This is a genomic window from Microbacterium meiriae, assembly GCF_025143875.1.
Taxonomy (GTDB): domain Bacteria; phylum Actinomycetota; class Actinomycetes; order Actinomycetales; family Microbacteriaceae; genus Microbacterium; species Microbacterium meiriae.
On the sequence record NZ_JAMBDU010000018.1, the window covers coordinates 1 to 54,981 of the forward strand.

Here is a 54,981-nt window from a genome sequence, read left to right on the forward strand (position 1 = left end):
TCGTGCTTACCGAGACCCCGCTGCATCACGATGAGCGACGTGTTCGTCTCGCCGTCGTGCTGGCGGGGGTCCGGCTCCACGGGACCGGCCTTGGCCGAGCGCTTGGCGCGGCGCTGCAGGCGGTAGGCGACGTAGGAGAGCACCAGACAGACCGCGACGTACATCGAGCCGCCGACGATCGCGGCGGGGATCAGCGGCGACCCGTAGGGCGCCTGGTTGCCGATCTGGTTGATGACGTAGAGCAGCTCCTGGTACGTGATGATGAAGCCGAGCGCGGTGTCCTTCAGGGCCACCACGAGCTGCGCGATGATCACGGGCATCATCGCCCGGACGGCCTGCGGGATCAGGATGAAGTACATGACCCCGGTCTTGCGCAGGCCGATCGCGTAGCCGGCTTCTTTCTGCCCGCGCGGCAGCGACTCGATCCCGGCGCGGAGCACCTCCGCCAGCACGGAGCCGTTGTAGACGATGAGCGCGATGACGACCGCGTAGTACGGGGGCATCCGGATACCGATCACCGGGAGGCCGTAGTACAGCAGCATCATGAGGATCAGGACGGGGATCGCCCGCATGATCTCGATGATCCACCGCACCGGTTCCCGCACCCAGGCGTGCTCGGAGAGGCGGCCGATGCCGAGGACGAAGCCCAGCACGATCGAACCGACACCGGCGACCGCGAAGGCGGAGAGCGTGCTGAGCAGCCCCTCCCCGAAGCGCACCCAGACCGCCGAGTACGTGAAGATGTTCCACTTCTCCGCGGAGAACTGGCCGGTGGCGTACAGGCGCCAGACCACCCAGCCGAGCACGGCGAGGACGACGAGGATCGTTACGGCGCCGATGATCCGGTTGCGGGCGACGGCGCGAGGCCCGGGGACGTCGAACAGGACGGAACTCATCGCGCGATCCTCCACTTGTTCTCGAGTACGCGCTGCACCCAGCTCAGGAGCAGCACGAGCACGACGAAGATGACCATGACCCAGAGCAGCACGACGAGGGCGTTCTCGCCCCGCTCGCTGAGCGCCGCTCGGATCGTGCCGAGGTTGACCACCGAGAAGCCGGCGGCCACCGTGGTGTTCTTCATGAGGGCGATGAGCACGCTCATGAGCGGCGGGACCACGGACCGCGTGGCCTGGGGCAGCACGACGAAGCGCATGACTTGGCCGAAGTTGAGGCCGATGGCCCGTGCCGCCTCCGCCTGTCCGACCGGCACCGTGTTGATGCCGGCGCGGATCGCCTCAGCGACGTAGGTGGCGGTGTAGATGCCGAGCGCGATCGTGGCGAGCAGCAGGGAGTTGACCCGCTCCCCGAGCAGGATCGGAAGGCAGAACGCGAAGAAGAACATCACCAGCGTGAGCGGGGTGTTCCGGATCCAGTTCACGTACACGGCGCCGACGCCGCGCGCGATCGGGACCGGGGACACGCGGGCCGCTCCGACGATGAGTCCGAGCACCACGGCGATGAGGCCACCGCCGAGGAACAGCGCGATGGTTCCCCACAGCGCTTCACCCCAGAGGTCGAGGTGGTCCGAGATCACTCCCACTGCTGTGCCTTTCGGTTCGTTTCCGCGTCAGGTCGACGCCGAGGAGGACGGGGGCGGCCGGTCGGACCGACCGCCCCCGCGAGATCAACCGACCGGGTCGACCTCGGGCTGCTCGGCCTTCACACCGGAGGCGCCGAGGTTGTTGTCGAAGATCTGCTGCCAGATGTCACCACCGTCGGTGAGCTGGGTGTTGAAGTACTCGACGAGCGCGTCGTCGCCCTTCGCCACACCGATGCCGTAGCGCTCCTCGCTGAACGGCTCGCCGACGACCTTGAGGTTGTCGGGGTCCTGGGCCGCGTAGCCGATGAGGATCGCCTCGTCGGTCGTGACGGCGTCGACCTGCCCGTTCTTGAGGTCCTCGACGCACTTGGAGTACGTGTCGTACTCCTTCGTCTTCACCTCGGGGTAGTTCTCCTTGATGTTCTGGATCGGCGTCGAACCCGTCGCCGAGCAGACCGTCGTGGAGGAGTCGAGGTCGTCGACGCTCGCGATGTCGCTGTCGGCCGCGACGAGGAGGCCCTGGCCGGTGACGAAGTAGGGACCGGCGAAGGCGATCTGCTCCTTGCGCTTGTCGGTAATCGAGTAGGTGCCGACGTAGTAGTCGATGTCGCCGTTGACGATGGCCTGCTCGCGGTTCGCGGAGGCGATCGCCTGGAACTCGATCTTCTCCGGGTCGACACCGAGGGATGCCGCCATCCAGCGGGCGATGTCGACGTCGAAGCCGGTGCGCTCGTTCGTCACGGGGTCGAGGTAGCCGAGACCGGGCTGGTCCTCCTTGACGCCCACCTTGACGGTGCCCGACGAGGAGATGCGGTCGAACGTGGGGCTCCCCTCGATCGTGACATCCTCCTCGATGGTCCAGGGCGTGCTGCTCGAGGCGTCGCCCTCGTCGCTGCCCGACGTGCCGGTGCTCGACGGCGTGCCGCTGTTGCAGGCCGTGAGCGCGAGCAGCGCCACCGTGGCGATCCCGAATCCGGCCAGTGTCCGTGTGCGTCGCATGTGCGTCTCCTTCGTGTGCTGTGCTGTGGGTGCTGGGTCTGGGAAGTCAGTGCGTGAGGAGCTTCGAGAGGAAGTCCTTGGCGCGGTCGCTCTTCGGGTTCGTGAAGAACTCCTCGGGCGTGGCCTCCTCGACGATCCGGCCGTCCGCCATGAAGACGACGCGGTCGGCCGCCTTGCGGGCGAAGCCCATCTCGTGGGTGACGACGATCATCGTCATGCCCTCCTGGGCGAGCTCGACCATGACGTCGAGGACCTCGTTGATCATCTCGGGGTCGAGCGCGCTGGTGGGCTCGTCGAAGAGCATGACCTTCGGCTGCATGGCCAGGGCCCGCGCGATGGCGACGCGCTGCTGCTGGCCGCCCGAGAGCTGCGCGGGCAGCTTGTTCGCCTGCTGCGCGACGCCGACCCGCTTGAGGAGCATCATCGCCTCGGCCTCGGCGTCGGACTTCTTCAGGCCACGGACCTTGATCGGGCCGAGCGTCACGTTCTCGAGGATCGTGAGGTGCGCGAAGAGGTTGAAGGACTGGAAGACCATGCCGACGTCGGCCCGCAGGTGCGCGAGAGCCTTGCCCTCCGCGGGCAGCTCCTTGCCGTCGATGCGGATGGAGCCGCTGGTGATGGTCTCCAGGCGGTTGATCGTGCGGCAGAGCGTCGACTTGCCCGAGCCGGAGGGGCCGATCACGACGACGACCTCCCCCGCGTTGACGGTCAGGTCGATGTCGCTGAGCGCCTGGAACTCGCCGTAGTGCTTCTGGACGTTCTCGACGACGACGAGCGGGGTTTCAGAGGTCATCATTTCTCCAAACTAGCCACGCGATGCGCGCGGTTCCAGGCACCACGGTGAGGTTTACACGTTCGTAATCACCTGATCGCGGCGCCAATGCATCCTCGCAGGGGCGCCCCACGGCCCGCCCCCTCGGGCCGCGGGATCGCCCTGCTGCCACGCTCCCAGCGACAGCAGGCAGCAGGTGTCCGATCGTGTGCGATCGACCTCACCCTGGCAGAGCGCACCGAAGCCTGTCAGGGATCTTGAGGATTTCTTGAGGGGGCGCCCGTCACCGGCGCAGATCGCGGTAGTACTCCTCCGCACCGGGGTGCAAGGGCACCGGCCCGGTGAAGATCGCGGACCGCCGGTCCAGCAACGCTGCCGCCGGGACGTCGGCGGCCAACGTGGTGCGCGCCGCGAACAGGCCCGCGACGAGATCATGGACGACGCCGGGCGGGGTGCTTCCGGCGGTGACGAGGTAGTTCGGCACCGCCAACGTCATCACGGAGGCATCGAGGCCGTAGGTGCCCGCGGGCACGTCGGCGGGCCGATACGCATGGGAGTACCGCTCGTTGACCGCATTGACCCAGTCCTGCTCGACCGGGAGCAGACGGACGTCGACGGTCTCCGCGAGGTCCGCGATGCCGGGCGTCGGCAGCCCGCCCACCCAGAAGAAGCCGTCGATCTCGCCGCGCTCCATGGCGGCGATGGACCCGCCGAGGTCGAGCTGCGGATCGTCGATCGTATCCGCGGCCACGCCGGCGGCGTGCAGCACCCGGGTCGCGATCACGTTCACCCCCGAGTTCTCGGCCCCGAGGGATATCGTCCCCCCGGCGAGATCCGCGAGATCGTCCAGGGCCGAGTCGTCGCGCACGACGATCTGCAGGTACTCGTCGTACAGGCGGGCGACCGCCTGCACGTCCAGCGGCTCGGCGAAGGCTCCCGTTCCGGCCACGGCGTCGGCCGCGGCATCGCCCTGCGCGAAGCCGAGGAGCGCCTCCCCCGCACTCACCCGCAGCAGGTTGTCGACCGATCCGGCGCTCTCCTCCGCCGTGAGATCGACGTCCAGCTCGCGCGACAGCTCGACCGCCAGGCGACTGCCGTAGTCGTGGTAGACCCCGGTGGGGCTGCCCGCGGCGATCACGGCGACGGTGTCCGTCCATCCCTCGGAACGCGGACTGCACGCGCTCAACGCGACCGCCGTCACGAGCGCGAGCATCCCGGCCATGACACGCCGTCCCCGCCCGCTCATGCCGCCGCCTCCGCGGGGAGGACGAGGGCCACGAGGAGCCCGCCGCCATCGGCGCCGCACACCCGCAGCTCGCCCCCGACCGTCGCGAGGAGGTCGGTCGCGATCGCGAGCCCGAGCCCGGTCCCCGGCATGTCGCCGCTGTCCGCGCTCCGCCAGAAGCGGTCCGCCGCCGACGAGGCGTCCTCCGGAGACAGACCAGGGCCGTGGTCGCGCACGGTGAGGTGGCATTCGCCGCCCACGCGCCGCGCGCCGACCTCGATGGACGAGCCCTCCGGCGAGTACTTCACCGCGTTGTCGATCGCGGCATCGAGCGCGCTCTCCACGATGGTGCGGTCGGTGATCGTCATGACCGACGGCTCCCCCGTGGGGCGCAGCCCGATGGCCCGCTGCGCCGCCACCTCCTGCCAGGCCTCCACCCGGCGGGCTGCGACAGCGGCCAGATCGACCGCGGACATCGTGGAGTCGGTGCGACCGCCGCGGGCGAGTCCGAGGAGGGTCTCCAGGATGCGGGTCATCCGCCGGCCCTCCTCCCTCGTCTCCTCGACGTCGTGGTCCCACTCGCGTCCCAGGCCCGTCGCGAGGTGCTCGACGCGCAGCAGCAGCGCGTTGAGCGGATTCCGCAGCTCGTGCGAGGCGTTCAGCGCGAACTCCTGCTGCCGGGTCATGACGCGCTCGATCTCATCGGCCATGCCGTTGAACACACGCGTCATGCGCCGCAGCTCGGGCGGCCCGGTGCCCTCGGCCACGCGGGCGTCCATCTCCCCGCGCTCGATCGCCGCCATCGTCTCGTCGAGGCGGCGCACCGGGGAGAGCACCCAGCGCGCCAGCCCGGCGACCAGGAGGATGCCGAGCGCGCACAGCAGCACGACGATCACGCCGAGCACGAGCGTCTGGCGCAGGATGACGGTCTGCGGCGTCTCCGTTCCTCCGCTCACGAGCACGGCGCCGATCACGTCGCCGTCGTCGAACACCGGCTCCACGAGCGCCGCGTCGGACACGACCCATGCGGAGGAGGTCGGCTGTTCGGCGCGGCGTCCGGAGAGCGCCAGCCGTACCCGCTGCGCGTCCTCCTCCGACAGGACCGTGTCGCCGTGATCCCCCGCCGCCCACGGGCTGCCGGTGAGATCGAACACGGTCACCTCGATCCCGTACACCTCCTGGAAGCGTCGGACCTCGGCGTCCATCACCGCCGGGCTCCCGGAGCGGAGCGCCTGCCTGGCGCTCGTCGCGAAGTAGCCGAGGTCGCCGAGCTGCTCCGCGTAGAACGACTGCTGGACGCTGCGCGCCGCGCTCCACCCGGTCACGCCGCCGAGCGCGACGAGCACGACGATCAGCGGCACGAGGAAGACCACGGTCAGGCGGCGGCGCACGCGTCAGGACCCCGCGAGCCGATAGCCGACGCCGCGCACCGTCTCGATGAACGCGCGGTCCCCGCTCTTCTTCCGGATGGCCGCCACGTGCACCTCGAGCGAGTGGCCGAAGCCGCGCCAATCGGTGTTCCAGACCTCGCGGATGAGGCGCTCCTTCGGCACCGCCACACCCGGATACCGGGCGAGCACGCCCACGATGTCGAACTCCTTGCGGGTGAGCGCCAGCGGCACCCCGCCGACCTGCACCTCCCGCGCCACGAGGTCGATCTGCACCGCCCCGTCGTGCAGCAGCACCCGGGTATCCGGTTCCGTGCGCAGCGGTCGTGATCGCCGGGTGACCGCCTCGATCCGCGCCAGGAGTTCGTGCACGTCGTACGGCTTCACCACGAAGTCATCGGCCCCGGCCCGCAGCCCCTTGATGCGCTCGGCGACCTGGTTGCGCGCGGTGACGATCACGATCGGGACGTCGGACCGCCCCCGGATGCGACGGCAGAGGTCGATCCCGTCGACGTCCGGCAGCCCGAGGTCCAGCAGCACCACCTCGGTGTCGGCGTCGACGTGCTCCAGCGCGGTCGCCCCGTCGGCGGCGTGCACGGTGGCATAGCCCGAGCGCGCGAGGAAGGCCTGCAAGGCCCCCGCCACCCGCTCGTCGTCCTCGACGATGAGAATCCGCATCCTGCGTCCCGTCCGTCGCCGGTCAGCCGGTGGCGGCGGCGCGTTGGGCGAACGCGCTCTCGTACAGGCACACGCTCGCCGCGGTGGCCAGGTTGAGCGACTCCGCGCGTCCGAAGATCGGCAGCCGCAGGACCCGGTCGGCCCGTGTCAGCGCCTCGTCCTCGAGTCCGCGCGCCTCATTGCCGAACAGCCAGGCGGTCGGCTCGCCGAGCACACCGTCGGCGCGGGCTGCGAGGAGGTCATCCCCCTTCACGTCGGCCGCGAGGATCTGCAGGCCCGCATCGTGCGCACGTCGCACGACCTCGTCGAGGTCCCCACCCACGGAGACCGGAAGGTGGAAGAGCGAGCCCGTCGTCGCCCGCACGACCTTGGGGTTGTAAGGATCGACCGTACGGCCCGTGAGCACGACGGCGTCGGCGCCGGCGGCGTCGGCGGCCCGGATGATGGTGCCGAGGTTGCCGGGGTCGCGCACCTCCTCGCAGATGGCGACCAGACGCGGTGCGGCATCGAAGATGTCGCGCACGGAGGTCGGCGTCTGCCGGACGACGGCGACCAGCCCCTGCGGCGTCACCGTGTCGGCCATCGCGTTGAGCACGTCCTCGCTCACGTACTCGACCTCGACGTCCGCCTCCGCCGCCGCGGCACGGATGTCCGCGTGCCTCTCCCACCCGTGGGGGGTCGCGAACAGCTCGATGATCGCCTCCGGACGGTACGTCAGCGCCTCACGGACGGACTGCGGACCTTCCAACAGGAACAGCCCGGTCTCGGTACGCGCGCTGCGCTTGGTCAGCTTGGCGACGGCACGGACTCGGGGGGAACGGGGGTTCTCCAGCACGGACTCAGTCTACGGTCAGCCCGCCACCGCCCGGATACGCGGAACGGGCGCCTTCCCGGAGGAAGACGCCCGTTCGGAAGCGAGATGCTTACGCGACCGACTTCGGCGCGTTGACGTCGGAGGGCAGAGCCTTCTTCGCCGTCTCGACCAGCGTCGTGAACGTCGCGGCATCGTTCACCGCGAGGTCGGCGAGCATACGACGGTCGACCGTGACACCCGCGAGGTTGAGACCCTGGATGAAGCGGTTGTACGTCATGCCGTTCTGGCGGGCAGCGGCGTTGATGCGCTGGATCCAGAGACGACGGAAGTCGCCCTTGCGCTTGCGACGGTCCCGGTACGAGTAGACCAGGGAGTGGATGACCTGCTCCTTGGCCTTCCGGTAGAGGCGCGAACGCTGACCGCGGTAGCCGGAGGCGCGCTCGAGGATGACCCGACGCTTCTTGTGGGCGTTGACCGCCCGCTTGACTCTTGCCATTTTCCTGTGTTCCTATCGTGCGTTCGGCGCGTCAGCGACCGAGAAGCTTCTTCGCGACCTTGAAGTCCGCCTTCGCGAGCACCTGGTCCTGGTTCAGACGGCGGGTGCGACGGCTCGACTTGTGCTCGAGGTTGTGGCGCATCCCGGCCTGCTGCTTCTTCAGCTTGCCGCTGCCGGTGATCTTGAAGCGCTTCTTAGCACCCGAGTGGGTCTTCTGCTTCGGCATCTTCTCTTCCTTCGTATGGCGCCTTCTCAGGCGACGGTGTCAACCCGCGGTGCGGGAGTTCTGGGGGCGGATCTACTCCGCCGGGGCGTCCGCGGAAGCGTCCGCGTCGTTCTTCGCATCGCGCGCGGCCTGCTTGTTCGCGGCGCGCACGGCGTTCTGCTCCTGCTTCGCCTCGGACTTGCTCTTGTGCGGCGCGACGACCATGACCATGTTGCGGCCGTCGATGGTCGGGTTCGACTCGACGGTGCCGAACTCGGCGACGTCCTCGGCGAACTTGCGCAGCAGACGCACACCCTGCTCGGGACGCGACTGCTCGCGACCGCGGAAGAGGATCATGGCCTTGACCTTGTCACCGGCCTTGAGGAAGCCCTCGGCGCGCTTGAGCTTCGTCGTGTAGTCGTGCGCCTCGATCTTCAGACGGAAGCGGACTTCCTTGAGGATCGTGTTCGCCTGGTTGCGACGCGCTTCCTTTTCCTTCTGCGCGGCCTCGTACTTGAACTTGCCGTAGTCCATGATCTTGACGACGGGCGGCTTCGAGTTCGGGGCGACCTCGACGAGGTCGAGATCGGCTTCCTGTGCGAGACGCAGCGCTGCCTCGATGCGGACAACGCCGATCTGCTCACCCGCGGGGCCGACGAGGCGGACCTCGGGGACGCGGATGCGCTCATTGGTACGGGGATCGCTGATGCGGAGCTCCTTAGACGATGTGATTCGGCCACCGTGATGCTGTCTGCATCTCGGGCGAAATCGGAGTCGTCCCCCACCCGCCGGCTCTCAGACGCCGGCTCCGCACCCTGTCTACCGGTCCCCCTCGTGACGAGCGGAGCCGGCGGAGCGCAAGACCCGGTAGCCTGGAACGGCAAGCGCGGGTGGGAAGTGAATCCTCTTTCGTTCCGGAGCATGACGCTCCGGAGCCCGCCAAAGTCTAACAGAAAGCAAGGCGAAGTGACGAACCAGGCATCGGACGAGGCGGCCCGCGAGCGCGAGGAGCGATGGGCTCGGCAGGAAGAAGCGGCCTCCTCGGCCGTCCGCGACATCGCCGACGTTCCGGCCGTCGAGGTGATCACCACCGCCGCCGTGCACCTCATGAGTGCTGCCGCCGTCAAGCTCGGCCTGGCGGACGACCCGGAGGCCGCGGCTCAGCTCGACCTGGACGAGGCGCGCAAGCTCATCAACGCGCTGGCGGGACTCATCACCGCCGGCGCCCCCGAGATCAGCGACATGCACGCCCGCTCGTTGCGTGACGGCCTCCGTTCGCTGCAGCTCGCCTTCCGCGAGGCCTCGACCATCCCGGACCCGATCGGCAAGGGCCCCGGCGAGAAGTGGACCGGCCCCGTCACCTGATCCGGTCGGAGCTCCGCCTCAGACGCTGCGGCGGAGCTTGACCGTCAGCGAGTCGGCGAGGACGGCGATGCGGTCATCCGCCGCCCACCGCTGGGCGAGGCGCGCGAGCACCGCATCCAGGACCTCGCGCTCCAGGCCGTCGACGAGCTCCAGCACCACGATGAGCTCCGGCCCGCGCAGCCGCGCATCCGGGTCACCGGGCGCGACCGCGACGTCGATCACGGCGAGTTCGTGGGCGATGCTCTCCCGGAGCGCGGTGACCACCTCGGGCGAGAGGAAGCTCGGTTCCCACGCGTGCCCCTGCGCCACGGCCCAGACGGCGGGTCGCCGGATCACGAACTCCGTGTCCGAGGTCGGGTCGAGCACGATCAGGTCGGTGTCCTCCGACGATGCGGCCAGCGCGGCGCGGACGGCCTCGACCGGGATGGGTCGCGCCGACGGGTCCCAGCGCTGCATCGTCTCGACCGACGAGAACACCGGCTGGACGCGGCGCCCGTCCGGTGCGGCGACGGTGACGATCGACAGCTCCTGCGTCTTGTCCACCGCGAGGCCGCTGGGGGCCACCCCCTCCTCACCCTTCTCGGCGATCAGCGGGATGAGCACCCGCGCGGAGCGGAACGCGTCGACGACCTCCGTCTGACTCCCCTCCCCCGCGCGGAAGCGGAGCAGGGCGGCGAGAAGAGCAGGGTCCGCCGAGCCGTCGTCCGCGGCATGCGGATTCGACTCGAAGCTGCGCCCCTCCCAGGGGACACCGGCCGAGTCCGCCCGGTTGTGCGGCTCCGGCCCGCAGGCGTGGGGGTCAGTCTCCGGCGACATCCAGGGCCTCCGCCAGCGTGAAGGCGCCCGCGTACAGCGCCTTGCCGACGATGGCGCCCTCGACGCCCAGCGGCACGAGGTCGCGCAGGGCGGCGATGTCGTCGAGGTTCGAGATGCCGCCCGACGCGACGACCGGCTTCGGCGTGCGCGAGGTGACCTCACGCAGGAGCTCCAGGTTCGGACCGCGCAGCGTGCCGTCCTTGGTCACGTCGGTGACGACGTAGCGGCTGCAGCCGGCGTCCTCGAGGCGCTCGAGCACCTCCCAGAGGTCGCCGCCCTCCTTCGTCCAGCCCCGCGCCGCGAGCGTCGTGCCGCGCACGTCGAGGCCGACGGCGATCGCCTCGCCGAAGCGGCTGATCACGTCGGCGGCCCACTCCGGGTTCTCCAGGGCGGCGGTGCCGAGGTTGATGCGGGCGGCGCCGCTCTCCAGAGCCGCCTCCAGGCTCGCGTCGTCCCGGATGCCGCCGGAGAGCTCGACGTTGACGTTCTTGAACTGCTTGATGACCTTGCGCAGGATCGGGGCGTTGCTGCCGCGTCCGAACGCCGCGTCGAGGTCGACGAGGTGGATCCAGGAGGCCCCCTGCGAGACCCACTCCCCCGCGGCGTCGAGCGGGTCGCCGTAGCTCGTCTCCGTGCCCGCCTCCCCCTGGGTCAGACGGACCGCCTTGCCGCCGGCGACGTCGACCGCGGGGAGGAGCGTGAGCGAGGGGGACTGCGCGAAGTCGTTCATGGGGTCCTTGGTTCGGGTGGGTCTGCGGCCCGAGAGGGCACGAGAGACGAGGGTAGTCCGCCGCGGGGCGCGGGACAAACCGCATGACGCCCGGCGCCGACGCGGCCCCGGATCAGAGGCTCTGCACCCAGTTCCGGAGCAGCTGGATGCCGGCGTCTCCGGACTTCTCGGGGTGGAACTGCGTCGCCGAGAGCGGGCCGTTCTCCACGGCCGCGAGGAAGGGACCGCCGTAGGTCGCCCAGGTGAGCACGGGCTGGGGGAACGGCGGGATCACATCGAGCTCCCAGGACTGCGCCGCATAGGAGTGCACGAAGTAGAAGCGCTCCTGCTCGATCCCGCGGAACAGGACGGTGTCCTCCCCCGGTTCCACGGTGTTCCAGCCCATGTGCGGCAGGACAGGGGCGTTGAGCTCCGTCACGGCGCCCGGCCACTCGCCGAGGCCCGCGGCGTCGTGCCCGCGCTCGACGCCGTGCTCGAAGAGCACCTGCATGCCGACGCAGATACCCAGCACCGGTCGACCGCCCGCGAGACGACGGCCGATGATCTCGTCGCCGCCGTGAGCCTGCAGGGCGTCCCGCACGGCCTGGAAGGCTCCGACGCCGGGCACGACGAACCCGTCGGCCTCGAGCGCCTCGGTGCGGTCGCGCGTGAGGACGGCGTCGGCTCCCGCGGCGACGAGCGCCTTGACCGCGGAGTGGACGTTGCCGGATTCGTAGTCGAAGACGGCGACCCGGGGCGCGGCGCTCACAAGGCTCCCTTGGTGGACGGGATGCCGTCGACGAGGGGATCCAGCGCCTTCGCCTGACGGAACGCCCGCGCGAACGCCTTGAACTCGGCCTCGGCGATGTGGTGCGGGTCGCGCCCGCCCAGGACCCGGACGTGCACGGTGAGGGCGGCGTTGAAGGTGATGGCTTCGAAGACGTGCCGGACGAGCGATCCGGTGAAGTGCCCGCCGATCAGGTGGTGCTCGAAGCCCGCGGGTTCACCCTCGTGCACGAGGTACGGGCGACCGGAGATGTCGACGACCGCCTGCGCGAGCGCCTCGTCCAGGGGGACGAGGGCGTCGCCGTAGCGGGAGATGCCGGACTTGTCCCCGAGCGCGGCGAGGATCGCCTGACCGAGCACGATCGAGACGTCTTCCACGGTGTGGTGCGCGTCGATGTGGGTGTCGCCGGACGCCCGCACGGTGAGATCCGTCAGCGAGTGCTTCGCGAACGCCGTGAGCATGTGGTCGAAGAACGGCACCGAGGTGTCGATGCGGCTCGCGCCGGTACCGTCCAGGTTGAGCTCGACCTCGACGGTGGACTCCGACGTGCTGCGCACGCGGCTCGCGGTGCGTGCGGTGGGCGCGGGGATGGTCATGATGCCGATCCTATCGAGGCCAGGGCGTCCAGGAACGCCGTGGTCTCCGCCTCCGTACCGGCACTCACCCGCAGGTGACCGGGGATGCCGACGTCACGGACGAGCACGCCGCGATCGTAGAGCTGCTGCCAGGTGGCCTGCGGGTCCGCGACGCCGCCGAACAGCACGAAGTTGGACCACGAGAGGTGGGGCGTGTAGCCGAGGGCCTCCAGCGTGGCCGTGATCCGGTCGCGCTGCTCCACGATCTCCTGCACCATCCCGAGCATGACGTCGGCATTGCGGAGCGCGGCGACGGCCGCCGCCTGCGTCAGGGCGCTCAGGTGGTAGGGCAGGCGCACCAGACGCAGCGCGTCGATGAACGCGGGGTCGGCGGCGAGGTAGCCGACGCGGGCACCGGCGAAGGCGAAGGCCTTGCTCATGGTGCGGGAGACCGCCAGCCGCGGCCGGCCCTCCAGCAGAGTCAGTGCAGACGGGGCATCGCGCGGCGCGAACTCCTGATAGGCCTCGTCGACGATCACCACGCCACGGGCGGCGTCGTAGACGGCCTCCACCACGTCGAGCCCCAGCGGCGTGCCCGTCGGATTGTTCGGCGAGCAGAGGATCACGATGTCCGGGTCGGCCGCACGGACCTGCTCCGCCGCCTCCTCCGCGGTGACGGTGTAGTCCGGCTGCCGGGTGCCGGCGATCCACGACGCCCCTGTGCCCTTCGCGATGAGCGGGTACATCGAGTACGTCGGGCCGAAGCCGAATGCCGTGCGGTCCGGACCGCCGAAAGCCTGGAAGATGTGCTGCAGCACCTCGTTGGAGCCGTTTCCCGCCCAGATCTGCTCCGGCGTGAGGCCGTGACCCAGGTAATCGGCGAAGGCCTCCCGCAGCGTCGTGAACTCACGATCCGGGTACCGGTTCACGTCCCGGATCGCCACGGCGATGTCATCGAGGATGTCGCTCGCGACCTCGTCGGGAACGGGATGCGTGTTCTCGTTCACGTTCAGAGCCACCGGCAGCGGGGCCTGGGGCGCGCCGTACGGGGTGAGTCCGCGCAGATCGTCGCGGAGCGGGAGATCGTTGAGGGAGAAGGTCACCCTTCCCATCTTAAGAGGAGCACGGAGAGCCGAGGTCATCGTGACGACCGGATCGGAAGACTCGGGCTCCGCGTCAGTCGGTGTAGCGGGCCGGGAGCGCGAGCTCCTGACCGACCTGCAGCTCGCCGCCGCGCAGGAGATTCATGCGGCTGATCTCACCGATGACCTCGCGGGGGTCGGCCTCGGGGGCGATGCTGCTCGCGATCGACCAGAGGGTGTCGCCGGGCATGACCGTGACGGTCTCGACGGAGACGGCCGGTGCGTCCGCGCCGGAGGCGATCGCACTGCCCCCGCTGATGGCGGCGAAGGCGATGCCCGCCGCGAGCGGGACCGAGGCGAGCGCGAGCAGAGCGCGGCGACCGCGTGCCGTGATCCGCAGCCGGGTGGCCGGACGGGCCGATGCCGGGAAGGCGGTCGCGGTGCTGAGGCTGATGCTGCTCATGTCTGCTCCTTACTGTCCCGGCGCCGGAGCCCGGGGAGGTTGGCGTAGCTTTCGCATCCGCGCCTCGGCCGGGAGCCGTCGATGCGAAGCTACGTTCCGAAGATATCTTCGAGTTCGAACATCTGTCAAGCTGTCTTCGAAACCGCGGCCCGCGAATCGCCCGACACGCTCGAACAGATCTTCCAGATCCGCGCTTTTCTCGGATACGGTTTCGATAAGGACACCCCACCACGGGCCACCGACATTCGAAGCGGCACGTCGGATCACGCAGTGAAGGAGCACCATGAGCGACACCTCAGCCCTCGAGTCCGAGGCGCCGCGCACCCGCCGTCGCAAGAGCCTCAGTCCGAAGCAGATGGCGATCCTCGAGGTCATCCAGGGCTCCATCGCACAGAACGGCTACCCGCCGAGCATGCGCGAGATCGGCGATGCCGTCGGACTCAAGTCGCTGTCCAGCGTCACGCACCAGCTCGGTCAGCTCGAGCTCAGCGGCTACCTGCGGCGCGACCCGGGCAAGACGCGCGCCATGGAGGTCCTCATCGACCTTCCCGGCACCGGTGCGGAGAACCCCGCGGATGTGGCGACCCCGGTCGGCGACGCCGCCCTGGTCCCGCTGGTCGGCCGCATCGCCGCCGGCGTGCCCATCACCGCCGATCAGCAGGTGGAGGAGATCTTCCCGCTCCCCCGGCAGCTCGTCGGCAAAGGCGACCTCTTCATGCTCAAGGTCTCCGGCGAGTCGATGATCGACGCCGCGATCTGCGACGGGGACTGGGTCGTGGTCCGGTCGCAGAACACCGCGGAGAACGGTGAGATCGTCGCCGCCATGCTCGACGGCGAGGCCACCGTCAAGGTGCTTCGTCGTCGCGACGGCCACACCTGGCTGCTCCCCCGCAACTCCGCGTTCGAGCCGATCCTGGGCGACGAAGCCGTCGTGCTCGGCAAGGTCGTCGCGGTCATGCGCGCCGTCTGAGACACACGACGAAGGCCCTCCCGGTGCACCGGGAGGGCCTTCGTCGTTTCGCTGAGCAGGAGTGTCAGGCGGTGACCACCACGTCCTCGCGCACCCGGCGGGTGGCCTCGACGATGTTCCGCAGCGATGCCGTGGTCTCGGCGTAGCCGCGGGTCTTCAGGCCGCAGTCCGGGTTCACCCAGAGCTGACGGAGCGGGATCTCCTCGACCGCGCGACGCAGCAGGGACTCGACCTCCTCGACCGTCGGCACACGCGGCGAGTGGATGTCGTAGACACCGGGGCCGATGCCGTGGTCGAAGCCGACCTCGGCGATGTCCGCGACGACCTCCATGCGGCTGCGGGCCGCCTCGATCGACGTCACGTCGGCGTCGAGCGCACGGATCGCGTCGATCACGACGCCGAACTCCGAGTAACAGAGGTGGGTGTGCACCTGCGTGGCCGCCGCGGCACCGCCCGTCGCCAGACGGAACGAGGCGACGGACCAGTCCAGGTACGCGGGCTGGTCGGTCTGCTTCAGCGGCAGCAGCTCGCGCAGCGCCGGCTCGTCGACCTGGATCACCTGGATGCCCGCGGCCTCCAGATCGGCGATCTCGTCGCGGAGGGCGAGCGCGACCTGGTTCGCGGTCTCCCCCAGAGGCTGGTCGTCGCGGACGAAGGACCACGCGAGGATGGTGACCGGCCCCGTGAGCATCCCCTTCATGTGCTTCGCGGTGAGCGACTGGGCGTATGCCGACCAGGCGACCGTGATGGGCGCCGGGCGGGAGACATCGCCCCAGAGGATCGACGGACGCGTGGCTCGCGAGCCGTACGACTGCACCCAGCCGTGCTGCGTGACCGCGAAGCCGTCGAGGTGCTCGGCGAAGTACTGCACCATGTCGTTCCGCTCGGGTTCGCCGTGCACGAGGACGTCGAGGCCGAGGTCCTCCTGCAGGGAGACGACCGCGGCGACCTCACGGCGGAGGAACTCCTCGTAGTCGTCCTCGGGGATCTCGCCGCGGAGGAACTGCGCGCGTGCGCGGCGGATGTCTCCGGTCTGCGGGAAGGAGCCGATCGTCGTCAGGGGCAGCACCGGCAGGCCGAGGACATTCTGCGCCTCTTCCCGCTCCGCGTACGGAGCACGGGCGAAGTCGGCGTCGGTCAGCGCACGGGAACGCACCGCACCGTCGCGCACGCCGGGAGCGCTCAGGCGATCCTGCAGCGCAGCGGTCGCGGCGTCCAGCTCGGTCGCGATCGCCGTGCGCCCTTCGGACAGACCGCGGGCGAGGGTCACGACCTGCTGCACCTTCTGGTCCGCGAACGCCAGCCAGGACACCAGGCGCTCGTCGAGCGCGGTCTCGTCCTCCACGTCGTGCGGCACGTGCAGCAGCGAGGTCGAGGTGGCCGCGGACACCGGAGCACCGAGCGCGCGGAGCGCCTCCAGGGAGTCGAACGCCGCGGAGAGGTCGCCACGCCAGATGTTGTGACCGTCGATCACACCGCCGACGAGGGTCTTGCCCTCGAGGCCAGGCACCACCTCCGGGACGGCACCGCGCACGAGGTCGACGGCGATCGCCTCGATGGGGGCCGCGGCCACGGTCCCGAACGTCTCGCCGAGGCTCGCATACGGGGCCGCGACGAGGATCGAGGGACGTTCCTCGGCGCTGCCCAGCACCGCGAGCGCGCGCTCCGCCGCCGAGGCGAGCTGGGCGGTCGTGGCCGGCAGCGACTCGCTGACGAGCGCGGGCTCGTCGAGCTGCACCCACTCGGCACCCGCGGCGCGCAGGCGGGCGAGCAGATCGACGTAGACCGGCAGCACGTCCTCCAGACGCGAGAGCGGCTCGAAGCCCTCCGGCGCGTCGTCCGACGCCTTCGCGAGCGCCAGCAGCGTGACCGGTCCGACGACCACGGGACGCGTGACGAATCCGGCGGCTGCGGCCTCGGCGACCTCGCGCACCAGCCGGTCGCTGGCGAGGGAGAACGCCGTCTCCGGGCCGATCTCCGGCACGAGGTAGTGGTAGTTCGAATCGAACCACTTCGTCATCTCCAGCGGCGCGCGCTCCCCCTCGCCGCGGGCGACGGTGAACAGTGCGGAGAGTCCGATCGTCCCGTCCGCCTCCCGCAGGTCGTCGAAGCGCGCGGGGATGGCGCCGACCGTGGCGGCGGCATCGAGCACCTGGTCGTAGAACGAGAAGGACTCCGGGATCGACGAGTCCGTGCGACCGAGGCCGAGGGCGGCCAGGCGTTCACGGGTCGCCGCGCGCAGGTCCGCTGCCGTCCGCTCCAGCTCCTGCTCGTCGATGCGGCCCGCCCAGAACGCCTCGACGGCCTTCTTGAGCTCGCGGCGGCGGCCGATGCGGGGATAGCCGAGGATGGTGCCCTCGGGGAATGCGGTCATGGTGTTTCCTTTCGGCGGGGACTAGTGCCGGAGCGCCGGGACGATGCCGGCTTCGGCGAGGACGGTCAGGACGGTCTCGTGCTGGTTGAAGGCGTACAGGTGGACGCCGGGGGCGCCGCCGGCGACGACGTCGGCGGCGAGGCGCGCGGCCCACGAGATCCCGATCTCCCGGCGCCCCTCGGCGGTGGGCTCGACGTCGAGGGCGACCGAGAGTTCGCTCGGCAGGTCCTCCCCCGTGAGCTCCAGCACCCGGGCCAGCCGGGCAGGTGAGGTGATCGGCATGATGCCGGGAAGGATCGGGATGGTGACGCCGCCCGCTCGAGCTCGCTCCACGAAGGCGAGGTAGTCGTCCGGGTGGAAGAAGAGCTGGGTGATGGCGAAGGTCGCCCCCGCCGCCTGCTTGGCGAGCAGAGCCTCCACGTCCTGGGTGCGGTGCGTGGCCCGCGGGTGCCCCTTCGGGAAGGCCGCGACCGCGATGTCGACCTTCTGCCGGGGGGCCACCAGCGCGGCACCGGGAAGGCCGGGGACCGGGGACTCCTGGTACGGAGCACGTTCGGCCTGGACGCGATCGATGAGCTGCACGAGCTGAGCCGCGCTCTCCAGGTCGCCGAGGAAGGGCTCCGTCCGGCCCGCGGGCGGATCGCCGCGGAGGGCGAGGAAGCGGAGGATCCCGGCGTCGAGGAACTCCCGGATGAGCGCCGTGGCCCCGGCATAGGTGTTGCCGACGCACGTGAGATGGGCGAGGGGCTCGACGTCGGTGTGCTCGCGGATGAACCGCAGCACGTCGAGCGAGCGTCCCCCGGTCGAGCCGCCGGCGCCATAGGTCACCGAGAGGAACGCGGGTCCGGCCGCGGCGAGGTGACGGACGGTCTCGTGCAGCGCCTCCTGGCTCGACTCCGAGCGGGGCGGATACAGCTCGAAGGAGAACGGCACGCGGGAGGCGCGGGAGGCGTCGAACGGGGAAGACATCTTCTCTCCAGGGGACAGGGGCCGGGGTCCGCGCACGACGAAGAGCACGTCGCTCGCGGGCGGGTGCCGGGCTCGGCTGTCGCTCCACGTCCGGGATCAACCGGGCGTTTCCAGAAACCTATAACACGCGCTCGGCCCGCCGCACGAGTGTGACGTCGTGTGTCACCGCCCGTAGGCTCGACGCATGTCCTCACCGTTCGGCTCCTGGGCCTCCCCCTTCACCGCCGCCGCCGTCGCCGGAGCGGCTCCCCGCATCGACGGAGCACGCTTCGTCGGCGATGAGGTGTGGTGGGCCGAGTCCGTGCCCGCCGAGGGCGGACGCGTCACGGTGCGCAGCTCGACGGGGGCGGAGATCCTCCCGGCACCCTGGAGCGCCCGCTCCCGCGTGCACGAGTACGGGGGCGGTGCCTGGACCGTCGACGGCGACACCCTGTACTTCGTCTCCGGCGCCGACCAGCGTGTGCACCGCATGGACCGCGGCGCGGAGCCGCGCCCCCTCACCGCCGCCGGCCCGTCGTACGGCGGGCTGCGCGTGCAGAGCGGCCGCCTGCTTGCGGTCCGCGAAGACCTCTCGGCCGCCCCGCACCGCCGCGCGATCGTGGAGATCCCCGTGGACGGCTCGGCCGCCGACGAAGCGGCTGCGGTGCGCGTGATCGCGGAGGGCACCGGATTCTTCGCCCACCCCGCTCTCTCGCCGGACGGCAGCCGGGTGGCCTGGGTCGAGTGGCAGGCGGACAGCATGCCGTGGGAGAGTGCCGCCCTCGCCATCGGGGCGGTGGACGGCGGGACCGTCACCCGCGTCCCCACCTCCGCGGCCCTGCAGCCGGAGTGGCGCGGCGACGACGCGCTCGTGTTCGCCGACGACGCTTCAGGGCGCTGGCAGCTCCAGCACCTCGCACTGGACGGCCTCCGGCTCGGCGCCTCGCGCGCGCTGACCTCGTCGGACGCGGATACCGGATACGGCCTCTGGGTGCTCGGCAACCGCTGGTTCCAGGTCCTGGCCGACGGGCGCCTCGTGGCGGTGCGCACGAATGGACGCGACGAGGTGCAGCTCGTGTCCGCGGACGGCGAGACCCGGGCGATCACGGTGCCGGGCGACGGGCACCTCAGCGTGGACGACGTCGCCGGCTTCCGCGTGCTGCTCAGCGGAGACGGCTCGCGCGTGACCTCAGGCATCTGGTGCGTCGATGTCGACAGGGGGACCGTCGAGACCATCACCGGTGGCGCTCCGGTCGACGAGGACTGGATGCCGGGGGCGCAGCAGATCGTCGTGGAAGGGGCGCACGGCCCCGTGCACGCGTTCGCTTATCCGCCCGCCGCGCCCGGAGACCCCCGCGGCGCCGACGGGGAGCTGCCGCCCTACATCGTGCTCGTGCACGGCGGTCCGACCGCCCATGTCACCGGTGCGGCCTCCGCCTCCATCGCGTTCTTCACGAGCCGGGGCATCGGGGTCCTCGACGTCAACTACGGCGGATCGACGGGATATGGACGCGCCTACCGCGACCGTCTGCAGGGACAGTGGGGCATCGTCGACGTGGACGACGTGATCGCGGCGGCCCGCGGCCTCGCGGACGCCGGGTTGGCAGACTCCACCCGCATCGCCATCCGCGGGGGCTCGGCCGGCGGCTGGACGGTGCTCTCCGCACTCGTCCGGGGCGGCACGTTCGCGGCCGGCATCAGCCGCTACGGTGTCGCGGATCTCCGGCTGCTCGCCGCCGAGACCCACGACTTCGAGGCGTCGTACCTTGACGGCCTCGTGGGTCCGCTCCCCGCGGCCGAGGACGTCTACATCGAGCGCTCGCCCCTGACGCACGCCGACCGCATCGACGTTCCGGTGCTGCTGCTGCAGGGCGGGGAGGACCGCGTCGTGCCGCCGTCCCAGTCCGAGGCCATCCGCGACGCTCTGGCGGCGAACGGCATCGACCACGACTACGTGCTGTACCCGGGCGAGGGCCACGGGTTCCGCAGCGCGGAGACCATCGTCGACGCGCTGGAGCGGGAGCTCGCGTTCCTCGGCCGGGTGTTCGGCTTCACGCCGAGCCTCTGAGCCGGCTCGGGCTACTCGCCGACCCTGTTGCGCAGGCGCATCGCGCGCTCGGCCTCGCGGGTGTCCTGACGCTCACGGAGGGTCTGGCGCTTGTCGTACTCGCGCTTGCCCTTCGCGAGGGCGATCTCGACCTTGGCGCGACCGTCCGAGAAGTACAGCTTGAGCGGGATGAGCGTGTACCCGCCCGCGGAGACGGCGTGGGCGAGCTTCGCGATCTCCTCCCGGTGCAGGAGCAGCTTGCGGATGCGCTTGGCCGAGTGGTTCGTCCAGTGCCCCTGCGAGTACTCCGGGATGTGCACGGCATCGAGGAAGACCTCGTTGCCCTTCACGAACGCGTACCCGTCGCTGAGGTTCGCGCGCCCCTGACGGAGCGACTTCACCTCGGTGCCGGTGAGCACCATCCCCGCCTCGTACGACTTCTCGATGTTGTAGTCGTGACGCGCGCGACGATTGGTCGCGATGACCTTCTCCCCGCGTTCCCTGGGCATGATGATCTCCTGTGCTGTGGTGCTGTGGACGGCTCGACAGCGGATCGGTCGAGCAGCCTTTCAGGGTATCAGGTGCGCAGCCAACGCCGGATCGCGAAGCCGGCCGAGAGCGCCGCGAGCACGACGCCGATCCCGACGAGGACCGGGACCACGAGGATCGCGTCCTGCATGGTCACCCACGTCGTGATGAACGGCACCCGTCCGCGGAGATAGCCGTTCACGCCGAAGTGCATGCCGGCGACGACCGCCGCGCTCGCGAGAGCCGAGCCCAGCAACGCGGCGAAGACGCCCTCCAGCACGAACGGCGTCTGGATGAAGCGGTTCGAGGCGCCGACCAGGCGCATGATCCCGATCTCCTTCCGCCGCGCATAGGCGGACAAGCGGATGGTGGTGGCGATCAGAAGCGTCGCGGCGATGAGCATGAGGACCGCGATGCCGACGGCGATGTACGTCGCCACGGTGAGCGCGGAGAACAGCGGTTCGAGGTATTGGAGCTGGTCCTGGACCTGTTCCACTCCGGCTTGGCCGTTGAAGGCCTCGGCGAGGACCTGCGACTGGCCCGGGTCCTTCATCGTGACGAAGAAGACCTCGAACGCCTGATCGGGCGAGAGCACGCTGGCCTGCTCCTCCCCGACCTGCTCGACGAGCTTGGCGTAGGTCTCCTCCTTCGTGTCGAAGGTCATGGAGCTGATGAGCGGCGACAACGCGTCGCCCTCGAGCTGGGCGCGCACAGCGGCGACCTGCTCCTCGCTCGCCGCGCCGTCGACGCAGGTGTCCGACTCCGACACCGCGGAGCACATGTAGACGGCCACCTGGGCGCGCTCGGCCCAGTAGCCGCGCATGACGCCGATCTGGGACTGCATGAGGATCGCGGCGCCGACGAACGTCAGCGACACGAAGGTGACGAGCACGACGGAGATGACCATCGAGATGTTGCGCCGCAGGCCGACGAGTGCCTCGGTCAGGATCAGGCCGATTCTCATGAGGTCGGGCCCACTTCCTCGTCGTCCTGGTCGGACAGCCCGAGGCGGTCGGCGACGCCGAGCTCGGCGACGTCCACCTCCGGGATCACGATCGGATGCGTGCGCGGACCGGCGGGCGCGGGACGCTCGGCAGCGGCCTGCGGCGCGGCCGGTGGCTGCACGACGTCCGGCGGTTCGACCACGCCGGGCTCCCGCGAGGGCTCCGGCGGCTCGACCACCTGCGGAGCGGGTTCGGCGGCGGGCCTGGTGACCGCGGGGGACGCGGCGGCGGCACGGCGCTGGGCGTCCAGCTCCTCCGCCAGGGCAGCGCGGACCACGGAGAGGTCGGCGGTCTGGCGCTGCACCTCCTGCACGGCCGTGAGGGCTGCGGCGGCCGCGGCACCGCGGACCTCCTCCGGCACCAGGCGCGGGATGTTCGAGGTGTCGCCGTATCCGCCGTGCACCTCGTCGCGAACCATCTCGCCGTCGCGGAGCTCGATCACGCGGCGGCGCATCTGGTCGACGAACCCGGCCTCGTGGGTGGCCATGAGCACCGTGGTGCCACCCGCGTTGATCCGGGCGAGCAGCTGCATGATGTCGACGGAGGTCGCCGGGTCGAGGTTTCCGGTGGGCTCGTCGGCGAGCAGCACCTGAGGACGGTTGACGAGCGCCCTGGCGATCGCGACGCGCTGCTGCTCGCCGCCGGAGAGCTCGTGCGGCATGCGCTTCTCCTTGCCGTCGAGCCCGACGAGGGCGAGCGCCTCGGGAACCGCCTGCTGGATGAAGCCCCGGGACGAGCCGGTGACCTGCAGCGTGAAGGCGACGTTCTGATGGACGGTCTTGGACGGGAGCAGGCGGAAGTCCTGGAACACCGAGCCGATGTGCCGACGGAAGTAGGGCACCTTCCGGTTCGCCAGAGCCCGCAGGTCGCGGCCGAGGACGGCGACACGGCCCGTCGTCGGCACGTCCTCGCGGAGGATGAGGCGCAGACAGGAGGACTTGCCGGACCCGGAGGCGCCGACCAGGAAGACGAACTCCCCGCGCTGCACCTCGAAGTCGACACCGGACAGGGCGGGCTTCGACGTCCCGCGGTAGCGTTTCGTGACGTTCTCGAACCGAATCATGGCGATTCGAGCCTAAGCGCGGTACGGGGCGTCGCCCCGGCACGACACCCCGCCGCGCGGCACGCGTGCCGCTCTTCCTCATCCCCCGTCGGCCCACCGAGGTCCGCGCCCGCTGCTATACATGGAGTGTCGATTCGCGTCCACCACGCGAGCGCACACACGGAGGGGACCCCCATGACGACACCTGCCGGCTGGTACGACGACGGTTCCGGACGCCTGCGCTGGTGGGACGGCCAGCAGTAGACCGAACACTTCGCGCCGGAGACCACCGCGACGCCCGAGGACACGACCGCTGCGGCGGCTGAGGACGCGGGCTCGGACAGCACTTCCGCGGAGAGCGCCTCCGCGGCGACTTCCGACGGCGCTCCCCCGGCGGAGGGACCGACCGCCGCAGCGGAGCCCTCCACACCCGAACCCGTCGCCGCCGAACGGGAGATCGCCCCGGACGAGCCCGCGACCGACTTCATCGTCGCTCCCGAGCCCGCGCAGGACTGGACGGCGCCCGCCAGCGGTGCGCACGACCTCCCCGGCGCGGCACCGATCGTCCCTCCGGCCGGTACCGACGGCGGCACGGCGGCCTATCCCCCCGCGGCACCGTTCTCCCCCGACCAGAACGCGTATCAGGGCCAGGGCGGATACCCGGCGCAGGGTGCGTACCCGGGCTCGCAGAGTGGCGGCGGTTACCCGGGACAGGTACCGGGCGGACAGGGCGCGTACCCCGGACAGGGCGCGTACCCCGGACAGGGCGCGTACCCCGGACAGGCCGCCTATCCGGGCCAGGCACCGGCCACCGGCGGCCCGAAGAAGATGTCGGTGCTCGGCCTCGTCGGTCTCGGGATCGCCGCGCTCGGCCTCATCCTCGCGTTCATCCCCCTGACGCTCCCGTTCGCCTGGTTCCTCCTGGCGGCCGGGTTCATCGTCTCGCTCATCTCGCTGTTCCTGAAGGGCACCAAGTGGCCGGGGATCACCGGCCTCGGGGTGTCGGTGCTCGGCGGCATCGTCGCGATCGTCGTGAGCATCTTCTTCGTGCTGGCCGTCGCGAACACCGTGCGCCCGGTCACGCTTCCCGAGTACGACGACGGCACGAGCCAGAGCCCGGCGCCGGAGACCGACGACACCGGCGACGCGGGTACGGGTGAGGTCGCCGAGGGCACGCTGGGCGAGCCGGTCGCCGTGCCGCAGCTCGAGGGCACGGCCGAGGTCACCATCCGTTCCGCCACGTTCGGACCGACCAACGGCACGGACTTCGAGGCCGCCAACGGCGGCTATCTGTTGATCGACGTGGCCTGGGAGACGCTCGACGGGACGACCTACGTCAACCCGCTCTACTTCTCCGTCGAGACGGCCGACGGCGTCGAGGGCGACTACGACATCTTCGGCGACGCGACGCTCGAGTCCACGGAGCAGAACGCCGGGACGACGGCGGAGGGCACGGTCTCGTTCGACGTCGCCGAAAGCCCGTCCTACGTGATCGTCATCACGGACGAGATGCTGCAGGAGGTCGCCCGCGTGACCGTCGAGGCGTCGGCACGCTGATCCTTCCGCACCACACGACGAAGGCCCCGGGAGCTCCCGGGGCCTTCGTCGTGTGGGTCAGTCCTCGTCTTTGCGCTTGCGCCAGCGGATGCCCGCGGAGATGAAGTCATCGAGGTCGCCGTCGAACACGGCGGCCGGGTTACCGGACTCCTGGCCCGTGCGGAGGTCCTTGACGAGCTGCTGGCCGTAGAGGAAGTAGGAGCGCATCTGGTCGCCCCAGCTCGCGGTGATGTTGCCGGCGAGCTCCTTCTTCTTGGCGGCCTCCTGCTCCTTCTGCAGCAGGAGGAGACGGTTCTGCAGCACCCGCATGGCCGCGGCGCGGTTCTGGATCTGCGACTTCTCGTTCTGCATCGACACCACGATGCCGGTCGGGAGGTGGGTGATGCGCACGGCGGAGTCGGTCGTGTTGACGGACTGTCCACCGGGGCCGGAGGAGCGGAAGACGTCGACCCGGATGTCGTTCTCGGGGATGTCGACCTCGGTCGCCTCCTCCATGAGCGGGATGACCTCGACGGCGGCGAAAGACGTCTGGCGCTTGTCCGCGGATCCGAACGGGCTGATGCGCGCGAGGCGGTGCGTGCCGGCCTCGACGGAGATCGTGCCGAAGGCGTAGGGCGCGTCGATCTCGAAGGTCGCCGACTTGATACCGGCGCCCTCCGCGTACGAGGTGTCCATCACCTTGACGGGGTACTTGTGACGCTCCGCCCAGCGCAGGTACATGCGCATGAGCATCTCGGCGAAGTCGGTGGCGTCGTCGCCGCCGGCGCCGGAGCGGATGGTGACGATCGCGCTGCGCTCGTCGTACTCGCCGTCGAGCAGCGTCTGCACCTCGAGCTGGTTGATGAGGTCGGTGAGCGTCTGCAGCTCCTTGCGCGCCTCGATCGCCGACTCCTCGTCGCCCATCTCGTTCGCCAGGTCGACGAGCACCTCGAGGTCGTCGAGGCGCTGGGCGATGCCGGTGATGCGGGCGAGCTCCGACTGGCGGTGGCTCAGGGCGCTGGTGACCTTCTGGGCGTTCTCGGTGTCGTCCCAGAGGTCGGGCGCGCCGGCCTCCTCGCTGAGACGCGCGATGTCCTCGCGGAGACGGTTGACATCGACGACCTCGCTGATGTCGCCGAAGGTGTGCCTGAGCGCCTGGATTTCGGCGGAGAGATCTAGTTCGAGCATGACACCTCAGCCTAACGTGCCGCCCGCGCGCGCGGGGACGGGCGTGTCCGGCCCTTCGCGCCGACCGGAGTAGCGTGAGGGACGTGAGCAGCGCATCCACGGTCCTCCGCCAGTTCGGGCCGATGGTGTACCTGCCGACCGTCCTCTTCTCCCTCGGCGAAGGTGCGGTCATCCCGCTCATCCCGGTCATCGCCGCGTCGATGGGTGCCGACGTCGCCTTCGCGGCCCTCGTCGCCTCGGCGCTCGTGGTCGGCCAGCTCTGCGGCAACCTCCCGGCCGGGTGGGCCGTGGGGCGCATCGGCGAGCGGTTCACGATGGTCATCGCGGGCGTCATCGCCATCCTCGCCGCCGTCGGCATGGTCTTCGCGCCGTCACTCGGGGTCCTCGCGGCGTCGGTGTTCCTCCTCGGCCTGTGCGCAGCCGCCTTCGGGCTGGCCCGGCACGCGTTCATGACCACGCGGGTGCCGCTGGCGTTCCGTGCCCGCTCGCTCTCCCTGCTGGGCGGCAGCTTCCGCCTGGGCATCTTCATCGGCCCGTTCGTCTCCGCAGGCCTCCTGCAGCTCTTCGGCGCGGAGGCTGCCGCGATCTGGTTCTTCCTCGCCTGCCTCGTGGTGATGGTCGTGCTCGTGCTCTTCGGACCGGATCCGGAGAAGACCGTCGCCCCGCTGCGGACCACCGTCCGGTTCGCGGAGGACAGCGGCGAGGCCGTGAGCGGGTCGATCCCGACCATCGAGCGGGTCGGGATCTTCCAGACGATGTGGCGCCAGCGCGGAGTGCTCGGTCGGCTCGGGCTCGCCGCGGCCTCGCTCTCGGCGGTGCGGTCGGCGCGACAGGTCGTCCTCCCGCTGTGGGGACTCTCGCTGGGCCTCGACGCCTCGACCATCGCCCTCGTCGTCGGCGTTTCCGGAGCCATCGACTTCGCCCTCTTCTACGCCAGCGGCCAGGTGATGGACCGCTTCGGCCGGCTCTGGGCGGCGATGCCCGCGATGGTGCTGATGGGTGCCGGGTTCCTCGCCCTGTCGGTCACGCACGACGTCGACTCCGCGGTGCTCTGGTTCGGGATGTTCGCCGCGGTCCTCGGTGTCGGCAACGGGCTGTCGAGCGGCATCCTCCTGACCCTCGGCGCGGATGTCGCCCCGAAGCACGACCCCGCCGCGTTCCTCGGGTCGTGGCGCACGCTGACCGATGCCGGCGGCGCAGTCGCCCCGCTCCTCGTCTCGGGCATCACCGCGGTCGCGTCCCTGTCGTTCGCGGCGGGAGCCATGGGCCTGATCGGACTCGTCGGCGCCGCCGGGTTCGTCCGCTGGATCCCCCGGTTCGTCCCCCGCACGCCCCCGAGCACGCCGGACCCGTCCGAGGACTGAGCGCCCGGTCGCTAGCGCAGCGCCGTGCGGCTCGTCGCCGTCGCCTGCAGCGGCACCCCGTCGGGCACGAACGGCGAGAGCAGCGGCGGATGCCAGAGCGCTGCGACGGTGACACGCGCGCTCACGCCGTCCGGGGTGCCCGCGTCGACGACGGTCGCCGCGAACCCCGCGTCACGGACGAGCGGCACCGCCTGCTCGGCCACCCCCGCGTCGGTGAGCGTCGCGCGCGGCACCTCCCCCTCCACCTGCAGCGTGAAGCCGTCCGCTCCGGCGAGCGCCGCCGCATCCGCGAGCCCGTCCAGCCGCTTCTGGGCGATGTAGAGGTCGGTGGCGCAGACACACACGAACAGCACGGCGAGCGCGAGGATCAGGTAGCCGAGGACGAGGAGCAGCACGCTCCCCTCGTCGTCGCCCCTTCCGTCCTTGTCCGCGTCGCGCGTGCGCCGGCTCATCCACCGCTCCAGCGTCGGGTGACCTTCTGCACCGACACGGCTTCCACGGGGACGGACGTCGCCTGGTCGAGTCCGAGGACCCCGGGTACCAGAGGCAGCGGTACCCGGGTCGAGACCGTGACGACCACCGTCGCTCCCGCCGCCGGACAGGCCGATGCCCGGGGGCGACACGACACCGCGACGTCGACCGCTCCGCGATCGATGCCGTACTCCGCGACGATCCCGTCCAGCACCTGCTCCCCGCGGACTGCGGCCCCTGCGACGTCAGGTGCCGAGGCGATGGCACGTGCGGCCTGCCGCGCCGCGGCCTCGACGCCGAGCGACTGCTCCTGCACCGAACCCACGGCGATCACGAGGTACAGCAGCGGCACGAGCAGGATCACCCCGACCGTGATGAACTCCAGCGAGCTCGATCCCGCGTCATCGCGCATCGAACGACTCCGGCGGTGCGGAGGCTTCGACCTGCAGGGCTGCCGGGACACCGACGAGGCCGAACACCGGGAGGGTCGTCCGGATGCGGACCTCGACGGTCTCCTGTCCCTCCCGCCGCGCCGAGGCGACCGTGATGTCGTCGGCGTAGGAGGGGCCGACCGCGCGACGGATGACCTCGCGCGCCCGCTCCTCCCCCTCCTTGTCGGTCGTGTCGGCGAGCGCCGCGTAGTACGCGCCTTCGACGGCCGCATCGTGGACGACGTTGCGCACGTAGATCGCGAACGCGAGCTGCAGCACAGCGAGGGTCAGCGCGGTGAGCAGGGTGCCGACGAGCACGAACTCCACCGGGTTCGATCCGCGGTCGTCGATCACCCCCGCAAGCGCGCGCATGTCAGAGCCCCGACACCCGCTGGATGGCCTGCTCGAAGAGGGAGGTGAGCGCAGGCCCGGCGACCGCCCAGATGAGCACGACGAGCCCCGCGGTCATCAGAGTGACGAGCACCCAGCCCGGGACGTCTCCCCGTTCGTCGTCGTGGAAGGCACGGAGCATCGAGCGCGCACGAGAGATCATGCGGCCAGTGTGCATCGAAGACCTGCCGCGGCGCGGACATTATCCACAGGACCGTGCGGGTGACCCGCGCCCTCACGCGGCGACACCAGTTCGAGGCGGTCTTTGTCCGAGCCGGAGCCGGCTTGCCAGATCGTGCCAGAAGTCACCGAGCGCACCCGTGTTGTTCGCGTGCATCTCGCGCCATGCCGAAGCTCGCCTAGCCACGGAGGCGCCACACGTCCACGGCCGGACGCGATGACGTGCTCGCCGACAGATCCTCATGGACTGCCACATAGTGGCTCATCTTGTGTCTTTTGTCTTGTGTCCCCCAAAAAGGGGACAGACACCTCATCGCTCCGAGGTTACTGTGACGCTGGCCCGCAGGTGCGAGCCATATAGCGATGATGGGGGTTCGGAGATGTGGGGATGGCGTGCAGGGATGGCGTTGGTTGCTATCGTCGCGATGCTGGGAACAGGCGTCGCGCCGGCAGCGGCTAAAGCACCCGACGAGTCCGAGCGGACGACGATCACTACATTCGGCTTCGTGCCGACAGACAGCGCTGGCACGGCCGCGCAAACCGACGTAGAAGCCCAGATCGCCGAGGTGGAATCCCTCGAGGCCTCGGACACTCCATTGGCTGCCCCTTACGACTCGAGCAAGATGCCGAGTGGGTCAGCAAAAGACCGCGCAGCGATGGCCGCGGGTGACACGGCCTATCGGATCGTCTCGACGTGGACCGATAACATTGCAAAGCCGATCGTTGCTCGCGCGGGCAACGGAACCACGTGGGGTCTCACCAAGGTTCAGAACAAGCATCATGTCAACCTCAACATGATCAAGAAGACCACAAAGTTCCCGAGGCCGACCGGCGGCCGCGTCACTCAAGGCACCTCCATCATTTACTTGACGGACGCGATCGAATGGGAGTGCTGGATCGGTTCCTGCAAGCCGAAGCGCTCGATGACAGTGAAAGTGGTGATCGAGAACGCCCGCATGAGCGACGGCAAGCAAAAGGGACTTATCACGGCATACTGTATGGGCGTCACGGTGTGCCCCCAGTGGGTCATTAACGTTGCGGGATGAAGGGCAGCATTACGCATGGGTAGCGACGTGAATGCAGAGACCTTTCTCTCAGCGGTCCGCGAAGAATGGGATAAGGCGCACGGGACGATCGTGGTGCCGGCGGAACTCGAGTTGACGCATCTGGAAGCCGACGGCGAGTCGTTGACGCTGCACGTTACAGACTCCGCCGGGTCGCGCTTCGGTTGGCGTACGCCACTTCCGGCCCATATGCGCAGTAAGAACAAGACACCAGGAGAAACGGGTACACCGCAGCATTGGGCGCTCTGGGAAGTCCTCATTCCCCTGGTAGAAGAGCTCGAGACGAACGCTGCAACTCGGTTACCGCCCGACATCGACGGTGTGAGGTGGATCTCGAGGTAAGGCCGCTCATGCCGAGACGGTGCATCCGGGCGGAGTGCGTCACTGCCTATCGGAACCGCCGGAACGCAATAGGCTCCCGCCTATGGAGCCCAACCCCCTGCTGCCGTCGATTCCGGTGCTGATCGCGATCGTCGTCGGCGCGGTGATCCTCGTCGCCGTCATCGTCATCGTCATCGGCGCGCGGAGGGCGAAGCGGCGGGGCCCTGTACTCCCGTCACGCGAATCGCACAACCCCGGGTCCGGTCATCCCGACGAGGGATAACCTGTCACGCATGCGCCCTGGACCTGACGATGAGATGCGGGCCAGAGTCGAGATCGACGGGCTCACCTATCCCCTGCCCCGCGGCACCGATGTCGCCGCCCTCCGAGAGAGGATCGAGGCCGCCGCGCGCGCTGAACCCACCTTCGTCTCGTTCGCCACGTCGGACGGCCTGGCGAGCGTGCTCGTCCACCCGACCTCGCGGGTTTTCCTCTTCCAGGTCAAGGCCTCCGACGAGGGGAGCCTCGCCTCAGACCTCGGCGGACTGCCGGATTGGGACGTCTGAGCGCCGCGGAGAGCCGCCGTGGGATCAGGAGGTGAACTCGTCGATGACGAGCTCACCGCGGGCGTTCAGCCGCTCCATCATGTGACTGACCCGGGCCGGATCGATCGCCGGCGGCGGCTCGGCGTCGAACTCGAGCACCAGCGGGATCGCCGGGTGCATCCACGCGGACAGTCGGCCGGGGCTCTTCTTCCCCGACGGCCACGTCATCATGAAGCTCTCCTGGCGACGGAGCTTCGTGGAGATCACGATCTTCAGATGCGCCAGCACGGTGTCGTCGACCTCGATCGGCGGACGAGAGCTGTTGTACTCGAGACTTCCCATAGACAAAAGGTAAGCCCCCACGGCCTCCCCCGACGACCACTCATCCGATGCCGAGCCGCAGGATGAACAGGCCAGGGTAGATCGCGAACACGACGGATAACGGCAGGATGAGGAACACCAACGGCAGGAGCATATAGATCTCCTTCCGTCCGGCCTGCTCGATGAGCGTGCGCTTGGCCTCCTCCCTGGTGTCATCGGCCTGCGCGCGCAGCACCGCGGCGAGGGGTGCTCCGTGCTCGAGCGCAGCGACGATCTGGTCCGCGGCTCGGGTCAGCCCCGGAAGCTCCAGCCGACCCGCCATGGCGGCCAGCGCGTCGGCGAGGGACGACCCCGTCCCGACCTCCACGACCACGCGACGCAGCTCGACCGTGAGCTCCCCCGACCCCACGCCGGCCACGCGCTTCACGGCGTCGAGGAAGCCCTCGCCCGCAGAGAGGCAGAGGGCCAGGAACTCCAGGGTCGTCGGCAACTCCTCGGTGAGGCGCACCTTCCGTGCCCGCACCCGCGCAGAGAGTCGCATGTCGTAGCCGACGGCGCCCGCCGCTCCCGCCAGGAGCGGGATGGCACCGACGGGAACGGACCACCGACCGATCAGCACGAGGACGATGACGGCGAGCGCTCCGCAGACGAGCGCGACCACACCTGAGGCGAGCTGGCGTCCACGGAAGGCGACGGGATCGAGGGGCGAGCCCGCCTGCGCGAGTCGTCGTCGGAGTCCCTCGCTCCCGCCGAGGACGCGGTCGATCATCTCCCCACCGAGGGTTCCCAGGCGGAATCCACCGGCAGGCAACGCGCCGGCCCGGGGAAGAGCCTCCCGCGGCAGCACGTCATCGTCGACGACGTCGCGGATGTACGGCGCGATCCGTGAAGCGAGGGACGCAGCGCGCCACCGCGGCAGGCCGGAGAGAAGCGCCAGGACCCCCGCCGCGAAGCCGCCGCCGAGCAGCACGGCCACGGCCAGCGCGGAGAGCCCGCTCACCCGAACCACCGACGGGGCTCGGGCAGCCGACCGATCCGGATCATGAGGCGGAACGCGACGACCGACACGACCGCGCCCACGACGATCACGACGATGCCCTCCGGTGTGCTGTACGCCTTCGCCCCCTCCGGACGGAGGATCAGGAGGGTGAGGATGACCCACGGCGCCACGGCTCCGAGGACGGCGGCTCCCCGGATCCACGACTGCCGCGCCTCGACCTCGCCGCGGAGCGCCGCGTCAGCACGGACGGATGAGGACAACGCCCGCAGCACGCCGATGAGCTCGGTGCCGCCGACCTGCCGCGCCATCCGCAGCGTCTCGATGATCCGATCCCCGAGCGGATCGGCGAGGACGACCTTCAACCGGTCGAGACTCGCGTCGAACCGTCCGCTGCTCCGCAGGTCTCGGGCGAACACGCCGAATGCGGGGCGGAGCGCCGGGGGCGCCGACTCGGCGAGGGTGGCCACCGCATCCGGAAGCGACAGGCCGACGCGGATCGCGGCGATCAGCAGGTCACAGACATCGGGCCAGAGTTGCCGGCGCAGACGCCGCAGCCGCAGTCGTCGGCCGCGCAGGTAGGCGATCGGCGCAGTCCCGCCGGCGATCCCGGCGAGGACCGCGAGCGCGGCACTCGCCGTGACGAGCCAGACGAGGGACGCCGCACCGAGGGCGGCGCCGGCGATGCCGATCACGAGGGAGCGGGTCTGCAGGGACGGGAACCCCGCCTCACCCGCCAGACGCACCAGGCGTCCGCGGTGCGGCGTGGAGGTGGAGCGCTCTCCCGTCGGCCACAGCCATGGCGACAGGGTCAGGAGCACGCCGGCCGCAAGCGTCGCGCCGAGGAGGATCGTCATGCGAGGACCCCCGAACCGACCGAGGTCGACCGCAGCGGCCGGTGTGGGGCGGCGCCGAAGACCGGAGTGCTGAGCACCCGTCCCTGGACCACTTCACCCGTCGGGGCGACGATCTCCTCGACGTATCGTCGGCCTGCCGCATCGCGCGCGCAGTGGACGACGAGATCGACCGACGACGCGATCGCCGGAGCGACGAAGCCGCGGTCGATGTTCCGCCCGGCGAGGAGCGGCAGCAGGCACAGCTTGTCGAGCGCCTCCGCAGCGGAGTTGGCGTGGACCGTGCAGGCGCCGGGGACGCCGGTGTTGAGCGCCAGCACGAGGTCGAGCGCTTCCGCGTCACGCACCTCCCCCACTACGAGCCGGTCCGGCCGCATCCGCAGCGCTTCCTTCACCAACCGCCGCAGCGTGATCTCCCCCTACTGGTGGAAGTGACATATCCGGCGAGAAATATGCGAAGACAATTCCTCGTTCCACAACGTCGAGCTACGGCGTTGCGACGAAAGATCACGGCCTTAGAACGACCACGACTGCTCTACGAGTGAGCGAGCGGGCAAGTCTGTGCGTGCTCGCTGAGCTGCCTCACCGTTTCGTAGTCGAGGGGTTGGCCTGTCAGCAGGCGGAGGTTCAATCCGGAATGGACGGCGTTGGTCTGTTCCGACGTCAGGCTGTCGAACAGCTCCGGCCAGTCAGAATGTGCACGGCTAATCTCAGGGGGCGTGAGCGGCCCGACACGAGCCAACTGGCTCTTGCGTCGTTCGGTAGGTCGAGTCACAGCTCGTCCCTCTCGCTCGGTGTCAACGAATCAGTCAGCGTACTTCGCATCCAGCTCGGCGTATGCCTCGGCCGGAGTGGTGCGCCCGTCGAGGATGCGACGGGCGCGGCCAAGCGCTTCTGCATCCGGGAAGTGGTCGGCGAGCTGCTGGGCCTTCTCAATCATGGCAAGGTCATTCTCGAAGTCTCGTTCACTCATCGTGTCGTCTTCCTGCAACGTCGTCGGGAAACGAGAAGATCTGTTCCAGCAAGGGCAAGATTTGCCAGATTGCAGCGTGATGCTGCTCTTCGCTCAGATCATCGAGGACAGGGAGTTGCTCATCGGTCCAGCTGATTGCCTCGGCCACCACGGTCAGTTCCAGACTGTTCCAGCGCAGTCGACCTTCTTCACGCAGCTGGCGCTGGAACTGCGAGATCGGTCCGGCTGGCTGGTGCACCTTCACGATGTCGGGAAAGCGCGCCTGGCGGACGGCGCGGATCGCAAATTCGTAGCCGTGCAGGAACGTCATCACTCGGTCGATCCGGATCGGTCGCCCGATGTACATTGCGGGTCGTTTCGCGAACGACTCAGCCTGGGAGAACACAGGCATCTGGGTTGCCTCATGATCCGCCATCGCTCACGCACCTTCCCTCCGACCACAGGGTATCGGTTGCGGTCGACGTTGACGAAGACCCGTCACCTGGTCCACACGGACACCGCCGGGCGGCGTAAGCGCGTCTACGACACCCCGCAGACCCCGTTCGACCGTCTCCTGGCCGCCGGGGTCCTCTCCCCGGCGGCCAGGAGACCGAGCTCCGCGCCCGACGCGACCGGCTCAACCCCGCCAGCCTCGCCGGCGACATCCAATCCCTCCAAGACCGACCCACCGGCCTCGCCCGCGACCGCACCCTCGCACTCCAAGCCGAGGCGACCACGCCCCTGCCGGACACCTCCCGCGGCGTCCGGCTGCGCCCCGCGAACTGACCAGTTTCGCGGGCATACTTACGTGAGGCACGGGAACCTTTTCGCGGGCACTCCTACGTGAGGCACCTCGAGACCGCGGCCGCAAGCCCGGGTTATATCCTGAAAGTCGCGTGATCGCTATCTTCGGTTCGCGCCGTTGAGCAAGGAGACCTGTGACCCGTATCTTCGACAACATCGAGCTGAGCCTCGGTGGTCACCTCGTCGAGACGCTTCGAGAGTCCAACCGCATCGACGCTGCCGTCGGGTACTTCAACATTCGTGGATGGAAGCTGTTCGGCGATGTCGTCCAGGAGCGTGATTCCGGAAAGAACCCGGTAGCGAGAGTGCTGATCGGGATGGTGCATGGTGAGCCGGAGGACCAGGTGCTCGAGCACCTCCAGCGGACCCTGGAGGGTGCGCCCCTTGAGGACCTGATTGACCGGAAGACTGCGCAGGCGCGCCAGCAGCAGGCAAAGCTCAAGTTCCGGCAGCAGCTGATGCGCGGTGCCCCGTCTGCGCAGGATGAGGCGACGATCCGGGAGCTGCGCGCGCAGCTGGCTGATGGGCGCGTGGCTATTAAGCTCTTCACTCGCCGGCCCCTGCACGGAAAGACCTATATCTGTCACCGCGATGACAAGATCACACCGATCGTCGCCTATGTCGGATCGTCGAATCTCACCACCGCCGGGTTGGCGAACAATTACGAGCTCAATGTCGATGTCGTCGATTCCGACGGCGCCGCGAAGCTCCACAACTGGTTCGAGGATCGCTGGAACGACAAGTTCTCGATCGACGTCACCGAGGATCTGATCGAGGTCATCGACGAGTCGTGGGCGAGCGAGACGCCGCTGACGCCCTACGAGGTGTACCTCAAGGTCTGCTGGCACCTCTCCCGCGACGTGCGCGAAGGTCTCATCGAGTACACGTTGCCGCCGTCGATGCGCAACCAGCTGCTCGAGTACCAGGAGAGCGCCGTTAAGACGCTGTCTCGCCGCATCATGACCAAGGGCGGCGCCATGCTCGGCGACGTCGTCGGACTCGGCAAGACGATCACCGCCACGGCGACGGCGATGATGCTCAACGAGGCCGAGGGCTATCGGACGCTGATCGTGTGCCCCGTCAACCTCGTCAAGATGTGGGAGGACTACCGGGAGCGATACGAGCTCAACGCCACGGTCGTGCCCTACAGCATGGCCGCCAAGCGGCTCCCCGAGCTCGGTCGCTACCAGTTCGTCATCGTCGACGAGTCGCACACGCTGCGCAACGACACCCGGCAGGACTACCAGGCGCTGGCCGAGTACATCCGCAACTACGACTGCCGGGTGCTGCTGCTGACGGCCACGCCCTACAACATCCGGTTCAAGGACGTCGGCAACCAGCTCGGCCTCTACATCGACCCGGACGACGATCTCGGCCTGCAGCCCGTCGTGGCGATGTCCAAGGACGACCGGTTCACCGAGCGCCTCGACGGCAAGACCAGCACGCTCGAGGCGTTCAAGCGCAGCGAGGAGCCCGACGACTGGAAGCGGCTGATGAGCGAGCACCTCATCCGTCGCACCCGCTCGTTCATCCGCAAGAACTACGCGCTCGTCGACGAGGACGGCAAGGAGTACCTGACCTTCACCAACGGGACCCGCTTCACCTTCCCCGCCCGCGTGCCCAGGCCGCTCGTGCACTCGTTCGGCGCCAACGATCCCGCCGCGAAGATGGAGTCGGTCGAGACCCTGGACACCATCGACCACCTCCTGCTGCCGAGGTACAACCTGGCCGCGTACCTCAAGAAGTCGCTCAACCCGACGCCCGAGGAGAAGCGGATCATCGAGCGCTTCGAGCGCGGTAGCGGCCACCTGATCGGGTTCGTCCGCAGCGGCCTCTACAAGCGCCTGTCCAGCTGCGGCTACTCGTTCATGCTCTCCCTGCAGCGGCACATCGCCCGCAACAACCTCTACCTCTACGCCGTCGAGAACGACCTCGAGCTGCCGCTGGGCACCCTGCTCGACGTGATGCTGACCACGAGCGAGACCGACGAGGACGCCGAGGAGGACTACGACGGCGCCGAGCCGCCGATCGCCGGGGACGGCAAGAGCGAGTACGAGGCGCTGCGCGCCTCCGCCCCTAAGTCCGTGCGATGGATCCGGTCGAGCGTGTTCACGCCCCAGCTGCTCGACGACCTCCGCGCCGACACCGAGGCACTGACGGCGCTGATGGCCGACTTCGGTGAGTGGACCACCGCGGTCGACTCCAAGCTCGACGAGCTCGTGAAGCTGCTCACCGAGACGCACCCCGACGAGAAGGTGCTGATCTTCACCGAGTACAAGGACACGGCCAACTACGTCGCCGCCGCGCTCCAGGCGGCCGGCGTCGCCCGGGTGGGCATCGCCAGCGGCGAGACGAACAACCCGACCGAGATCGCGCGCCGCTTCTCCCCGCTGTCGAACATGCTCGGCTCCGCGGCCCTCGAGGGCATCGACCCGGCGAAGGTCATCGACCCGAACACCGAGTACCGGGTGCTGGTCGCCACCGACGTGCTCTCCGAGGGGCAGAACCTGCAGGACGCGCACATCGTGGTCAACTACGACCTGCCCTGGGCGATCATCCGACTCATCCAGCGCGCCGGCCGTGTCGATCGCGTCGGCCAGAAGTCCGACGAGGTCCTCATCTACTCGCTCTGGCACGACGGCGTCGAGCAGGTTCTCAACCTGCGCCAGCGCATCTCGGATCGCCTGCATGCGAACGCGGAGGTGTTCGGCTCCGACGAGCAGTTCTTCGGCTCCGACGAAGAGGTGAAGATCATCGAGGACCTCTACAAGGGCAAGCTCGACGACAACGAGCTCGACAACGAAGTGGACGCTTCCAGCCTCGCCTACGAGGTGTGGAGCGCAGCCGAGAAGGACACCCCCGAGCTCGCCGCGCGCGTGCGGGATCTTCCGGACCTCGTCTACTCGACCAGGCCCTCCCTGTCCGACCGCGACGTCGACGGCGTGGTCTGCTACGTCCGCACCGAGAACGACAACGACGGATTCGGCTTCGGATCCGCCGACGGGATCCGACTGCTCACCGGCCAGGAGGCCCTCTCGCGGTTCCGCTGCGAACCGGACACCCCTGCGCTCACGGCCCGCGCCGACCACTTCCCGCTGCTGATGCAGATGGCACAGGGCAACCTCATCCAGAGCGGCAACGTCGAGGGACGACTCAGCGGCGTCCGCAAGCGCGTCTGGAACCGCCTCAACGGCGCCATGGCGGCTGGGAAGACCGAAGTCGCCGACGCGCTCGAGGCGATCTTCACCCGGCCGCTCACGAAGGAGGCGGAGAAGCGGTTCACGACCGCGCTCTCCACGCGCACGGACGTCGACGACCTTGCCGACCTGCTCGTACTGCTGCACCGCGATAAGCGCCTGGTGATCGACCTCGCGGCCGTAGACCCGATCCACATCGTCTGCTCGATGGGAGTGGTGGCATGAGCGCCATCGAGCGCATGAAGCTCGTCAACGCCGGGAAGTTCCAGACGCTCTTCCTCGAGGAGCTCGGCTGGGACCGCCCCGACCTCGCACCGCTCAAGATCACGGTCGACGAACAGACCTTCACGCTCGAGCAGGTGGCCGGATACTCCGGCTTGCGCGTCTGGCTGTGCAAGACAGTCCCCGACGCGCGCACGCAGCGCCTGATCGACCAGCAGGTGCGCAAGGTCTCCGACGCGCGTCTGCTGATCTTCGCCGACGACACCCTCCAGGAGTGGCGCTGGTTCCAGACCGCCGATGCAGAGGGCATGGGCCAGCCCCGCCTGGCCCTGCATCGCCACCACGTCGGTCACCCCAACGAGGCCCTCAACCAGCGGCTCGGCACCATCGAGATCCCCCTCAACGAGAAGTGGACCCTCATCGAGATGCTCCGTCGGATGCGCGCCGCGTTCGACGCGGACCTCGTCACCCGCCGCTTCTACGACCAGTTCGTCCGCCGCCAGCGCGCCCTCCGTGACGTCATCGAGGGCATCGCCGACGACGGCGAGCGTGAGTGGTACTCCGCCCTGCTGATGAACCGCCTGATGTTCATCTACTTCATGCAGAAGAAGTCGTTCATGGACAACGACACCAACTATCTCCGCAACCGCCTCAACCGGCTGCGGGACATGGTCGGCGGCGGGCAGTTCTATGGCTTCTACCGCGACTTCCTGCTGCCGATGTTCCATGAGGGGCTGGGCACGAAGGAAAGCGGCCGCGTGTACGCCAGCGACGACGTCAAGAACCTCGTGGGGAAGGTGCCCTATATCAACGGCGGCATCTTCGCCCAGCACGAGCTCGAGCGCGACAACAGCATCGACGTGCCGGACGAGATCTTCACCACGATCTTCGACCTGTTCGACCGGTTCCAGTGGCACCTCGACGACCGGCCGACCGCCGCCCAGAACGAGATCAACCCCGACGTGCTCGGCTACATCTTCGAACAGTTCGTCAACGAGAAGGAGAGCCAGGACAACCGCGGCTCAGACAAAGGCGCCTACTACACGAAGGAGGACGTCACCCACTTCATGGCGAGCAACGCCATGGTGCCCGTCTTCCTCGAGCGGCTCATCGAACGCACCGGCGTCAACCCCTGGCGCTACGTGCGTGATTCCCCGGAGACCTACATCTGGGCGAGCCTCGCGTGGGGCACCGACCGTCCTCTCCCGCCCGAGATCGAAGCGCAGCGCAACGACCGCGACCGGCCCCTCTGGAACGCCCTGGCCGATGAAACCCTCGGCCTGCCCGGCGAAACCTGGTGGGAGGTCGACCGGCGTCGCCAGGAGCATGCCAAGGTTCTCGCCGCAGCCCGCGCCGGCGAGATCGACACCGTCAACCGTGCTGTCACCGAGAACATCGACCTCGAGCAGCTCGCCGTCGACACCATCGACCAGCTCAACGCCCCCGAGCAGGCGCTCGCGTCGTGGGAGATCCTCACCGCGCTGCGAGTGATCGACCCGACCTGCGGATCGGGAGCGTTCCTCTTCGCCGGCCTGCGGATCCTCCAGCCGTTGTACGAGGCCACCCTCGATGCGCTGGAGCGTCACGTGCGCTCGACCGACTTCCCCGCTGGGGCGGCGCTGCTGGAGAAGGTGGAGGACCACGCCAACCGAGACTACTTCGTCCTCAAGCACGCCACGCTGTCCAACCTCTACGGCGTGGACATCATGCGTGAGGCCGTCGAGATCGCCCGCCTGCGCCTGTTCCTCAAGCTGGTCGCCACGATCGACGATCGTGACGACCTCGAACCGCTCCCGGACCTCGACTTCAACATCAAAGCCGGCAACGCCCTCGTCGGCGCTCTCTCCGAAGATTCGCTGGAGAAGGACGTCGCCGACTGGTACTTGAAGCCGCGCGTTGCAGAGGTGCGCAAATCCGCCGCGCGCATCGCACAGGCATACGCCGTCTTCCGTGAAGGTCAGGAGAGCGGTGACTCGAACCCGGAGCAGCGCCGCCAACTCGTCGACCTCCTCAACGAGGTGCGAACCCACGTCGACGAGCTCTACCACTCGGCGATCCAGTTCACGCAGAGCGAGCCGCTCCCGCTCACCTCGTGGGTGGAGACGCACCACCCGTTCCACTGGTTCGTCGAGTTCCCCGAGGTGTTCCATCAGGGCGGCTTCGACGTCGTCATCGGCAACCCACCCTACGTCAACCGGCGCGAGCTCAGCTACCGCATCACCGGCTTCGAGACGGACAACGTCGACGACATCTACGCCTCCTGCTGCGAGCGCTCGGCGCAGATCACGCGCCCGGATGGCCGGCTCAGCCTGATCGTTCCCATCCGCAGCCAGTTCGCCGATCGCGACGAGTCGCTGCGGAAGTTCTACGAGCGGCGGTTCGATGCGATCTGGGTGAGCACGTTCCAGGAACGCCCGGCTGCCCTGTTCCAGGTGAAGGTGCGCAGCACGATCATCACCGCAGCTGGGCATGGCACCGTCTCCGAGCTGCACACGACGCTCACCCATAGCTGGATCGAGGCGTTCCGTCCGCATCTGATGGCGACGCTGCGGTACTCGTTGCGGCCCGCCGGCTCGCGGACTCCGAACTGGATGCGCGCCAGCAGCGACGCGATGTTCGAGTTGATCGACACGCTGCTTGCGAAGGGGACGATCCTCTCCTCGCTCGTCCGGATCAGCGATTACTCGGTCGGTTTCAAGAAGACCGCCACGTACTTCCTGAGCACGTACACGGTGCCGCCGGTCACCTACGACAAGACCACGCACGCCACGGTGCCCCTCAACGAGGGGAAGCTGTTCGTTCAGAACCGGAAGGACCAGCTCGCGGCCAGCGCGATCGCGGCGTCGCGGCTGGCGTTCCTGTGGTGGACGTTCACGGGCGACTGCTTCAACGTCACCAAGGGCACGATGTCGCAGATCCCGTTCTCCCCGCACGCTTACGGGCAGGACACGTTCGATGCTCTGGTGGAGCTCGGCGAGAGGATCGAGGAGGCGCTGCCGGCCGTGCGCTCCTGGGATCTCAACTCCGGGAAGTACGTGGGCGGGTACGCGATCCCCGAACTGCGTCATCTCACTGGTCAGGCCGACGAGATCATGCTGGAGGCGATCGGCCGCATCGATCTGCTGCCGGAGATCCAGTACGCCCACGCCCGGATGTACAAGAGCACCGGGATTTCCGCGACGACACTGCGAAAGTTGCCGTTCGAGGTCGAGGTGTGACGCGCGACATCCGCACGGATCCTTTGCCCTCGAGCGACTGCGATCGTTCGTCCGGGTCAGGATCCTCTGAGTGATGGATATGACAGGTAGGCGCCACCAGATGAGTTGACCCATCTCCCCGTTGCCGAGAGGGATCGTCCGACAAGTTCTGTCAGCGGTCCAAGCGGGACGGTGGCGGTCAGGTTGATCATCGCCGCACCACGCAGGCGAACCGTCTCACATCCGAGCTGTTGTAGGTGTCGGTGGAGCGTAGAGGGGTCGATGTGTCGGCCGGGAAACAATGGCGACGGGAACATCCACCCGCCGGCGTAGGCGCCTCGCTGCTCGACCTGCTTGTGCAGCAGCTCGGCGACGGGTTCCTGGAGGATGAGCGGAGCGCTGCCGACCGACAGCCTGGTCTTGCCATCTCGATGCGTGAGATGTTCTTCTTTGAGCTTGGCGAGCCGTGTAATCGGCACCGCATAGAGTCCGACCAGGAGGCCGACGATCCTTGCCTCGTCCCGGATCTCGGGATCGTTGAGGAAGCGAGAGATCCAGTACTGGTAGATCTCCTCGCTATAGGCGAGCGACGGGGCGGACTTGGTCTCAGCCGGGAGCGCGATCCGTCGGATCCGGCCAGTGTCTCTCGCCCATCTGATGAACTTGCGAACGGCGAGCGCTCTGCGCGGACTGGTCAGCGCGAACTCGTCGAAGATCGATTGCGTCGCGGTGTCCAACGTGAGGTTGCGGGAGTCCAGTAGTTGCAGGAACTCGAGGGCAGCGCGGCTTCGTTCGCGAGCGCGGGAGAGTGTGCTGTCGGTCATGCCTCGTCGTCTCACCTGCACGCGAGCCGTAGCTGGGACGACCCAGCGGGTGAAGATGGCGAGATGTTCTCGGCTCGCTGCCGGGGCGTCCTCGACGAGTGCGCGTGCCCACTGTTCGTATGACTGCCACGGGTCGTGCTTGTCCGACAGGCATCCCGCCACTTCCAGCAGTGCACGCACGCGTTGCACTGCGGTTGGTGGTTCTGTGAGCGCGTCGAGGGCTCGATGCGTCAGGGGGATCTCGCCCTCGAGCATGCGGCGCAGGATGGCGATGCTCGTGCTGCGGTTCATCCAGCGCAGGAGCCTGGCGGGATCCTGCTCCTCAGCGAGAAGATAGCGGCTCAGTGGTTCGAGAGCGGCTCTGGCGTCACCGCTCGCCGCGCTGGAGAACAGTTCATCGGCTCGTCGGGTGAGATCACAGCGCGAGCACAACACACGACGACCGGTTCGTTCTCTTCCGCAGTCGCTGCAGGCAAATATGGGGGCAGCTCCCGCGCAGCTTGCGCAAACCAATCGGTCGCCCTTGGCGTAGGCGAGGACGCGCTTGTCTCCGCAGTCGGGGCAGCTCCTGACGTAGGCGGTGGCGGAGTGGAAGCAGTTCTCGCAGACGCCTGTGCCGATGCGCGTGGAGTATAGGCGTCGGCTCTTGTGGCAGATGAAGCAGGTGATCTCCGGCTTCGGAACGCAAACACCGCAGTACGGGTTCCCGTCGATGATGGAGTGCGTCGTGCGGAGTCGTCCACACTGCGTGCAGTGGCGCCGGGACCGCGGGTCGCGTCGCCAGCAGTTGGCGCAGAACTGCGTCTCTCCCAGACGCCTCGTCACCGGCAGGTGCCGGTTGCAGATCGAGCACGGTGCGGCGTAAAGCTGTTGCTGACAGGGCCCGCACAGTCGTCGCCCGTCCGGTCCAGTCTGCACCAAGAGCCTTTCCTCTCCGCAGTGGCCGCAGACGGGAAGCTCGACCGGAAGCCCCGCCTCACGGGCGTTTCGGAGGAGTTGCTGCGCGGCGCGCGGCATCTCCTCGTCACGAGAGCGCGCGAGCGGAGGCGCCGCACGAAGGTACGCGGCGAGACGTCCTGCTCCCTGTGTGGTTGGTGCGACAGCGACAACGAATGCTTCGACCTGGCTGGCGGGCACATCGGTCCACGGTCGGCCCTGGTCGATGAGGATCGCTGTTCCTGGATGCATGCCCGCGCGCTCCCGTGCACGCTTCTTGGCTCTCGATTCTCTGCTGAAGCAGGTGGCGCAGATGCGCCCGTCCGGCGAAGTGTGATCCAGGAGCCGTTCCTCGCCGCAGCTCGCGCATTTCGGCAGGGCCACATCCAATCCACGCTCGCGCACAGCCAGCAGCACCTTCTGGGCACCTTGGGGTAAGTCGTTACGCGCCGATGCCGCCAGTGGCGCGCATTTTTCGATGATGTTGCGGAACCGGCCCTGACCCTGCGCGGTCGTGAAGACCGAGGCAACGATGGCGTCGAGGTCGGTCAGAGGAATCTCGGTCCACGGCTTCCCCTGATCCCTGAGCAGATCAGAGGGAGTGCGGCGTGGTTGCGCGGCGCGCTTCGCACGTCGTTCGCGGGAGACACACCGGCTGCAGAGTCGTCGCCCGTCCTCGGTGATGCGGGGCAGGCGGCGTTCCTCACCGCACCTCGCGCACACTGGCAAGGCGACCTCGATCCCCGCGGCGCGGCACGCGAGTAGAAACTCCCGCGCGCACCTCGGCATGCTCGGGTCTCTGGAGACCGCCAGCGGGCCCGACCGTTTCAAATAGGCCGCCAGACGGCCCGCCGCCGACCGCGACGGCACCGTCGTCATCAGGATCGCCTCCAGGCGAGCTGAGGGCAGGTTCGTCCACGGCGCACCTTGCCGAAGCAGTGGCGCTATCGCGGGATGCATGAGCGCCCCGTCGGTCCGCCTCGATTCCGCCAGGCTGCACCGGTGGCAGATGCGCACCCCGGTCTGCCCTGTTACGACGAGCGGCCGTTCCTCGCTGCAAGATCCGCAACGAGGCAACTCGATGTCGAGGCCCGCGTCTCGGGCGAGACAGAGAAGATCCCGCGCGTTGCGGAGCATGAAGGTGTCTGCTGAGGTCGCCAGCGGCGCGGAACGGCTAAGGTAGCCGCGCAACCGGCCCATGCTGATCTTTGAGGGTGCAGACTCGGCGATCAACCGCTGCAACAGCTCCCGGTCTGCACCGGTCCAGGGCGCTCCCTGCTCTATGAGCATCGCTGCGATCTGGCTGGCCTCCGGGCTATGCACCGTCGTCAATGCCCTGTGGCCTGGGTCGCGCGATCCGCGCCGGCGTGGGTGCTACCGACACCGCCGGTGCCTTGCCCACCGCACGACGCTCTGGCTGTGCTGCCTCAGCGGCAGATTCGAGAACCAGCAGATCATTGGGTTCGCACTCGAGGATCTCGCACAGCGCCCGCAGCACGTCCAGATTCAGACGCTGCGGTGTGCTCGTGACCAGACGAAACACCTGCTCGCGCGACAGGTTCACGCCGTGCTCGGCCAGGAGGGGAACGAGCTTGGTGGTCTTGAATATCTCTCTCTGCGCGAGGAGCTGGCGCAGGTTCCAGCAAAGTTGCATGCTCATGCTCGTCCCATCACGCGTTCGAGCGCTTGCGCCAGAACGCGGTTCTTGTAGTCATCGCTCACTGAGGTGTAGATCGCCGTTGTCGACGCGTACTCGTGGCCGACCTGCTCCTGAACGAACCGTTCGGGGTAGCCGAGCTCAATCAGGTGCGTCACGTACGAGTGCCGCAGGCTATGCGGAGTGTGTGCCGCATCCAGTCCGGCAACATCACGAATCATCGCGAATCGCTTGTTCAGGATCCGCGCCGTCATCCGCTGACGCCGTTCGGTCAGCCAGAGGGCCTCGACGCCTTCCTTCGCGAGAGCGGGCCGAATCTTCTCCACCCAGTTCCTCAGCCCCTCCACCGCCCATTCAAACTCGGGCAGCGCGAGCACGGTCCGCCGTTTCGGCGGCGACCCCTTGGACGACTTTCCGTAGCGGACATGCAGCCGACCGTAGCTACCCCACTCGGGCTTGTGCGGGTTCGTGCGCAAATCCGCCAGATCCATCATCACGGCCTCTTGCCGCCGGAGCCCGAACGCGTACATCGTCTTGAACAGCTGCGAATCACGGTGCGCAGGCAGCGTCATCTTCCGCCCCGCCCCCTCGCCACGTGCCACAAGTTCGTCGGCAACGGCGAAAAAGTGCTCGATCTCGTCGTAAGTCAGAGCCCGCCGCGTGGGCTTCGCCTCGAACTGCTGTAGATGCTCGAACGTGTTCCACGGGTTACAGATCTGCGTCGGGAACGTCCCAAACAACTCCTGGCATCGCTCGACCCAGTCATAGTTCGAGTCGACGAGAAACGCGCAGAAGTCCTTGATCTCGAGCTGGTAACCGCGGAGGGTCGACTGCGCGAGCGGCTCCGTACCGCTGAGCAAACTCGAGGAGTACTCCGCGACATCAGCCGGCGTCCACTTCCACGGGTACTCACCCGTGTAGTCGGAGAAGCGCCGAATCGTGAGTCGCCGTCCATAGATCGTCGATTCCGCGAGACCACGCGACCGCATCGACGCAACGTAGCCGTCGACCATCTCGCGGAACATCGCGCCCTCCGGGTCGATCTGCACGACCGTCGCTAGCTTCTTCGGGCCGGACATCAACCCTCACACAACCTTCTCTGCATCATTGATGCACTAGACTACACAAACAATGCCGGGAGGTGGCACGCGATCGCGGCGCATCTCCCTCAGATCGGCGGAACGTGGGCCGGATGGAGGGAATCGAGACGATTCGCGTCTCGTGTAGGGTCTCCGCAGCGGCGCTTGACCTTGCCGTAGCTCGAGATCAGGCCAGCCGGAAGCCGATTTGAGTCATCAGATGCCAGAGTGCGCGGTTGTGCCCTCGAGGCTCGGCTGACGCCCCTGCAGCGCGACCACATCGGGGCCGTCCACCGCGAGCTCGAACGTCTCCTCCACCGTGATGATGCGCTGGTCCGCCGCGCAGGCGGCCAGCAACGCGCCGAGCATGGTCGTCTTTCCCGCGTGGGTCGCCCCGGACACGATCACGGACGCACCTGCCCGCATCGCCTCACCCAGGGCATGCGCGGCATCAGGAGTCAGCGCGCCCTGCGCCGTCAGCGCGTCGAGCGAGCGGTGCCCGGGAAGGAACTTGCGGATGTTGACCACCCACGACCCGCGGACGACATCGGCGATCGCCACGTGCAGCCGCGAACCGTCCGGCAGCGAGGCATCGACGAACGGCTGCCCTATGTCCACGCGCCGCCCCGTCGCCTGCAGCATGCGCTCCACCAGATCCCGCACCGTCGCCTCGTCCAGCCGCAGCGCTGTCCGCTCCGCCACACCACCCCGCGCGGTATGCACGAACCCGTCTCCGTTGATCCACACCTCCTCGATGCCGGGGTCGTCGAGCAGGGGCTGCAGAGCGCCGAACCCACTCACCGCCGCGAGAACGTCCCGCACGCACGCCGCCTCGTCCTCCACGAGCACGCCGCCCCGCGCGAGAGCCCGATCGTCGTGGCGCCGCACCTCCGCCCTTGTAACCTCCCGCGCCCGCTCTGGGTCGATCGCCGGATCCACACCCTCGGTCCGCAGCCGACGCCGAACGAGGTCGGCGATGATCGACGCGGGCTGCTCCATCCCTGCATCCTCGCAACGATCAGCTCCCGGCCCGCGGAGTTATCCACACCCCCCTGCGCGGCCTCCGAACGGAGGCGGTCCGGCACCCGATACGGTGCAGGCATGAAGCGGTTCACTGTCTCGTGCGGGCTCCTCGGCGTTCTCCTCCTGTCCGGCTGCACCGGTGGTCCCGATCTCCTGCAGTGCCAGAGCGTGGCCGCCGTCGACACCGAAGTCGAGGCCTTCTTCGCACAGGACACGGTCGGCGGTACGGCGACTCCGGAGCAGACCGAGCGCCTGAAGGAGTTGGCGGACGAATACGCCGATCTCGACGTCGACGGCGAGGTACAGGAGGCGGCGACGGCCGTAAGCGACGACCTGCGCGCGCTCTACGACTACCGCGTCGGCGTCCAGAACGGCGACGCCGCGGACCCCGACCGCGAGCAGGCACTCCGCCGGACTGCGATCGACACGTTCGTCGAGGGGCAGGCCGTCTGCATCGATGGCTCGTCCTGACGCCGCCGTATCGAGCCGCCCGCCCCGGTGTCAACCGGTACGTCGCCCGTCGTCGCGCTCCCTAGGCTGAGGAGCAGACCTGCGAGGAGACGACGTGCACCGCGCCACACCAGCCGCCCCTGAACCGACCCTGAGCGTGGTCATCCCGGTCAAGGACGATGCGGCGGAACTGCGGCGATGCCTCCGCGCCCTCGCCCGGCAGACACTCCCGCCCGACGAGATCATCGTCGTGGACAACGCCTCGACCGACGATTCGGCCGCGGTGGCCGCCCGGCACGGCGCGCGGGTCGTGCGGTGCGAGACTCCGGGCATCCCGGCCGCGAGCGCGACCGGGTACGACACGGCGACGGGCGACGTGATCCTGCGGCTCGACGCCGACGGGGTACCGGGGCCGCGGTGGGTCGAGACGATGACGGCCGCGTACGTGCGGGATCCGCGGGTCGGAGCGTGGACGGGCGGAGCGCATTTCGTCGACGGTCCCCGGTTCCTGCGGAGGCCCCTCGCGGCGGCCTACCTCCTTTCCTACGTCGTCGTGTGCGGCTCCGCCCTGGGCCACGGGCCGTTGTTCGGATCGAACCTCGCCCTCCGCCGCTCGGCCTGGCTCGCCGTCCGGGACCGGGTGCACCGCGACGATGCCGCGCTTCACGACGACCTCGACCTCGCCTTCCATGTCGGCGAGCGCCACCGCATCCGCTGGCTCCTGCACACCGATATGGGCATCTCCATGCGCCCGTTCGGCAGCGGACGCTCCTTCGCCCGCCGCTCCTGGATCGGCGCTCGCACCGTCCTCGTGCACTGGCCCGAGGACTTCCCTCCGGTGCGCTGGGTGCGGCTCGCGCTGCGCCGGGTGCTGCACCGCCTCGGAGTCCCCGCGCCGGGAGCCCGCCGATGACCGCGCCGCTCCTCGGATCGCCGTCCACCACCGAGCTGCACGTCATGACCCTCAACATCCGCCGCGACCTCGGCGCGCTCGCCTGGCCGCCCGCCGACCGCTGGTCGGTTCGACGTCCCCGGCTCACCGCGCTCCTCCGCGCGGAGCGGCCGGAGGTCCTCGGCGTACAGGAGGCCCTGCCCGCGCAGGCTGCCGAGGTCTCCGCCGCGCTCGGCCCGTCGTTCCACCGCGTCGGCCGCGGCCGCCTCGCCGGACCCCGCGGCGAGGGTTGTCCGCTCTTCTACGACGCCGACCGACTGGAACTGGGCGGCTGGCGACAGGTCGCGCTCTCCCGCACCCCCGACCGCCCCGGCTCCCGCTCCTGGCTGAGCGTCTCCCCGCGGGTGGTGGTGGAGGCGTCCTTCCGCGACCGCCGCACCGGCGCCGCCCTCACCGTGCTCAACACCCACCTCGACGCGTTCTCGCCGTGGGCCCGGCTCCGTCAAGCGCAGGCGGTGCACGACGTCGCCGCCGCAGCGGAGAGCCCCGTCGTCCTCGTCGGGGATTTCAACGCCCCCGCCGGCACGGCACCGTGGTGCGCCCTCGAAGCCGACGACGTCCTCCGCGACTCGTGGACGGCGGCCGTCTCCCGCCGCACACCGGCCTGGAGCACGTTCGCCGGCTACCGGTCACCCCGCCGAGGACGCCGCATCGACGGCATCCTCACCTCCCCCGCGCTGCCCGTGCGCCGGGCGGGCATCAACGCCCGGCAGTATGGAGGAGGCTGGCCGTCGGATCATCTCGCCGTGCAGGCCCTGATCGACCTCGCCCCCGGCGCCATCCCACCCGAGGAGACCGCATGAAGGAGGACTTCCTCCGCCCGCCGCACTCCATCGCCGAGTACGGTGCCGACGCCGTTCGCGTGATCGGCGTCCTCAGCGTCCTCGTCGCGGCGATCTGGTCGACCCCGACCGACGCGGGCATCCTCGCACTCGCCCTTCCCGCCCTCATGCTCCCCCGCGTCCTCGGCATGCGCGGCGGCATCGATCTCGCCATCGGCCTGATCGTGCTCGTCGCCGCCGCGAGCAACGTGTTCGACCTGTACCGCACGCTCACCGGGTGGGACCTCGTCGTGCACTTCGTCTGCACGGGAGCCCTCGCCGCCACCGGCTACCTCGTGCTCTCCCGCCTCGGCATCGTCACGGCGCAGGAGACCCCGGCGTTCCGTCCCCGCATCCCCCTCGTGCTCTGCACCGTGATCGGGCTCGCGGCGAGCGCCGTGTGGGAGATGATCGAGTGGGCGGGCCGCACCTTCGTCACCGACGAGATCTTCGTCACCTACGAGGACACCATCGGCGACATGGCGATGGGAGGACTCGGGGCTCTTGCGGCTGGAGTCCTCGTCGCCGTCGTCCGGCTGGAGCGTCGCCGCTCGGCGTGACGGCGTGGAACTGCGGGACGATCCCCAGGGTCGAACGGGGCGCGGGTCAGTAGACTGAAGCCACCGCGCGGGAGTGGTGGAATTGGCAGACACGCAGGATTTAGGTTCCTGTGCCCCAGGGCGTGTGGGTTCAAGTCCCACCTTCCGCACGACGGGTGCTTCGGCGCCCGCATCGCTCCACCGCCGACACCTCACGACCGACGGGAATCCCGCCAGTGCTCGAAAGCATGCTGCACGCCCCTACCGCGCTCATCCCGTGGCTCGATCCGCAGACGATCATCGGGGCGGCGGGCCCGTGGGCGCTCCTCGTGGTCTGCTTCATCATCTTCGCCGAGACGGGTCTGCTGGTCGGCTTCCTCCTGCCCGGTGACACTCTGCTCATCATCGCGGGCCTGCTGACCCACACGAGCAACGTATTCGGCGTGAACATCTGGGTCGTCTCGCTCCTCATCGCGCTCTCCGCGTTCATCGGCGGCGAGGTCGGCTACGTCATCGGGCACAAGGGCGGCCCCGCGGTCTTCGAACGCAAGGAGTCCGGCCTCTTCAGCCGCAAGAACGTCGAGCGCACCAACGCGTTCTTCGAGCGCTTCGGCGGCCTCACCGTGATCCTCGCGCGCTTCGTGCCGATCGTGCGCACGTTCGCCCCGGTCGCCGCGGGTGTGGGCCACATGCCGTGGCGGCGCTACTCGCTCTACAACTTCATCGGGGCGATGATCTGGGGCTTCGGACTCACGATGGTCGGCTACCTCATCGCCTACATCCCGTGGATCCGCCACCTCGTCGTCGAGTACATCGACATCATCCTGCTCATCGCCGTCGGCGGCACCGCGCTCGTCACCCTGTGGCATTACTTCTCCGAGCGCCACAAGGCCAAGAAGGCCGCGGCCGCAGGAGAGGACGTCGTGACCGATCACGAGGAGGCCGAGGAGCTCGTCCTCGACGCCGACGTGTTCGATCGCGCCCCCGACCTGGACGGCGACGGGAAGCACTGACCCGGCCGCGGATCAGCCCGCGTTCTTGGAGCGCTTCTCCTTGGAGCGGGCGACGCTGGCGCGCAGCGCCTCCATCAGGTCGATGACCTCGCCGCCGTCGGCCGCCTTCTCGGCATCGCCGCCGAAGGTCTCCGCCACGTCGAACGTCTCCCCGGCCTCGATCTTCGCGTCGATGAGGGTGCGGAGCTCCTTCTGGTACTCGTCGACGAACTCCTCGGGATCGAAGTCGGCCGAGTAGCTGTCCACGAGCGACGAGGACAACTCCAGCTCCTTCTTCGAGATCCGCACGTCCTCGTCGAGCGACGGGAACTCCGCCTCTCGGACCTCGTCCGACCAGAGCAGCGTCTGCAGCACGAGGACCTTGCCCCGCACGCGCAGCGCGGCGAGCCGGGTCTTCTGGCGCAGCGTGAACCGCACGATCGCGGTGCGGTCGGTCTGCTCGAGTGTCTTGCGCAGCAGCACGTACGCCTTGGGAGACTTCGAGTCGGGCTCCAGGTAGTACGGCTTGTCGAGGGTGAGCGGATCGACCTGGTCGGAGGGCACGAACTCCACGACATCGATCTCGCGGCTCTTCTCCGCCGGCAGCGCCGCGAGGTCGTCCTTGGTGAGCACGACGGTCTGCCCGTCGTCGACGTAGGCGCGATCGATGTCGGAGTAGGCCACCGTCTCGCCGCACACCTCGCACGTGCGCTGGTAGCGGATGCGACCGCCGTCCTTCTCATGCACCTGATGCAGCGGCACGTCGTGGTCCTCGGTCGCCGAGTACACCTTGACCGGCACGTTCACCAGCCCGAACGTCAGGGCGCCCTTCCAGATCGTCCTCATCACACCAGTAGACACCAGCCACACCCGTCACGACCACCCCTTGACTACGCTGGCTCCATGGTGGGAGAGGCGCAGGTCGTGCAGGTCGATGGCCGACGGCTGCGGGTGACCAACCTCGACAAGGTCGTCTACCCGGAGACGGGCACGACCAAGGGCGAGGTCATCGCCTACTACACCACCATCGCTCCGCTCCTCCTCCCGCTCCTCGACGGCCGCCCGGTCACCCGCAAGCGCTGGGTCGAGGGGGTCGGCACCGCCGCTGCTCCCGAGGACTCCTTCTTCACGAAGCAGCTCGAGCCCGGCGCCCCGGACTGGATCCCCCGACAGGACATCCAGCACTCCGACGGCCCCAAGGCGTACCCGCTGGTGGAGGACGTGCCCACGCTCGTCTGGCTCGCGCAGGTCGCGGCGATCGAGTTGCACGTGCCGCAGTGGCGGTTCACCCCGGAGGGGCTTCCCGGCCGTCCCGACCGTCTCGTGCTCGATCTCGACCCCGGACCCGGCGCCGACCTCGCGCAGTGCGCCGAGGTCGCCCGGATCGCTCGGACGCTCCTCACCGGGATGGGGCTCGACCCTCTGCCCGTGACCAGCGGCAGCAAGGGCATCCACCTCTACGCGGCCCTGCCCGGCGAGCAGACCAGCGACGAGGTCTCCGCCGTGGTCAAAGAGCTGGCGCGCATCATCGAGAACGAGCACCCGGACCTCGCCACGAGCGTCATGTCCAAGGCCGTGCGCGGGGGCAAGGTGTTCCTCGACTGGAGCCAGAACAACGGCAAGAAGACGACGATCTCCCCGTACTCCCTGCGCGGGCGCGCCCGCCCCGGCGTCGCGGCGCCGCGCACCTGGGAGGAGCTCGACGACCCGGACCTCGCTCACCTCGAGCTGGACGAGGTGCTCGCGCGCGCAGACGCCGGATTCGATCCGCTCTCCTCCCTCCGCCCCGACACTCCTGCTCTGCCGGCGAACGCGCACGCCGCGACAGCGGCTCGAGCTCCCGCGATCCGGGCGGCGGCGCCCTCCCCCGCCCGTCGCGGCCGGCCGCTCGCCGAGCAGACGGCGTCCCCCACCGGGACCACTCTCCCGTCGCTCGCGCCGATGCTCGCCGAGAACGGCACCCCGGCGATCGCCCGCAGCCTCAGCTCGCCGTCATGGGTGGAGGTGAAGTGGGACGGCATCCGTGCGATCGGCACCTGGCGCGACGGGCACATGTCGCTGCACGCCCGACGCGGCACCGACATCACCGCGCGCTATCCCGAGCTGACGGCCGACGGTGCCCCGTTCCTCCCCGTCGACGAGGCGATCGTCGACGGGGAGATCGTCGCCTTCGACAGCGCCGCCCGGCCGAGCTTCTCCCTGCTGCAGAACCGCATGCACCTCACCCGGCCCCGGGAGATCGAGCGCGAGGTCGTGCGCACACCGATCGTGTACATGCTGTTCGATCTGCTCCGTCTCGACGGCCACGATCTCACCGGGATGCCGCTCCGCGAGCGCCGCACTCTGCTCCGCGACATCGTGGCGGGGGTCGACGCGCCCATCCAGGTCCCTCCCGTCTTCGACGACGTGGACGCAGCGCTCGCCGCCAGCGAGGAGTTCGGGCTGGAGGGCGTCGTCGTGAAGGATCCCGCCTCCCGGTACCGTGCCGGCCAGCGCTCACCCTCCTGGCTCAAGCTCAAGAACACCCGCATGCAGGAGGCGGTGATCGTCGGCATCCGCCCGGGGAAGGGCGAGCGCGAGGGCACTCTCGGCTCTCTCCTCCTCGCGATCCCGGAGGGTGGCGACCTCCGCTACATCGGCCGCGTGGGCACCGGCTTCACGGATCGCATCCTCCGCGACCTCCTGGCCCGCCTGGAGCCGCTGCGGGTGCCACGCGCACCGCTCGACGGCGTCCCCCGCCCGGACGCCTCGGACGCCCTGTGGGTGCGCCCCGAACTCGTGGGCGAGGTGGAGTTCGCGAACTGGACGCCGGACGGCATCCTCCGGCACGCCCGCTGGCGGGGTCTGCGCCCGGACAAGACCGTCGACGAGATCACCGTCGAGGCGTGAGCGGCTCCCGCCCTCAGGCGTGGTGCGGTTCGCAGTCGCTCTGCTCGGCGGGTTCGATCTGGAACGTGGAGTGCGCCACGTCGAAGTGATCCGCGAGGCACGCCTGCATCTCCGACAGCAACGCCGCCGAGCGGCCGTCCGCCAGCAGGTCCGGGCGCACGCTGACGTGCGCGGTGAAGACGGGGGCTCCGCGGGTGAGCTGCCACACGTGCACATCGTGGACTCCGACGACGCCGTCGTAGCCGAGCAGGTGAGTGCGGATCTCGCCGACGGCCATGCCCTTCGGCGCCGACTCGGCGAGGACGGAGAACACCTCCTTGAGCAGGACGAATGCCCGGGGGATGATCATCGCCGCGATGAACAGCGAGGCGAGGGCGTCGGCCGGCATCCAGCCCGTCACGAGGATCACACCGGCGGCGATGATGACCATCAGCGAGCCGAGCAGGTCGCCCATCACCTCGAGGTAGGCGCCGCGCACGTTGAGGTTCGTCCGCTGGGCCCGGCTGAGCAGCCACATCGACACCGCGTTCGCGACGAGGCCGACGACGGCGACGACGAGCATCAGCCCGCCCGCGACCTCGACCTCGGAGGGGTTCAGCAGCCGCTGCACGCCCTGCACGGCGACGACCGTGGCGAGGGCGATGAGGATGACCGCGTTGATGAGCGCGCCGAACACCTCAGCGCGCTGGTAGCCGAACGTCCGCCGGTCGTCCGCGGGCCGCGCCGCCACGGTCGCGGCGATCAGCGCGATCACGAGGGCCGAGGCGTCCGTGAACATGTGCGCGGCGTCCGCGAGCAGCGCCAGCGAGCCCGTGAGCAGAGCTCCGACGACCTGCACGATCATCACGGTGGCCGTGAGGGTCAGGGAGATCGCGAGCAGGCGGCGGCTGCTCGCCGAACGGAGACCGCCGGGCGCGGGCGCGTGATCGTGCATGCCCCCAGGCTAGCCCGGCGACGGGTGCAGGGAGGCCGTTCCTGGCTAGTCGGGAACAGTAACGATTCTCACCGTCAGCAGGGGTTCTTCTCTTCGACGATCAGAGCGCGGCGAGCAGCGGCACGAGCGCCGTGAAGGCGCGGGCGCGATGCGACTGCGCCTGCTTCTCCTCCGCCGTGAACTCCCCGACCGTGCGCTGTGCGCCGTCCGGCTGACCGTCCGGGATGAAGATCGGGTCGTACCCGAAACCCCCGGCTCCCGACGCCTCGCGGGCGAGCCGTCCTGGCCAGATCCCCTCCACGACGTGCTCGCGACCGTCCGGGAGGACGAGGGCGATCGTCGAGGTGAAGTGCGCTGAGCGATGACGGTCGGCGATGTCGCGCAGCTGATCGAGCAGCAGCTCCAGGTTCGCCGCGGCGTCCTTCTTCTGACCGGCCCAGTACGCCGAGAACACTCCGGGCGACCCGCCGAGCACGTCCACGCAGATGCCGGAGTCGTCGGCGAGCGCCGCGAGGCCGGTGTGCGCGGCGGCCGCTCGCGCCTTGAGGAGCGCGTTCTCAGCGAACGTCACTCCGTCCTCGACCGGCTCGTGGCCGTCGTAGCCGACGACCTCCAGGTCGGGCCGTGTCTGCTGCACGATCTGCTGGAACTCCGCCACCTTATGCGGGTTATGGGTCGCCAGGACGACGCGCATGCTCAGGCTCCTGCCAGAGCGGCGAGCTGCCGGTCCTTCAGGTCCGCGCAGCCGGCGACGCCGAGGTCGAGGAGCGCGTCGAGCTCACGCTTGTCGAACGGCGCCCCTTCGGCCGTGCCCTGCACCTCGACGAAAAGGCCACGGCCGGTCACGACGACGTTCATGTCGGTCTCGGCGCGGACATCCTCGACGTAGGCGAGGTCGAGCATCGGCTCCCCGTCCACGATGCCGACGGACACCGCGGAGACGGAGTCGAGCAGCGGCGTCGAGTTCTTGCCGATGAACTTCTTCTCCCGGCCCCACTCGATCGCGTCGGCCAGGGCGACATAG

General features: G+C 69.1%; 57 protein-coding genes, 1 tRNA gene and 1 pseudogene (1 of these 59 only partly in view). 18 read left to right on the plus strand and 41 right to left on the minus strand.

All coding sequences use genetic code 11. From position 1 onward, the window contains the following. The 11 genes from M4D53_RS11710 to infC all read right to left on the minus strand — a co-directional run. On the minus strand, positions 1–896 hold an 896-nt coding region (locus M4D53_RS11710; protein WP_259954174.1), incomplete at its 3' end, for an amino acid ABC transporter permease. Next, positions 893–1,540, minus strand: coding sequence for an amino acid ABC transporter permease (locus M4D53_RS11715; RefSeq protein WP_062636670.1), 648 nt, complete (start codon positions 1,538–1,540; stop codon positions 893–895). The genes M4D53_RS11715 and M4D53_RS11710, both read right to left, overlap by 4 nt. 84 nt (positions 1,541–1,624) lie before the next feature. Beyond that, positions 1,625–2,539, minus strand: a complete 915-nt coding sequence (locus M4D53_RS11720) for a glutamate ABC transporter substrate-binding protein (RefSeq protein WP_259954177.1) — start codon at positions 2,537–2,539, stop codon at positions 1,625–1,627. A 46-nt stretch (positions 2,540–2,585) separates the two neighbouring features. Next, entirely contained in the window at positions 2,586–3,332 is a 747-nt protein-coding gene (locus M4D53_RS11725; protein ID WP_060922536.1) for an amino acid ABC transporter ATP-binding protein, read from the minus strand. A 262-nt stretch (positions 3,333–3,594) separates the two neighbouring features. Then, complete coding sequence (locus tag M4D53_RS11730) at positions 3,595–4,557, minus strand: TAXI family TRAP transporter solute-binding subunit (protein ID WP_259954178.1); 963 nt, start codon at positions 4,555–4,557, stop codon at positions 3,595–3,597. Next, a complete protein-coding gene (locus M4D53_RS11735; protein WP_259954180.1) occupies positions 4,554–5,927 on the minus strand; it encodes an ATP-binding protein in 1,374 nt (457 codons plus the stop codon). Before M4D53_RS11735 ends, M4D53_RS11730 begins: the two co-directional genes overlap by 4 nt. Positions 5,928–5,930: 3 nt before the next feature. Beyond that, positions 5,931–6,602 (minus strand): response regulator transcription factor, encoded by a 672-nt coding sequence (locus M4D53_RS11740; RefSeq protein ID WP_259954181.1) that lies wholly within the window; start codon positions 6,600–6,602, stop codon positions 5,931–5,933. Positions 6,603–6,624: 22 nt separating this feature from the next. Continuing rightward, on the minus strand, positions 6,625–7,437 hold the full coding sequence (locus tag M4D53_RS11745; RefSeq protein ID WP_259954182.1) for a TrmH family RNA methyltransferase: 813 nt from the start codon (positions 7,435–7,437) through the stop codon (positions 6,625–6,627). Positions 7,438–7,525: 88 nt separating this feature from the next. Then, on the minus strand, positions 7,526–7,912 hold the full coding sequence (gene rplT / locus M4D53_RS11750; protein WP_187661881.1) for a 50S ribosomal protein L20: 387 nt from the start codon (positions 7,910–7,912) through the stop codon (positions 7,526–7,528). A gap of 31 nt (positions 7,913–7,943) precedes the next feature. Continuing rightward, entirely contained in the window at positions 7,944–8,138 is a 195-nt protein-coding gene (rpmI, locus tag M4D53_RS11755; protein ID WP_025105280.1) for a 50S ribosomal protein L35, read from the minus strand. A 72-nt stretch (positions 8,139–8,210) separates the two neighbouring features. Continuing rightward, positions 8,211–8,849, minus strand: coding sequence for a translation initiation factor IF-3 (gene infC / locus M4D53_RS11760; protein WP_370428515.1), 639 nt, complete (start codon positions 8,847–8,849; stop codon positions 8,211–8,213). Positions 8,850–9,083: 234 nt separating this feature from the next. On the opposite strand from infC, the gene M4D53_RS11765 reads away from it, so the two are divergent. Further along, positions 9,084–9,482: a DUF1844 domain-containing protein gene (locus M4D53_RS11765; RefSeq protein ID WP_060922526.1), complete on the plus strand. Its 399-nt coding sequence runs from the start codon at positions 9,084–9,086 to the stop codon at positions 9,480–9,482. A gap of 18 nt (positions 9,483–9,500) precedes the next feature. On the opposite strand, the gene M4D53_RS11770 is transcribed toward M4D53_RS11765, so the two are convergent. The 6 genes from M4D53_RS11770 to M4D53_RS11795 all read right to left on the minus strand — a co-directional run bounded on the left by M4D53_RS11770 (position 9,501) and on the right by M4D53_RS11795 (position 13,914). Next, entirely contained in the window at positions 9,501–10,298 is a 798-nt protein-coding gene (locus M4D53_RS11770; RefSeq protein ID WP_187661882.1) for an SseB family protein, read from the minus strand. Then, positions 10,282–11,028: a bifunctional 1-(5-phosphoribosyl)-5-((5-phosphoribosylamino)methylideneamino)imidazole-4-carboxamide isomerase/phosphoribosylanthranilate isomerase PriA gene (gene priA / locus M4D53_RS11775; protein ID WP_025105284.1), complete on the minus strand. Its 747-nt coding sequence runs from the start codon at positions 11,026–11,028 to the stop codon at positions 10,282–10,284. The genes M4D53_RS11770 and priA overlap by 17 nt, the downstream gene beginning before the upstream one ends. 112 nt (positions 11,029–11,140) lie before the next feature. Then, the gene (hisH, locus tag M4D53_RS11780) at positions 11,141–11,776 is read right to left on the minus strand and encodes an imidazole glycerol phosphate synthase subunit HisH (RefSeq protein ID WP_259954184.1); all 636 of its coding nucleotides are present in this window, start codon (positions 11,774–11,776) and stop codon (positions 11,141–11,143) included. Further along, positions 11,773–12,390, minus strand: coding sequence for an imidazoleglycerol-phosphate dehydratase HisB (hisB, locus tag M4D53_RS11785; protein ID WP_060922523.1), 618 nt, complete (start codon positions 12,388–12,390; stop codon positions 11,773–11,775). Before hisB ends, hisH begins: the two co-directional genes overlap by 4 nt. Then, the gene (locus tag M4D53_RS11790; RefSeq protein WP_370428498.1) at positions 12,387–13,481 is read right to left on the minus strand and encodes a histidinol-phosphate transaminase; all 1,095 of its coding nucleotides are present in this window, start codon (positions 13,479–13,481) and stop codon (positions 12,387–12,389) included. Before M4D53_RS11790 ends, hisB begins: the two co-directional genes overlap by 4 nt. A gap of 64 nt (positions 13,482–13,545) precedes the next feature. Then, the gene (locus tag M4D53_RS11795) at positions 13,546–13,914 is read right to left on the minus strand and encodes a LysM peptidoglycan-binding domain-containing protein (protein ID WP_187661886.1); all 369 of its coding nucleotides are present in this window, start codon (positions 13,912–13,914) and stop codon (positions 13,546–13,548) included. A gap of 283 nt (positions 13,915–14,197) precedes the next feature. On the opposite strand from M4D53_RS11795, the gene lexA reads away from it, so the two are divergent. After that, complete coding sequence (gene lexA / locus M4D53_RS11800; RefSeq protein WP_259954186.1) at positions 14,198–14,884, plus strand: transcriptional repressor LexA; 687 nt, start codon at positions 14,198–14,200, stop codon at positions 14,882–14,884. 64 nt (positions 14,885–14,948) lie between these two features. On the opposite strand, the gene metE is transcribed toward lexA, so the two are convergent. Together metE and M4D53_RS11810 are read right to left on the minus strand one after the other, a co-directional pair. Then, complete coding sequence (gene metE, locus M4D53_RS11805; protein ID WP_259954188.1) at positions 14,949–17,258, minus strand: 5-methyltetrahydropteroyltriglutamate--homocysteine S-methyltransferase; 2,310 nt, start codon at positions 17,256–17,258, stop codon at positions 14,949–14,951. Positions 17,259–17,279: 21 nt separating this feature from the next. Continuing rightward, positions 17,280–18,227, minus strand: a complete 948-nt coding sequence (locus M4D53_RS11810) for a methylenetetrahydrofolate reductase (RefSeq protein WP_259954189.1) — start codon at positions 18,225–18,227, stop codon at positions 17,280–17,282. Between the two features lie 184 nt (positions 18,228–18,411). Here M4D53_RS11810 and M4D53_RS11815 point away from each other — a divergent pair, with 184 nt between their 5' ends. Next, a complete protein-coding gene (locus M4D53_RS11815) occupies positions 18,412–20,274 on the plus strand; it encodes a S9 family peptidase (protein ID WP_259954190.1) in 1,863 nt (620 codons plus the stop codon). Between the two features lie 11 nt (positions 20,275–20,285). On the opposite strand, the gene smpB is transcribed toward M4D53_RS11815, so the two are convergent. The 3 genes from smpB to ftsE form a co-directional block, all read right to left on the minus strand. Continuing rightward, a complete protein-coding gene (gene smpB / locus M4D53_RS11820) occupies positions 20,286–20,762 on the minus strand; it encodes an SsrA-binding protein SmpB (protein WP_050722832.1) in 477 nt (158 codons plus the stop codon). 68 nt (positions 20,763–20,830) lie between these two features. Beyond that, on the minus strand, positions 20,831–21,745 hold the full coding sequence (gene ftsX, locus M4D53_RS11825; protein ID WP_187661891.1) for a permease-like cell division protein FtsX: 915 nt from the start codon (positions 21,743–21,745) through the stop codon (positions 20,831–20,833). Further along, the gene (ftsE, locus tag M4D53_RS11830) at positions 21,742–22,848 is read right to left on the minus strand and encodes a cell division ATP-binding protein FtsE (protein WP_187661892.1); all 1,107 of its coding nucleotides are present in this window, start codon (positions 22,846–22,848) and stop codon (positions 21,742–21,744) included. The genes ftsX and ftsE overlap by 4 nt, the downstream gene beginning before the upstream one ends. 813 nt (positions 22,849–23,661) lie before the next feature. Between ftsE and M4D53_RS11835 the strand changes: the two genes are divergently transcribed. Next, the gene (locus M4D53_RS11835) at positions 23,662–24,384 is read left to right on the plus strand and encodes a DUF4352 domain-containing protein (protein WP_259954191.1); all 723 of its coding nucleotides are present in this window, start codon (positions 23,662–23,664) and stop codon (positions 24,382–24,384) included. Positions 24,385–24,441: 57 nt separating this feature from the next. Here the strand turns inward: M4D53_RS11835 and prfB are convergent, their stop codons facing one another. After that, the gene (gene prfB / locus M4D53_RS11840) at positions 24,442–25,551 is read right to left on the minus strand and encodes a peptide chain release factor 2 (RefSeq protein WP_187661893.1); all 1,110 of its coding nucleotides are present in this window, start codon (positions 25,549–25,551) and stop codon (positions 24,442–24,444) included. Positions 25,552–25,673: 122 nt separating this feature from the next. On the opposite strand from prfB, the gene M4D53_RS11845 reads away from it, so the two are divergent. Next, a complete protein-coding gene (locus M4D53_RS11845; protein WP_259954233.1) occupies positions 25,674–26,915 on the plus strand; it encodes an MFS transporter in 1,242 nt (413 codons plus the stop codon). Positions 26,916–26,926: 11 nt separating this feature from the next. Here M4D53_RS11845 and M4D53_RS11850 read toward each other — a convergent pair whose 3' ends face one another. The 4 genes from M4D53_RS11850 to M4D53_RS11865 are packed head-to-tail and all read right to left on the minus strand — an operon-like array spanning position 26,927 to position 28,370. Beyond that, entirely contained in the window at positions 26,927–27,367 is a 441-nt protein-coding gene (locus tag M4D53_RS11850; RefSeq protein WP_187661894.1) for a pilus assembly protein TadG-related protein, read from the minus strand. Further along, positions 27,364–27,798, minus strand: a complete 435-nt coding sequence (locus tag M4D53_RS11855) for a TadE family protein (RefSeq protein ID WP_187661895.1) — start codon at positions 27,796–27,798, stop codon at positions 27,364–27,366. Before M4D53_RS11855 ends, M4D53_RS11850 begins: the two co-directional genes overlap by 4 nt. Beyond that, a complete protein-coding gene (locus tag M4D53_RS11860; RefSeq protein ID WP_187661896.1) occupies positions 27,788–28,189 on the minus strand; it encodes a TadE/TadG family type IV pilus assembly protein in 402 nt (133 codons plus the stop codon). The genes M4D53_RS11855 and M4D53_RS11860 overlap by 11 nt, the downstream gene beginning before the upstream one ends. 1 nt (position 28,190) lies before the next feature. Beyond that, positions 28,191–28,370, minus strand: a complete 180-nt coding sequence (locus M4D53_RS11865) for a hypothetical protein (protein WP_075245484.1) — start codon at positions 28,368–28,370, stop codon at positions 28,191–28,193. 418 nt (positions 28,371–28,788) lie between these two features. Here M4D53_RS11865 and M4D53_RS11870 point away from each other — a divergent pair, with 418 nt between their 5' ends. From M4D53_RS11870 to M4D53_RS11885, 4 genes are all read left to right on the plus strand, one after another. Beyond that, a complete protein-coding gene (locus M4D53_RS11870; protein ID WP_187661898.1) occupies positions 28,789–29,433 on the plus strand; it encodes a hypothetical protein in 645 nt (214 codons plus the stop codon). Positions 29,434–29,448: 15 nt separating this feature from the next. Further along, positions 29,449–29,793, plus strand: a complete 345-nt coding sequence (locus M4D53_RS11875) for a hypothetical protein (protein WP_187661899.1) — start codon at positions 29,449–29,451, stop codon at positions 29,791–29,793. 82 nt (positions 29,794–29,875) lie between these two features. After that, a complete protein-coding gene (locus tag M4D53_RS11880; RefSeq protein ID WP_259954192.1) occupies positions 29,876–30,055 on the plus strand; it encodes a hypothetical protein in 180 nt (59 codons plus the stop codon). Positions 30,056–30,065: 10 nt separating this feature from the next. Next, the gene (locus tag M4D53_RS11885; protein WP_187661901.1) at positions 30,066–30,338 is read left to right on the plus strand and encodes a hypothetical protein; all 273 of its coding nucleotides are present in this window, start codon (positions 30,066–30,068) and stop codon (positions 30,336–30,338) included. A 24-nt stretch (positions 30,339–30,362) separates the two neighbouring features. Here the strand turns inward: M4D53_RS11885 and M4D53_RS11890 are convergent, their stop codons facing one another. From M4D53_RS11890 to M4D53_RS11915, 6 genes and pseudogenes are all read right to left on the minus strand, one after another. After that, positions 30,363–30,659: a DUF7882 family protein gene (locus M4D53_RS11890; RefSeq protein WP_187661902.1), complete on the minus strand. Its 297-nt coding sequence runs from the start codon at positions 30,657–30,659 to the stop codon at positions 30,363–30,365. Between the two features lie 40 nt (positions 30,660–30,699). Beyond that, positions 30,700–31,638 (minus strand): type II secretion system F family protein, encoded by a 939-nt coding sequence (locus tag M4D53_RS11895; RefSeq protein WP_259954193.1) that lies wholly within the window; start codon positions 31,636–31,638, stop codon positions 30,700–30,702. Then, complete coding sequence (locus M4D53_RS11900) at positions 31,635–32,492, minus strand: type II secretion system F family protein (RefSeq protein ID WP_259954194.1); 858 nt, start codon at positions 32,490–32,492, stop codon at positions 31,635–31,637. Before M4D53_RS11900 ends, M4D53_RS11895 begins: the two co-directional genes overlap by 4 nt. Continuing rightward, positions 32,489–32,908, minus strand: a pseudogene (locus M4D53_RS11905) (ATPase, T2SS/T4P/T4SS family); the annotation flags it as partial. The gene M4D53_RS11900 and the pseudogene M4D53_RS11905, both read right to left, overlap by 4 nt. A gap of 386 nt (positions 32,909–33,294) precedes the next feature. After that, on the minus strand, positions 33,295–33,429 hold the full coding sequence (locus tag M4D53_RS11910; RefSeq protein WP_259954195.1) for a hypothetical protein: 135 nt from the start codon (positions 33,427–33,429) through the stop codon (positions 33,295–33,297). Between the two features lie 25 nt (positions 33,430–33,454). Beyond that, entirely contained in the window at positions 33,455–33,853 is a 399-nt protein-coding gene (locus tag M4D53_RS11915; RefSeq protein WP_259954197.1) for a hypothetical protein, read from the minus strand. A 526-nt stretch (positions 33,854–34,379) separates the two neighbouring features. On the opposite strand from M4D53_RS11915, the gene M4D53_RS11920 reads away from it, so the two are divergent. Both M4D53_RS11920 and M4D53_RS11925 read left to right on the plus strand, forming a co-directional pair. Then, positions 34,380–37,667, plus strand: a complete 3,288-nt coding sequence (locus M4D53_RS11920) for a DEAD/DEAH box helicase family protein (RefSeq protein WP_259954198.1) — start codon at positions 34,380–34,382, stop codon at positions 37,665–37,667. Next, positions 37,664–40,882, plus strand: coding sequence for an Eco57I restriction-modification methylase domain-containing protein (locus M4D53_RS11925; RefSeq protein WP_259954200.1), 3,219 nt, complete (start codon positions 37,664–37,666; stop codon positions 40,880–40,882). Before M4D53_RS11920 ends, M4D53_RS11925 begins: the two co-directional genes overlap by 4 nt. A 56-nt stretch (positions 40,883–40,938) precedes the next feature. Here M4D53_RS11925 and M4D53_RS11930 read toward each other — a convergent pair whose 3' ends face one another. The 4 genes from M4D53_RS11930 to M4D53_RS11945 all read right to left on the minus strand — a co-directional run bounded on the left by M4D53_RS11930 (position 40,939) and on the right by M4D53_RS11945 (position 46,356). After that, a complete protein-coding gene (locus M4D53_RS11930) occupies positions 40,939–43,911 on the minus strand; it encodes a site-specific integrase (RefSeq protein WP_259954202.1) in 2,973 nt (990 codons plus the stop codon). Positions 43,912–43,936: 25 nt separating this feature from the next. Next, a complete protein-coding gene (locus M4D53_RS11935; RefSeq protein ID WP_259954204.1) occupies positions 43,937–44,281 on the minus strand; it encodes a helix-turn-helix domain-containing protein in 345 nt (114 codons plus the stop codon). Beyond that, complete coding sequence (locus M4D53_RS11940) at positions 44,278–45,357, minus strand: tyrosine-type recombinase/integrase (RefSeq protein WP_259954205.1); 1,080 nt, start codon at positions 45,355–45,357, stop codon at positions 44,278–44,280. The genes M4D53_RS11935 and M4D53_RS11940 overlap by 4 nt, the downstream gene beginning before the upstream one ends. A 216-nt stretch (positions 45,358–45,573) precedes the next feature. After that, positions 45,574–46,356, minus strand: coding sequence for an ATPase, T2SS/T4P/T4SS family (locus tag M4D53_RS11945; protein WP_259954207.1), 783 nt, complete (start codon positions 46,354–46,356; stop codon positions 45,574–45,576). Positions 46,357–46,458: 102 nt separating this feature from the next. On the opposite strand from M4D53_RS11945, the gene M4D53_RS11950 reads away from it, so the two are divergent. The 6 genes from M4D53_RS11950 (at position 46,459) to M4D53_RS11975 (ending at position 50,155) form a co-directional block, all read left to right on the plus strand. Next, complete coding sequence (locus M4D53_RS11950) at positions 46,459–46,851, plus strand: hypothetical protein (protein ID WP_259954209.1); 393 nt, start codon at positions 46,459–46,461, stop codon at positions 46,849–46,851. A 94-nt stretch (positions 46,852–46,945) separates the two neighbouring features. Then, on the plus strand, positions 46,946–47,743 hold the full coding sequence (locus tag M4D53_RS11955) for a glycosyltransferase family 2 protein (protein WP_187661908.1): 798 nt from the start codon (positions 46,946–46,948) through the stop codon (positions 47,741–47,743). Then, entirely contained in the window at positions 47,740–48,585 is an 846-nt protein-coding gene (locus M4D53_RS11960) for an endonuclease/exonuclease/phosphatase family protein (RefSeq protein ID WP_259954211.1), read from the plus strand. Before M4D53_RS11955 ends, M4D53_RS11960 begins: the two co-directional genes overlap by 4 nt. Next, positions 48,582–49,163 (plus strand): DUF2238 domain-containing protein, encoded by a 582-nt coding sequence (locus M4D53_RS11965; protein ID WP_259954213.1) that lies wholly within the window; start codon positions 48,582–48,584, stop codon positions 49,161–49,163. Before M4D53_RS11960 ends, M4D53_RS11965 begins: the two co-directional genes overlap by 4 nt. Before the next feature lie 67 nt (positions 49,164–49,230). Beyond that, positions 49,231–49,312, plus strand: a tRNA-Leu gene (locus M4D53_RS11970). A gap of 78 nt (positions 49,313–49,390) precedes the next feature. After that, positions 49,391–50,155 (plus strand): DedA family protein, encoded by a 765-nt coding sequence (locus tag M4D53_RS11975; RefSeq protein WP_259954214.1) that lies wholly within the window; start codon positions 49,391–49,393, stop codon positions 50,153–50,155. 12 nt (positions 50,156–50,167) lie between these two features. Here the strand turns inward: M4D53_RS11975 and ku are convergent, their stop codons facing one another. After that, entirely contained in the window at positions 50,168–50,980 is an 813-nt protein-coding gene (gene ku, locus M4D53_RS11980; RefSeq protein ID WP_187661912.1) for a non-homologous end joining protein Ku, read from the minus strand. Positions 50,981–51,037: 57 nt separating this feature from the next. Here ku and ligD point away from each other — a divergent pair, with 57 nt between their 5' ends. Continuing rightward, on the plus strand, positions 51,038–53,023 hold the full coding sequence (ligD, locus tag M4D53_RS11985; RefSeq protein WP_259954217.1) for a non-homologous end-joining DNA ligase: 1,986 nt from the start codon (positions 51,038–51,040) through the stop codon (positions 53,021–53,023). 13 nt (positions 53,024–53,036) lie between these two features. Here the strand turns inward: ligD and M4D53_RS11990 are convergent, their stop codons facing one another. The 3 genes from M4D53_RS11990 to rph form a co-directional block, all read right to left on the minus strand. After that, the gene (locus M4D53_RS11990; protein ID WP_025105315.1) at positions 53,037–53,957 is read right to left on the minus strand and encodes a cation diffusion facilitator family transporter; all 921 of its coding nucleotides are present in this window, start codon (positions 53,955–53,957) and stop codon (positions 53,037–53,039) included. Between the two features lie 100 nt (positions 53,958–54,057). Further along, positions 54,058–54,651: an RdgB/HAM1 family non-canonical purine NTP pyrophosphatase gene (gene rdgB, locus M4D53_RS11995; RefSeq protein ID WP_259954220.1), complete on the minus strand. Its 594-nt coding sequence runs from the start codon at positions 54,649–54,651 to the stop codon at positions 54,058–54,060. Positions 54,652–54,653: 2 nt separating this feature from the next. Further along, positions 54,654–54,981, minus strand: the 3' end of a protein-coding gene (gene rph, locus M4D53_RS12000) for a ribonuclease PH (RefSeq protein WP_259954222.1). 410 nt of this gene lie beyond the right edge of the window; only the last 328 of its 738 coding nucleotides appear in the window; its start codon lies off the right edge, out of view — the gene reads right to left on this strand; its stop codon occupies positions 54,654–54,656.

What these genes read in the sequence shown, in the direction of transcription:
- M4D53_RS11720 (WP_259954177.1), bottom strand. Translation starts at nt 2,539, where the DNA reads ATGCGACGCACACGGACACTGGCCGGATTCGGGATCGCCACGGTGGCG.
- M4D53_RS11725 (WP_060922536.1), bottom strand. Translation starts at nt 3,332, where the DNA reads ATGACCTCTGAAACCCCGCTCGTCGTCGTCGAGAACGTCCAGAAGCAC.
- M4D53_RS11730 (WP_259954178.1), bottom strand. Translation starts at nt 4,557, where the DNA reads ATGAGCGGGCGGGGACGGCGTGTCATGGCCGGGATGCTCGCGCTCGTG.
- M4D53_RS11740 (WP_259954181.1), bottom strand. Translation starts at nt 6,602, where the DNA reads ATGCGGATTCTCATCGTCGAGGACGACGAGCGGGTGGCGGGGGCCTTG.
- rplT (WP_187661881.1), bottom strand. Translation starts at nt 7,912, where the DNA reads ATGGCAAGAGTCAAGCGGGCGGTCAACGCCCACAAGAAGCGTCGGGTC.
- rpmI (WP_025105280.1), bottom strand. Translation starts at nt 8,138, where the DNA reads ATGCCGAAGCAGAAGACCCACTCGGGTGCTAAGAAGCGCTTCAAGATC.
- M4D53_RS11770 (WP_187661882.1), bottom strand. Translation starts at nt 10,298, where the DNA reads ATGTCGCCGGAGACTGACCCCCACGCCTGCGGGCCGGAGCCGCACAAC.
- priA (WP_025105284.1), bottom strand. Translation starts at nt 11,028, where the DNA reads ATGAACGACTTCGCGCAGTCCCCCTCGCTCACGCTCCTCCCCGCGGTC.
- hisB (WP_060922523.1), bottom strand. Translation starts at nt 12,390, where the DNA reads ATGACCATCCCCGCGCCCACCGCACGCACCGCGAGCCGCGTGCGCAGC.
- M4D53_RS11790 (WP_370428498.1), bottom strand. Translation starts at nt 13,481, where the DNA reads ATGGGAAGGGTGACCTTCTCCCTCAACGATCTCCCGCTCCGCGACGAT.
- M4D53_RS11795 (WP_187661886.1), bottom strand. Translation starts at nt 13,914, where the DNA reads ATGAGCAGCATCAGCCTCAGCACCGCGACCGCCTTCCCGGCATCGGCC.
- lexA (WP_259954186.1), top strand. Translation starts at nt 14,198, where the DNA reads ATGAGCGACACCTCAGCCCTCGAGTCCGAGGCGCCGCGCACCCGCCGT.
- metE (WP_259954188.1), bottom strand. Translation starts at nt 17,258, where the DNA reads ATGACCGCATTCCCCGAGGGCACCATCCTCGGCTATCCCCGCATCGGC.
- M4D53_RS11810 (WP_259954189.1), bottom strand. Translation starts at nt 18,227, where the DNA reads ATGTCTTCCCCGTTCGACGCCTCCCGCGCCTCCCGCGTGCCGTTCTCC.
- M4D53_RS11815 (WP_259954190.1), top strand. Translation starts at nt 18,412, where the DNA reads ATGTCCTCACCGTTCGGCTCCTGGGCCTCCCCCTTCACCGCCGCCGCC.
- smpB (WP_050722832.1), bottom strand. Translation starts at nt 20,762, where the DNA reads ATGCCCAGGGAACGCGGGGAGAAGGTCATCGCGACCAATCGTCGCGCG.
- ftsX (WP_187661891.1), bottom strand. Translation starts at nt 21,745, where the DNA reads ATGAGAATCGGCCTGATCCTGACCGAGGCACTCGTCGGCCTGCGGCGC.
- ftsE (WP_187661892.1), bottom strand. Translation starts at nt 22,848, where the DNA reads ATGATTCGGTTCGAGAACGTCACGAAACGCTACCGCGGGACGTCGAAG.
- prfB (WP_187661893.1), bottom strand. Translation starts at nt 25,551, where the DNA reads ATGCTCGAACTAGATCTCTCCGCCGAAATCCAGGCGCTCAGGCACACC.
- M4D53_RS11845 (WP_259954233.1), top strand. Translation starts at nt 25,674, where the DNA reads ATGGTGTACCTGCCGACCGTCCTCTTCTCCCTCGGCGAAGGTGCGGTC.
- M4D53_RS11850 (WP_187661894.1), bottom strand. Translation starts at nt 27,367, where the DNA reads ATGAGCCGGCGCACGCGCGACGCGGACAAGGACGGAAGGGGCGACGAC.
- M4D53_RS11855 (WP_187661895.1), bottom strand. Translation starts at nt 27,798, where the DNA reads ATGCGCGATGACGCGGGATCGAGCTCGCTGGAGTTCATCACGGTCGGG.
- M4D53_RS11860 (WP_187661896.1), bottom strand. Translation starts at nt 28,189, where the DNA reads ATGCGCGCGCTTGCGGGGGTGATCGACGACCGCGGATCGAACCCGGTG.
- M4D53_RS11865 (WP_075245484.1), bottom strand. Translation starts at nt 28,370, where the DNA reads ATGATCTCTCGTGCGCGCTCGATGCTCCGTGCCTTCCACGACGACGAA.
- M4D53_RS11870 (WP_187661898.1), top strand. Translation starts at nt 28,789, where the DNA reads ATGGCGTTGGTTGCTATCGTCGCGATGCTGGGAACAGGCGTCGCGCCG.
- M4D53_RS11875 (WP_187661899.1), top strand. Translation starts at nt 29,449, where the DNA reads ATGGGTAGCGACGTGAATGCAGAGACCTTTCTCTCAGCGGTCCGCGAA.
- M4D53_RS11880 (WP_259954192.1), top strand. Translation starts at nt 29,876, where the DNA reads ATGGAGCCCAACCCCCTGCTGCCGTCGATTCCGGTGCTGATCGCGATC.
- M4D53_RS11885 (WP_187661901.1), top strand. Translation starts at nt 30,066, where the DNA reads ATGCGCCCTGGACCTGACGATGAGATGCGGGCCAGAGTCGAGATCGAC.
- M4D53_RS11890 (WP_187661902.1), bottom strand. Translation starts at nt 30,659, where the DNA reads ATGGGAAGTCTCGAGTACAACAGCTCTCGTCCGCCGATCGAGGTCGAC.
- M4D53_RS11900 (WP_259954194.1), bottom strand. Translation starts at nt 32,492, where the DNA reads ATGACGATCCTCCTCGGCGCGACGCTTGCGGCCGGCGTGCTCCTGACC.
- M4D53_RS11910 (WP_259954195.1), bottom strand. Translation starts at nt 33,429, where the DNA reads ATGATTGAGAAGGCCCAGCAGCTCGCCGACCACTTCCCGGATGCAGAA.
- M4D53_RS11915 (WP_259954197.1), bottom strand. Translation starts at nt 33,853, where the DNA reads ATGCCTGTGTTCTCCCAGGCTGAGTCGTTCGCGAAACGACCCGCAATG.
- M4D53_RS11925 (WP_259954200.1), top strand. Translation starts at nt 37,664, where the DNA reads ATGAGCGCCATCGAGCGCATGAAGCTCGTCAACGCCGGGAAGTTCCAG.
- M4D53_RS11930 (WP_259954202.1), bottom strand. Translation starts at nt 43,911, where the DNA reads ATGCTCATAGAGCAGGGAGCGCCCTGGACCGGTGCAGACCGGGAGCTG.
- M4D53_RS11935 (WP_259954204.1), bottom strand. Translation starts at nt 44,281, where the DNA reads ATGAGCATGCAACTTTGCTGGAACCTGCGCCAGCTCCTCGCGCAGAGA.
- M4D53_RS11940 (WP_259954205.1), bottom strand. Translation starts at nt 45,357, where the DNA reads ATGTCCGGCCCGAAGAAGCTAGCGACGGTCGTGCAGATCGACCCGGAG.
- M4D53_RS11945 (WP_259954207.1), bottom strand. Translation starts at nt 46,356, where the DNA reads ATGGAGCAGCCCGCGTCGATCATCGCCGACCTCGTTCGGCGTCGGCTG.
- M4D53_RS11950 (WP_259954209.1), top strand. Translation starts at nt 46,459, where the DNA reads ATGAAGCGGTTCACTGTCTCGTGCGGGCTCCTCGGCGTTCTCCTCCTG.
- M4D53_RS11960 (WP_259954211.1), top strand. Translation starts at nt 47,740, where the DNA reads ATGACCGCGCCGCTCCTCGGATCGCCGTCCACCACCGAGCTGCACGTC.
- M4D53_RS11965 (WP_259954213.1), top strand. Translation starts at nt 48,582, where the DNA reads ATGAAGGAGGACTTCCTCCGCCCGCCGCACTCCATCGCCGAGTACGGT.
- M4D53_RS11975 (WP_259954214.1), top strand. Translation starts at nt 49,391, where the DNA reads ATGCTGCACGCCCCTACCGCGCTCATCCCGTGGCTCGATCCGCAGACG.
- ku (WP_187661912.1), bottom strand. Translation starts at nt 50,980, where the DNA reads ATGAGGACGATCTGGAAGGGCGCCCTGACGTTCGGGCTGGTGAACGTG.
- ligD (WP_259954217.1), top strand. Translation starts at nt 51,038, where the DNA reads ATGGTGGGAGAGGCGCAGGTCGTGCAGGTCGATGGCCGACGGCTGCGG.
- M4D53_RS11990 (WP_025105315.1), bottom strand. Translation starts at nt 53,957, where the DNA reads ATGCACGATCACGCGCCCGCGCCCGGCGGTCTCCGTTCGGCGAGCAGC.
- rdgB (WP_259954220.1), bottom strand. Translation starts at nt 54,651, where the DNA reads ATGCGCGTCGTCCTGGCGACCCATAACCCGCATAAGGTGGCGGAGTTC.